The following is a 56,467-nucleotide window of genomic DNA, read 5'->3' as shown; positions in this document are numbered from 1 at the left end:
CACTCGGTGGGCGGGCCCGCGGTGAGCAGCACCGAGAACAGCGCCACCACGAACACCAGCAGGGCCAGGGCGGAGAGAACGGGCCACCGCAGGATGACCGCGAGCAGCCGCTCCGCGGGAGTGCGGGCGGGCTCAGGCAGCTCGCTCGGGACCCCGCCGGGGGTGGTGGAGGTGGCGCGGGCGTCGTCGTCCCCCGCAACCCGCCCGTCCGACGTGGTGCCGGCCCCGGTGCGCGCGTGACCCGTGGGGGCAACGCGCCACTCGTCCGCGAGCAGGCCCTTGCGCTCCACGTGCCGTTCGAACGGCACCGTGGCGAACGGAACCACGGAGAGCACGAGGCCCAGCACGCCCGTGGCGGCCGGCCAGCGCCGGTCCGTCCAGACCACCACGGTGGAGACGCAGTAGCTCAGGAACACGAACCCGTGGATCCCCCCGGCCAGGCGGACGGGGAGGTCACCGGCACCGAATCCGTACTTGGCGATCATGCCCAGGATCAGCATCGCCCACGTGACGGCCTCGGCGGTCGCGGCGATCCGGTACAGCTTCCGCGGGCTCATGCGGCGGAGTCCTGATCGGCCTTGGAGGTGGCGTCGCGGACCTCGCCCACAAGCTCCTCCAGCACGTCCTCGAGCGCCACGATGTACACGGACTCGTCCGTGGTGCGCGAGTCCCGGGCCACCTGGCCCAGCAGCGCGAAGTGCGCGCCGTTGGCCTGCATGGTGCGGGTGACCTTGCGCAGCTTGTCCTCCGGGGCCACGCGCGCGAAGCGGCGGATGATGGCCGCGGGGATCGGTTGCTCCCGAGCGGTCTCCGGCAACCCCAGCACGTCCTTCGTGTGGACGTAGCCCATGAGCCGCTCGTTCACGTCCCGCACGGGGAAGCGCGAGAAGCCCGTCTCCGCACACAACTGCTCGACCCCGGCCACGGTGATGTCGGACGGGACGGTGCGCATGCCCGCGAGGGGCAGGGCGACGTCGCCGGCCGTCTTGTTCTCGAAGTTCAGCGCACCCGTGAGCAATCGGATCTCGTCGGTGTCGAGCAGGCCCTCACGGCCGGACTCGGCCACGAAACCGCGGACGTCATCGGACGTAAAGGCCGAGGCGACCTCGTCCTTGGGCTCCACCTTGAACAGCCAGCGCACCAGGTGGTTGGCCGTCTCGTTCATGACCCAGATGGTGGGGCGGAAGACCACCACGAAGCCGTGCAGCACGGGGCCGAGCACCTGGGCCACGCGGCTGGGGACCGCGATGGCGATGTTCTTGGGCACCATCTCGCCCAGGACCATGTGCAGGAAGGTCACGATCAGCAGCGCGATCGCCAGGGCGATCGGGTGCAGCAGAGCGGACGGCACGCCCGCGGCCTCGAAGGGCACCTCAATAAGGTGTGCGATCGCGGGTTCACCCACGGCACCGATCAGCAGGGAGCACGCGGTGATCCCCAGCTGGGTGGCGGCCAGGGACACGGACACGTTCTCAATGCCCTTGAGGGCGTACTTCGCGGACTTGGATCCGTCCGAGGCGCGGGGTTCGAGCTGGTCGCGGCGGGCCGATACCATCGCGAACTCGCTGGCCACGAAGAAGGCGTTGCCCGCCAGAAGCAGGACCAGGACGATGATGGCGGTACTCGTGGTCATCGCTGCTGCTCCTCACGCGGGTCCTCCACGGACACGTCCTCGTCCCGGTGGAAACCGGCGGCGCCCACACGGTCGCCGTGCGAGACCCGGAATTCCTCCGCGGTCTTGGGGTCGCGGTTCTCACCGCCCAGCGGGTCCGGTCGCCCGGGTGGGCGCCAGGACGTGGACGACGTCGAACCGCCCCGTTCGTCCGGATTGCCGCCTTCGCGGTGCACCATGATGCGGTCCACGCGGTGCTGATCCATGCGCACCACGGCCAGGTGGATCTGCGCTTTGGTGGGCAGGTCGTCGTCGTCGCGGTGGATGTGGTCGATCGCTTCCAGGGTGAGCTTGTCGCCCACGCTGGGCAGCCGGTCCAGTTCCTCGGCGATGAGACCGCCCAGGGTGTCGGACTCCTCGCCCTCGGGCATGTCCACGCGCAGCACGTCGCCCAGTTCGTCCGGGCGCAGCAGTCCGGAGACCACCAGGCCACCGTCGCGGGCGCGGCGGAAGCGCTGCACCCGGGTGTCCTGCTCGTCGTCGATCTCCCCCACGATCTCCTCGATGAGATCTTCCAAGGTCACGATGCCCGCGGTGCCGCCGTACTCGTCCACGACCACGGCCAGTTGCAGACCCTTGTTGCGCAGTTGACGCATGAGCGGGTCCAGGGTCATGGATTCGGAGACCACGTCCGCGGGGACGCACACGTCCGCGACGCGTAGCACCGCGCGTTCCTCGAACGGAACCGCGAGCGCGTGGGTGTAGTGCACCACGCCCACGATGTCGTCCACCGATTCCCCTGTGACGGGGAACCGGGAGTGACCGGACTCGGACGCGGTGAGCAGCATGTGCTCCACGGTGTCGTCCGCGTCCAGGAAAATGACCCGGGGGCGGGGACGCATCACGTCCGCGGCCGTGCGGTCACCGAACTCGATGGACCGGGCCACGAGTTCCGCGGTGCCCGCGTCCAGCGTGCCCTCACGCCCGGAGCGGCTCACCACGGACGCGAGTTCCTCCGCGGTGCGCGCGTTGGCCACTTCCTCCGTGGGCGTGAAACCGAGCATGCGCAGCACCGCGTTCGCGGAGCTGTTGAGCATGGTCACGAGCCAGCCGAAGACCACCATAAAGATCTTCTGCGGCAGCACGACCACGTGGGTGACCCGTAGGGGGTCCGCGATGGCCCAGTTCTTGGGGACGAGTTCACCGAACACCATCTGCGTGAAGGTCGCGACGATGAATGCGGCGGTGGTCGCGATACCCACCGCAGCGGCGTCGGGCACGCCGGTCCACCCGAGACCCTCGCTGAACAGGGTGCCCAGACTGGGACCGGTGAGGAAGCCTGCCAGGAGGCTCGTGACGGTGATGCCCAATTGGGCACCGGAAAGGTTGGTGGAGGTCTTCTTGAGGCTCTGCTCGATGGTCTTGGCGCGCTTGTCGCCTTCGGCCTCCGCGCGTTGGACCGCTTGGCGGTCCACGGTGAGGAACGAGAACTCGACCGCCACGAACAGGGCGTTGGCGAGGACCAGCAGGAGGAAGACGAGGAGGAGCAGCCAGGCAGTCAGCACCAGCTCACCTCAATGCACACCGCATCGGCGCGGGAAGGGAACGGGGAACCGAACGAGCGGATGTCAGGGGAGCAGCGGCGCTGCCCGGGACTGTCCGACTCCTTGTCATCGGCCGAGGGGAGCGCACCGAAGTACGCTGCGGGCCGGTTGTGTTGAGATGTCACGGGAAAAGGATACCGAATCCGCTCCCGGGGAGGAGAGGGACACCGCCCGACCGGTGGAGCTCTGCCCCCGCGGTGTTCCGCGTTCACACCTGAGCGGCGGGCTCAGCCTCAGCGGGTGCGCCCCAGGATGTGCTCGGCGCAGCTGCGCAGGTCCTCGTTGCGGAACCGGTACCCGCTGGCCAGGAGCTTGCCGACGTCCACCCGGTGGCTCGCCGCCACGAGTTCCTCGGTGGCCTGCGCCCCCAGAACGGCCTTGGGACCGGCCAGGGGTGTGGGGACCACCGCGGGGCGGTGCAACACACCGGCCACGGTCTTGGCGAACTCCTTTTGCCGCACGGGTTCGGGGGCGGCCACGTTGAACGGGCCCTCGGCGTCGTCGCTCAGCGCAAGGTGGGCCACGGCGCCGGCCATGTCGTCCAGGCCGATCCAGCTCTGCCACTGCTTCCCACCGCCCATGGGCCCGGACAGACCGGCCTCCATGAGGGGCAGTTGCGGTTTCAGCAGGCCACCCGTGGGTGAGAGCACCAGACCGGTGCGGACGTTGACCACGCGCATGCCGTACACGGCGGCCCCGTGCGCGGCACGTTCCCACTCCCGGCACACCTCCGCGAGGAAACCGTCCCCGGACGCGGAGTCCTCCGTGAGGATCTCGTCCCCCCGCCCGGTGCCGTAGTAACCGATCGCGGAGGCGACCACCAGCGCGCGCGGGCGCTTCTCGGCCGACACCTGGCCCAGCGCTCGCACGAGCAGGTTGGTGCTGTCCACGCGCGAGCGCATGATCTCGTGCTTCTTCGCGGGCGTGAAACGGGTAGCGATACTTTCGCCGCCCAGGTGGACGACGACGTCGACCCTCTCCAGATCGTGCGGGTTCAGCACCCCTTCGTCCGGGTCCCAGCCGATGACACCCTCACCGGTGGCGCCGCCGCGCTTGAGGCGGAGCACCCTGTGCCCGCCCGTTTCGAGTAGCGCGCACACCTGGGTGCCCACGAGCCCGGAGGAACCGGCCACCGCGATGGTGAGCCGGGGCCCGTCGTGCTGGTCGTGGAAGTCCAGGTCGGCACGCAGTTGGCGTTCCCGGTAGGCGAAGATCCGCTCGAGCTGCGGCGTCATCACGCGCTCACCCAGGTCGTTGAGCTTGCCCGCCCACTCCGGCAGTGGGCGCACCGTGACCTGGTCCCGGACCAGGGTCCCGCCGTTCTCCGTCTCCTCGAAGACGTGCCGGTGCTCCCACTCCCCCAACGGCCCGCTGACCATGCGATCCGTGAAGTACCGCGGCGGATCCCACTCACCGTGTTCGGCTGTCCAGGGCAGGTGCACCATGCCGAACGTCCCGGGCACGGAGATCCCCAGCTTGGCTTCCGAGCCCGGTTCGATCCCGTCCGACGGCGCTTGGCGCACCTGGTCGGGGCCCCCACCGAACGGCGGGGTCAGGCGGGGCAGGGCTCCGGGGCGCTCGTGCCACGCGAAGACCCGCTCCCGGGGTTGGGACAACCGTGTCTCATGGATGTACTGGTGTGTCATGGCAGTGCTGTCCGTTCGTCGAGGGGCCCGAGATGCGGGAGATCAGCCGTTCTGGGGAACCTGGTCCACGAGCTCGTCGTCCTCCGGTTCGTCCGCGGGGGTGACGCGACGGACCTGATCGGAGGTCACCGTCCGTTCCCGCTGATAGGGCTCGAGCGTGACGGGGCGGCCGGTCTCGAGCGATTCGAGGACGGCCTCGTTCACTCGCACGTCCAGCATGCCCTCTTCGCCGTCCGGTTCCGGGGCCTCGCCCCGGCGCAGGCAGTCCACGAAGTACTGGGTCTGGCCACCGAACTGTTCCACGGGGTCGTGGGCGAAGCTCTCGGAGGAGCCCTCCTGGGTGAGCGTGTACTCGATGCCCACGCCCGGACCGAAACCGAAGCACGGCTGCGCGCTGATCTCGCCCTTGGTCCCGGCCACGGTGAACTGCTCGGCGGACTCGGAGGCGTAGCTGATGGTGAACTGCGCCACCCGTTCACCCGGGAAGGTGAGGGTCACGGCCACGGTGTCGTCGAAGTTGAACTCGCGGCCCGAGGTGCGGACTCCCTTGGCGTAGACCTCCACGGGTTCGTCGTGGAAGAGGTTGCGGACCATGTTCTGCGGGTAGGTGCCCATGTCGGGGATGGGCCCACCCCAGAAGCCCGAGTGACCGCGGTGGTTCTCCTCCGTGATGTCCTGGGAGAAGGTCGCGGTGAAGAACCGCGGGTCACCGATGACCTGCTGGTCACGGACCTTCTCGATCATCTCCACGGTCGCGGGTTCCTGGTGCAGGCGGTAGGCGACCATGAGGGTGGCCCCGCCCTGCTTCGCGGCATCGGTGATGGCCTGGCAGTCCTCCACGGAGGTGGCCATGGGCTTCTCGAGCAGGGTGTGGATCCCGGCCTTCAGCGCGGGTTCCGCGAACTCGCGGTGGCGGAAGACGGGAGTGGCCACGTACACGGCGTCGATGTCACCGGACTCCAGCAGCGCGGGGTACTCCTCGTAGGAGTAGGTGGCCACGCCGAATTCCTGACCCAGCGCCTCCGCCTTCTCCGGGCTGGAGGTCACCAGGGCCGCGAGCTCCGCGTCCTCGATCCGGGAGAGCCCGGGGATGAATGCCTGCTGGGAAATCTGTCCCACGCCCACGACGGCGAAGCGGACGGGGTGGTTGTTCTGAGTGGCATCAGCCATGATTCTGACCTCCGGACTGCTCGAGTATGACGGTCCACGCCCACAAGTCAGGGGCTTATGACGTGCTACTGCCCACTGTAGGCACGGGCCGCGAGCCCTGTCAGCGCTCGTTCACCCACCGCGCACAGCTTCCCGGGTCTCAGAGTTCGCGCGCGTTGCGCAGCACCGGGATGGCCTTGCGCGTCCGCTCCACGAGCTCCGGGTCCAGGTCCACGACCGTGTAGTCCGGGGCGTCTCCCAGCCGCGCCACCACGGAACCGTCCGGCGCGGCCACCAGGCTGTGCCCCACACCGCGCGGCGCCTTGTCCGGGTTCTCCTCCCCCACCGACTCGGGGTTCGCCTGTCCCACGGCCACCACGTACGACGTCGTGTCCAGGGCTCGCGCGCGTGCCAGCAGTTCCCACTGCGCGACCTTGCCCGGCCCGTCGCCCCAGGACGCCCCGAGAACGGTGACCACGGCGCCGTCGTGCGCCAAACGCGTGAACAGACGCGGGAAGCGGATGTCGTAGCACGTGGCGACCCCCACCGTGAGGCCGCCAGCGGAGAAGGTGACCGGTTCGTCGCCGGGGTCCACTGTGTCCGACTCCAGGAAGCCGAAGGCGTCGTACAAGTGGATCTTGGCGTAGCCGCGCACGGTGCCGTCCGGGAGGGCGATCACCGCGGTGTTGCGCACGCGATCACCGTCGCCGGGGGTGAACATGCCGGCGACGATCGCGACCGAATGCTCACGCGCGAGCTCGGAGACCGCCGTGGCCCATGGGCCATCGAGAGGTTCGGCGACGTCCTTGAGGCTGCGACCGAACGCAAACATCGTGGCCTCGGGCAGCACGAGGAGATCCGCGCGGTCCTCCCCTGCGCGGCGCGCGAGCTCGCGGACGCGCTCGAGGTTGTGTTGCGAGTCGTGGGTGCTAAGCAACTGGCCGAGTGCGATACGCATATCAGTCACGGTAGCCGGGCGGCGCAGGGGTCCGGAAGCGCTGCCGGGGCGCAGGGGCCGTCTCCGCGCGGATGTCGACGGCGCGTCTCACGCGGAACCACCCGGCCACCCGCGGGTGCGGGGCGGCCCCGGGACCTATGCGTTCTTGGCGATCTTGACCGCGCTCATGATCATGGGGATCTGCAGCGGGAGGCGGCCGAGGGAGATCGCCTGCTTCGCGGCGGACGCGTGGCGCCAGTCCCACGCCATCTTGAAGTTGCCGGGCCACACGCCCACGAACAGGGCGGCCGCGGCCACCCCGCCGGCCTTGCGTGTGGCGGGGATGAGCAGCAGCGCGGCGGTCCCGAGTTCCGCGAATCCTGAGCCGATGGACCACTGCCGGGCGGTGCCGGGCAGCTGTTCGGGGATCAGGTGGTCGAACGGTTCCGGTTTCACGAGGTGCAGGGTCCCCATCCCCGTGAGTGCCAATCCGGTGAACAGCGCGGCGCGGTGGGCCCTGCGGCGGGCGGTCATCAGTTTTTTGGTCATGCTCCACGGTACCCGGGAGTAGCCGGGGCCCTTGTCGGTGTGCCTTGGACCCGTTGTGCCACGCGAGCAACAGCAGGTGGGGGTAGTCCGCCGTGTGGTCCGACTGGTGGGTGATGAACACGGCCTTGATCGTGTCGATCCCGTGCTCCAACCCGGGAGGGGACTCCCCGGAGCGGCGGTAGGACGGGCCCCACCCCTCACCGCAGTCGATGAGGTACTGCGAACCGTGCATGGTGAGCAGCGTGGAGATGCCCACCCGGTCGGAGCCGCCCCGCGCGCAGCGTCTCGGTCAGCATGGCCGCGGGATCCTCGACCATCCCGTGCGAACGGTAGGCCACGTGGTTGTCGGGGCGCACGAGCACCATGCCGCCGTCCGCGACCACGGCGGAGGACTCATAGGACTGCCCGAGCTCCACGCCGTGCGCGTTGAACTCGTAGTTCTTCAGCTCCAGGGCGTCGCGCAGCGCCTGACGACGCCGCTCCCCCTCCTCCGAGGCCTCCTTGCGTGTGGCGATCTGCCGGTTCATGGACTCGGCGTCATCGCGCGGGTCCACACCGAGCGCATCCAGCACGGCGCCGAGCTGACCGAGCGACGTGTTGGCGCGCTTCACGATCTGCTCACCCACGGGAACGCGCTCGTCCTGGTAGGAGCCCAGCAGTTCGGGACCCGCGAAGCCCTTGAACACGTACGCGAGCTTCCACGCCAGGTTGTAGGCGTCCCCGATGGACGTGTTGGACCCCAGCCCGTTGCTCGGCGGGTGCCGGTGGGTCGCGTCACCCATGGCGAAGACCCTGCCCTCCATGTTGCGCGTGGCCCGCATCTCGTTGACGGTCCACAGCGAGAAGGACTCGACCTCGATGTCCAAGTTCGGGTCCCCGATCAGGTTGCGCACGATCTCCCGCGTGGACTCCTTGGCCAGCTCCGGGGGCGGCTGTTCGATGTCGTAGCCCCACGTGATGAGCCACTTGTTCCACGGACGCACCATGCGCACGAGACCCAGACCGATCCCACCCGATCGCGGCGCCGGGCTGGAGCGCCCAGTACAGGACGGACTCGCGGTTCTCGCAGTAGGGCGAGAGGTCCATGTCGCACACGATGTTCATGGACCCGGACTTGCCCATGAGGCCCTCCATGGGCAGCCCCAGCTGCTCGACCACGCGGGAACGACCGCCATCGGCACCCACCAGGTACTTGGCGTGGACCGTGTAGGACGCCCCGGTGAGCCGGTCGTGCACGAGGGCGTGCACGGCGCCGTCGTCCTGCTGCAGCGTGACGAACTCGGTCTTCCAGCGGTACTTGGCGCCGCGCGCCTGGGCGTTGCGCACCAGGATCGGCTCCAGGTGGGTCTGCGGGAGGTCGCAGTTCAGGGACGGCGACGCCGCCACATAGTCCGCGTGCCGGTCCGGGCGGTTGCCCCACGAGCGGACTCGGCCGAGTTCCTCGCCCGCGATGGTCGTGCAGATGACCGCCTCACCGATCTGCTCGTGCGGAGCTGCCTCCGCGAGGATCTGGTCCTCAATGCCCAGGTCACGCATGATCTCGACCGTGCGCTGATTGGTGATGTGGGCTCGGGGGTGTCCGCCGTGGTCGAGTACTTGCTGACCACCAGGACGTCCACCCCCAGCGAGGCCAGGAACAGGGCGGAGGACGATCCGGCGGCGCCGTGACGGCACGGCGCTCGCGGTGGAGGGGAAAGGGGTGGGCTCAGACGTCCTCGGGGGCGAGCACCACGTCGAATCGGGTGCTGGCCCAGCTCTCGTCCAGGCGGCGACCGTCCGGGGTGGGCTCGTTCGCGTCATGCGTCTCGAACGTCTTGATCAGGGAGTCCTTGACGCCGAACACCGAGTCGCCGGCCCCGAGTTGCGGATCCCCCTCCACGAAGATGTGGGTCACGAGCGTGCGCCGCCCCGGGGCCGAGACCATGAAGTGCAGGTGCGCGGCGCGGTACGGCGAGCGCCCGGTGCTCTGCAGCATCTTGCCCACGGGCCCGTCGTGCGGGATGGGGTACGGGGTGGGTGTGAGGCCCCAGAAGCGGAACGTCCCATCGTTGTCGGATTCGAGCCATGCGCGGCCGTAGACCCGGCCGTCGGTGTGCTGGACGTCGTACAGACCCTCGTCGTCCGCCTCCCACACCTCGATGCGCGCACCCGCCACGGGGTTGCCGTCCGTGTCCTTGACGGTTCCCTCGACCCAGCACGGCTGGCCCGGGGCACCCCCGGCGATGTCTTCGCCCTGGTCGATACGCGGGGCGTCCTGGGTGAAGAACGGGCCGAACACGGTGGCTTCCGTGGCGTCCTCGTAGGCCTGGTTGTTCACGGCGATGGTCTGCATGGAGATGCCCAGCACGTCCGAGAGCAGCACGACTTCCTGACGGGTGTCCGTGGTGATGTTCCCCGCGTCCGTGAGGAACTTGATCGCGGCGTTCCACTCGTCCTCGGTCAGCCGGGTCTCGCGCACGACGGCGTGGGCGTGGGTCACGACGCTGCGCAGCACCTCCGCGAGGCGCTGGTCGGGGGACTCGTCGAAGGACGCCAGGACCTGTTCGGTGAGTTGCGCTTCGCGCTGGCACTGCTCCTCACTCTCGGTGCTGTCGGACGCGTCACCGGTCGCGGCCGTGACCACCGAGGGGTTCTCCCCCTGCAGGGCCGCGCGCAACAGCACGGTGAGGTTCTCGGTCGTGGGCGTGACCGGGTTGGACTCCGGGATGGCCTGGAGCGAGCGCTCCACGGCCTCGGTAACGTCCTCCTCGGTGAAGCCGACGTCGGACAGCGCCCGGGGTGCGTCCAGGTCCTTCCGCAGTGCGGCCAGTGCGTCGTTGGCGGCCCGGGCCTCCCCACCGGCCACGGTGCCCTCGTACCCGAGCGCGGCGGCGAGACGGCCGGCGAGTTCCGGGACGGCCGGGGCGTTGAACGCCAGGACGTACGGCAGCACGGTCGCGTGGGTCTCGGCGTGGGGCAGGTTGAACGTCCCCCCGAGCACGTGCGCGATCTTGTGGTGGATCCCCGAGCCCGCGGACGCGAACGACAGCGCGGAGAGGTAGCAGCCGTAGAGCGCCTGCTCACGGGCGCGCATGTCCTCGGGGTCCTTGACGATCCCCCGCAGGGCGATCGCGAGTGCCCGCGCACCCTCGAGCGCATGCGCTTGGTTGATGGGATCGGCCTTGGGCGCCCACAGCGAGTCCACGCAGTGCGCGAGTCCGTTGAGCCCGGACGCGACCGACAGGCCCACGGGCAGGGAACGCGAGAGTTCGGCGTCGTAGATCACAGCCTCGGGCAGCACCTTGGGGTCCAGGCCGGTGGACTTGGTGCGGTCCTCCGTCATACCCCACATGCTCGTGGCCTCGGAGCCCGCGTAGGTCGTGGGCACGGCCAGGAGGGGCAGCCCAGACGTCAGTGCGATGGCCTTGCCCAGCCCCGTGGTGGAGCCGCCGCCCACGGTGACGAGCGCGTCCACGTCCGCCTCGCGTGCGGCGTCCCGCGCGCGCTCGGCAAGTTCCACGGGGACGTGCTGGACGACGTCGTTCCACGTCAGGGCGGGCTGTGCACGCTCGGCGACCTGCCGGACCAGCTCGGCTTCGTGCTCCCCCGCGATGATCATGGGGCGCGCGGCGCCGAGGCGGTCGAGTTCGGTCACGAGGTGTTCGGCGGCCTTGCCCGCGCCGAACAGGACACGTTGTCCCAGGGTCGTGTGCTCGAAGACCATCGGCCGGGGCGCTGAGTCGGAACGCTGGATGGACATGGGAAACCTGCCTTGACTGGACGATCCTGATGTCCTTCCAGTGTGGTGCACACCATATCCATAGATCCAATACAATTTTTTCTAGGCAGATATAAGGACACATTATGGATACGCGCCAGCTCACGTACTTCCTCGCGGTCGTGGATCACCAGGGCTTCACTGCCGCGTCCGCGGCCCTGCGGATCACGCAACCGGCTCTGAGCAACACCGTGAAGCAACTCGAGAAGGAATGCGGCGTGCCGCTGCTGCACCGCGGCGCACGCGGCACCCGGCCCACCGAGGCCGGCAAACAACTCGCCACGGACGCCCGGCGCATCCTGCACGACCTCGCGTCCACCACAGCGCGCATGCGGTCGATCGCCCAGGGTCGGCGGGGTCAGGTCACGCTGTCCGTGGCACCCGCGTTCGAGTGGTGGCACCTGCCGCACGCGCTGAACATCCTGGAGAGCGCGGCCCCGGACATCGACATCGACCTGCGAGACCCCTCCCCGGACATCACACTGCGCACGTTGCACGAGGGCGTGATCGATCTGGGGGTCGTCCTGACCTCGGACCTCTCCGCCCTGCGGCGGATCCACGGCGCGGACCTCTCCCTGGAACCCCTGCTGACCATGCCGCTCGTGGTGCTGTTGCCGCGCAGCATGGACACCCTGCCGCCTTATGTCTCCTTGGCGGACCTGGCGTCCGAGACGTGGCTCGTGCCCGCCCGCTACCCGGGACTGTCCGGGCTGCCGGAGTTACTGGCCAACGTGTGGCGCGAACGCCCCACGACCCGCCCGGCGGCCGTCACGGAGGTGTCCACGCTGCAAACATGTGTCCCGCTCGTGGCGGCCGGGCGCGGGGTGGCGCTCGTGCCCGAGCAGGTGCGGGAGATCATGGGCGCCAAATGCGTGATCCGGAAGGTGCGGGAGAGCGTGGCGCAACAAACCGCCGTCGTCGGCTGGCGCACGCAGCAACCGCTGTCCCCCGCCGCCCTGCGCGTCAAGGACGTCCTGTTGGACCCCGCCACGTGGGGGCGACCCGGGGACGCCGTGGGTCCGGATCCCGCGCTCGAGCAGGAACAGAGCTGATGGCCACCTCCTGCCATAACCGGCGCTTATCGGTCATCCCGCGTTCCTCGTGAAGCGACGCACGTACCGGGCCTAGGCTGGGAGACAGCACGCGGCGTCGTCGTCGGAGGACGTCGTCGCAGGAAGTGGGGGAGATGGTCATGGACCCGTTCGTATCACCCGATTGGCTCGCCGAGCACCGCGAGGACGTGGTGCTCGCGGACGCCCGCATGTACCTGGACGGACGCAGCGCGGAGGCCGCCTACCTGCAGGGACACCTGCCCGGCGCGGTATTCGTGGACGTGGCCACCGCGCTCGCGGCCCCGGCCTCCCCGGAGAAGGGTCGGCACCCGCTGCCCGCCCCCGAGGATTTCGCCGCGGCGATGTCCCGGGCGGGCATCGGCGACGACACCACGGTGGTCGCGTACGACGACGCCGGCAACGTCATGGCCGCGCGCCTCATCTGGATGCTGCGCACCACGGGCCACCGCGCCGCGCTGCTCGACGGCGGCCTGTCTGCCGCAGGCTCCGGCGAGCTGGAACGACGCCGCACGGTCCTCCCCGAGGCACGTTTCACCCCGGTGCCGTGGCCGCCCAACGCGCTCGCGAGCATCGACGAGGCGGTCCACGGCACGCTGGTCGTGGACGCGCGCGACCGCACACGGTTCGCGGGCAACACCCCCGATCCCGTGGATCCGCGCCCCGGCCACATCCCGGGCGCCGTGAACGTCCCGTGCCGTGAGCACCTGACCGAGCGACAGACTCTGCAACCGGTGGAGCAGTTGCGGGAGCGATTCGAGCGCGCGGGGGTCACGGACGCGCACCACATGATCTCCTATTGCGGCTCCGGTGTGACGGCGTGCCACAACCTCCTCGTGGCCGAGCACGCGGGACTCGGCACGGGACGGCTGTTCCCCGGGAGCTGGTCCCAGTACTCCCACACGGACCGCCCCGTGGAGACGTCCCCTCAGGGCTGAACCATCCATCACGGTACTTACGGTTTCCCCACCTCGGTGCCAAGATGGGAAGCACCACAGTGGTTAGCGCCACGGACAGTACAGGAGGCACGTCATGACTCAGCAACCCGAGAACCCGGATCCCATCGCGTCCGCCGGTCAGATCGACGATCCCGACCAGCCCACCACCGTGCAGGGCCACGACGACTCCCGCGCCGGCCGCGACACCCAACCGGATGAGAGTTCCGCGGAAGGGGACCCCGACCAACCCGGCGCGGTCCGTCGCACCAGCGTCCCCCCGGCGGGCGCCACCGATCCGGGCACCGTCGACGGCGCGGTGAACGCGACCGATCGCGGCGGCGTCGTCGAGGAGCGCACCGTCCGTGACGACCGCGACATCGTGCGTGATGACCACGCCGCGGACCACGGCAAGCCGCCCAAGGCGTTGAAGGAGACCGGCTTCCCCAACGTGGGCGAGGGCACCGTGGACGAGCAGAGCGCACGCGACGTCGATTCGGAAGCGCTGGCCGGAACGCGGAAGTTCCAGCCCAGGCCCGGGGATCCCAACCCGAACATCTCCGCGAACCCCGCCGACCGCCCGGACGTGGACGGCGAGGTCGACGACGAGGGCAACGCCCAGTACGAGCGCGCCGAGGAGATGCCGGACATCGAACCCGTGCGGCACTCGCACATGGTCGAGGACCGTGTCCAGGAGCAGGAACGCGACTACGACCTCGAGACCACCGAGGACGGCGAGCGCTACCTCACACCCAAGGACCTGCCGAACAACTGACGGCGGTCCCCCAAGCGCGCCCGGTCGGACACCCGTTCGACCGGGCGCGACGGCGCACTGCTGCGGTTCCTGAACGGCGTCGAGTGGGTGGGCAACAAGTCGCCGCACCCGTTCTGACTCTTCGTGATTCTCGCCGGTCTCGTGGCGGTGCTGTCCGCGGGACTCGCGACGGCCGGTGTCACCGCGCAGACCCCGCGGCCGGGGACGCGGAGACCGTCCTGACGTGAATGACCAAGAAGTGCCACGCGGAGGAACGCTCCGAGGCGGAGGCCGCACGGACGGCCGAGGCCGGCGACGGCGAGCACGCCGAGACCTTCACGGCCCAGACCCTGACGGTCCCGTCCCGGCGGGAGACCACCGCCCTGTGGGCCGCCGTGGGAAGCTCGCCGTGGGCCTGGCCATCTACTTCACCCTTGTTGTTCATCCCCGGCCCACCGTTCCCCGGGGAGGACGGCAGCCCCCTGACCTCGGTGCTGATCAGCGGTGTCGCGGTGCCCATCGGGCTGCTGTTCTTCGTGTGCGGTATCGCTTACGGGATCGTGGCCGGGACCATCGACAAGGCCTCGGACGTGCCGCCCATGATGGCGTCCGCGATCACCCAGGTGGCCCCGCTGATCGTGCTCTTCTTCGCGGCCGCCCAGTTCATCGCGTGGTTCGGCTGGTCCAACATAGGCACGGTGCTGGCCATCAAGACCGCCGGGGTGCTCGGCTCCCCCACACGCTGACGCCGCAATGTTCACGGACACTTCACTCGTTGTCCCCCAAAAGGGACAGTGTTGTCCCCTTAAGAGTTCGACGTCGCCGTGAACCGCGTTCTCCCAGGTCATCGTGGGATTACGCGGGGATGGAACTGCGTTCTATGAAAATGAAAAATCACGGGTTGATTACAACGCGGATGTGGCATTGCAGCGACCCGGACAAGTTGTCAGCCTGTTTGCTATGGCGAAGACGACATCACCTCGAACATGGATGACCACCCTTGCCCTGGTCGGGGCGTTCGCAGTGACCGGATGCGGGTCCAGCAACGATTCCGGCCCGGGCAACGACGCCGCCGGGGCCACCCAGGGGAGCACGCCGCAGGGTGGGGAGCAGACGAGCACCGACGCGAGCGGCACACAGTCCCAGACCGGTGACTCGCCGTCCGGTGAGGCACAGTCCGGGGCGAGTGCCACTCCGGATGCCGACCACAGCGCGGACGTCTACGAGCTCACGGAGACCTACACGGATCCGGCGAAACTGTTCACGGTGAAGTACCCCAAGTCCTGGAAGGTCCAGAAGGACAACGGGTACCTGGAGTTGACCAGCCCGGACGGGAAGGTCCAGGGCAAGGTGGCCTCCACCAAGGTCCGACCCCCCAAGGGTGATTGGTTCACCCGCCCCGCCCACCCCCTGATCGGGGAGGAAACCGGGTTGAGCAAGCAGGTGGGCACCCAGGTGTTCACGTACTCCACCTACATCCCGGCCCCGCCGCACAGCGAGCGCAGCGACTCGATCCTGTGGGGGCTCACGGAGTCCGGCAGCCAGGGCATCGTGTCCCTCCCGGGCGGGGACAAGCGGGACGAACTGTGGGCGGAGTTCTACTACGCCCCCGTGAACAAGGGGAACCGACCGCTGTCCCAGAGCCAAGGGGTCAAGCTGGTCAATCAGATCAACGAGACGGACGAGGCCGGCACGGTGGATGCGCTCCTCAAGTCCATCCGGGCCGTCGACTAGAGACGACCCGCCGGCCGTTCGTCGGGGCGGGGCAAAGAGCGCGGGGAGAGTGGCCGGTGCGGTCATTCCGGTGGGCTGCCGGGATGACCGCACTGATGTTTTTCGGCGGGTGATCCGAGTGGGCACGCCGATCCGATCACTTGAGAACACCCCTGCGTCATGGGCAAACGCTGAGGTGTCCTGCATCACAGGTGCATCACACTTTATTGTTCACTATTGCAAACAACATGGCTCGGATCCACGCTGGAGCCATGACACACAACACAGCCCGCAGCTGGGCCATCACCCTCGGTATCACGTCCGCCCTCACCCTGACGGGGTGCACCGCGTCGAATGGCGCGGCCACCCCCACGAGCTCCGACACCACCACGCACAGCACCGCACCGCCGCAATCGGGCGGGACGGCGACGTCGACTGCGGGGTCCGCCGCGCCGTCGGCGACACAGCCCGGGGACTCCGGAACGACCGCACCATCCACGCCCTCGGCGTCGGATGCGAGTTCCGAACCGGTTGGGGCGCCCGGCGCCACCACTGAACCGACCGAGCCCGCACCGGGCGACCAGACAGGTGACACGATCGCCCTGTCCGAGACCTACACCGCGCCGGACGGGGCCTTCAGCATGAAGTATCCCGCCTCGTGGACCGCGAAGACGGATCAGGGGTACTTGGAGCTCACGAGCCCCACGGGTCAGGCGATGGGTCGGATCGCCACCACGGACGTACGACCGCTGCGCGAGGACTGGTTCACGTCCCCCCGCTACACGGTGCCCGGTGAGACCACACAGTTGTCCGAGGACATCGGGGCGCAGGTGAGCGCGTACTCCGCGTACCTCCGCAGCGCCAAGGGTCCGGACGAGGACTCCGTGCTCTTCGGCCTCTCACAGGTCAACTCCTCCGGCCTGGTGAGCCTGGCGGGAGGCGAGACGGGTCGCGAGTTGTGGGTCGAGTTCTCCACCGGCCCGGTCAACACGACCGGGAGGTTCGTCACCGATAAGGAACTGGTCGACATCCTGAACACCACGGTCGCCACTCACCCGGACGTCCCCGCCATCCAGGCGATGCTGCACAGCATTTCCATGGACTGACACGCGACGCACTGAGCCACAAGATTCCAGGCAGTGCCGCGTGCATTCTGGGGTATGCGGAAGCCAGTATCGAAATTCTGGGCACCCTGGAGCCAGTATCCGGCGAGCGAGTGGTTTTGGAGTGCCTAGGAAATCGTGCCTGGCTTTAGCTGCCCCAGAAATCGCCGGTGGCTTCGGAGTGCCTCGAAGTGCGCGGATGGCCTGCCGGGCCCGAGAGCTGCGGCGCGACGCCGGCCCTCGGCGGCTACTTCCGGAACGCCTCCAGCAGGGCCTTGCTGCCGGCGGCGAGCAGAGCGACGTCGGCGCCCACGTTCACGAAGTCCGCGCCCGAAGCGAGGTAGTCCCGCGCCTGGTCCTGGGCGAACGCGTTGACGCCCACGAACTTACCGGCGGCCTTCACCTCCGAGATCACGTGCTTCACGGCGGCCACGACGTCCGGGTGGGTCTGCTGACCGAGCAGCCCCATGGACGCGGCGAGGTCCGACGGGCCGATGAACACGCCATCCACGCCGTCCACGGCGGCGATCGCGGCGGCGTTCTCCACGGCAGCGGCAGACTCCGCCTGAACGATCAGCGTGATGGTCTCGCGTGCCCGGGTCAGGTACCCGGGGATCCGGTTCCACCGGCCGGAGCGGGCCAGGGCGGAGCCGACGCCGCGCACACCCCCGGGCGGATAGGCCACCGCCCGAGCGGCGGCCTGCGCCTCTTCGACCGAGTCGACCATGGGCACCACGAGCGACTGGGCGCCGAGGTCCAGGTACTGCTTGATGAGCACCTCGCTGTTCTCGGGGACCCGCACGACCCCGAGCGTGGGGTAGGCGGCGATCGCGCGCAGCACGGACTGGATGGTCTCGAGCGACAGCGGCGAGTGCTCGCCGTCGATCAGCAGGTAGTCGAAACCGGCCCCGGCCAGGATCTCCGCGGCGGCGGGATCCCCGGAGGAGTGGAACATCCCGATCACCGGCTGATCGTCAGAGGCCAGCGGGAAGAGGTCCTTGAGGCTCGGCAGCACACCGGGCAGGTTGGGAGCGTCCTCCGCGCGGAACGCGTGGATCAGATCGTTCACTCGAACCGACATGTGATGGCCCCCAGATCTCCGTAATCGGCGTGCACGGTGTCCCCGGGGTGGACCCACATGGGCTTGGTGAAGGAACCGGCCAGCACGATGCTTCCGGCGGGCAGGGTGTCGTCGTGCGCGGCGAGCTTGTTGGCCAGCCACGCCACACCGTTCGCGGGGTGGTTGAGCACGGCCGCGGCCACGCCGGTGTCCTCGAGACTCTCGTTGCGGTACAGCAGCGCGGAGACCCAGCGCAGGTCCACGGAGTCCGGAGCCACGGGGTTACCGCCGTAGACCATCCCACCCAGTGCCGCGTTGTCCGAGATGGTGTCCACGATCGTGCGACCCTCCATCTCGAGGCGCGAACTGAGGATCTCCAGCGCCGGGACCACGTACTCGGTCGCGCGCAGGACGTCGAAGATGGTCACGTTCGGCCCGGTCAGCTCGTCCCGGAGCACGAACGCGAGTTCCACCTCGATGCGCACGTTCGAGTACTGGTCGTGGCGGATCACGGAGCCGTTCTCGTACACCTGGTCCGCGAAGATCGCCCCGTAGTCCGGTTCGGTGATGCCCGTGGCCTCCTGCATGACCTTGGACGTCAGCCCGATCTTGCGCCCCACCAGCCGACGTCCGGCGGCCTCGCTGCGGCGGCGCCACTCGTTCTGCACCGCGTAGGAATCCTCCACGGTCATCTCCGGGTACTGCTGCGTGAGCCGCGGAATCATGGTGCGCTCGCGCTCGGCCGCGGCCAGATCGTCCGCGATCTTAGTGATGCGTTCCTTCTCCAGCATGGTGTCTCCCTCGCGTTGGTCGTGGAAGCCGAACGGTCAGAGCTGGTGACCCAGCTTGTACTCGCCCTGCTTCCACTCGGGCATGGACTCCTCGCCCTCGGAGGGGCGGGTGTAGGAGAAGCCGTCCGCGCCGATGGTCGCCGCGAGCTCGGACTCCTCGGTGCGGGCCACGACCTCCTGCGGGTTGCCGTCCAGGTCCAGCACGAGGGAGGCGTCCGTGTACCAGGACGGAACCACAGGGGTGCCCCACCAGTCGCGACGCTGGTTGTCGTGGACATCCCACGTGACCACGGGGTTGTCCGGGTCACCCGTGTAGTAGTCCTGCGTGTAGATCTCCACGCGGTGACCGTCCGGGTCGCGCAAGTACAGATAGAAGGCGTTGGACACGCCGTGGCGGCCGGGGCCGCGCTCGATCATGTCCGAGCGGCGCAGCGCACCGAGCTTGTCGCAGATCGCCAAGATGTTGTGCTTCTCGTGGGTGGAGAAGGCCACGTGGTGCATCCGGGGACCGTCGCCGCCGGTCATGGCGGTGTCGTGCACGGTGGGCTTGCGGCGCATCCACGCGGCGTACACCGTGCCCTGCTCGTCCTGGATGTCCTCGGTCACGCGGAAGCCCAGGTCCTGCATGAACTTGGTAGCGCGGGGAACGTCCGGGGTGACCTGGTTGAAGTGGTCCAGGCGCACCAGGGCACCCGGGGTGTAGAGGTCGTAGCGCCAGGCCAGGCGCTCCACGTGCTCCACGTCGTGGAAGAACTCGTACGGGAAGCCCAGCGGGTCCTCCACGCGCACGGACTCGCCGATGCCCTTGGTGAACCCCTCGGGGCGGCGCTCCACGCGGCAACCGAGCTCCTCGTAGAAGGCCACGGCCCTGTCCAGGTCCTCGGGGGTGCGCACGCGGTAGGAGAACGCCGCCACGGCGGCCACGGAGCCCTGGCGCAGCACCAGGTTGTGGTGGATGAACTCCTCGATCGAACGCAGGTAGACGGTGTTCGCATCCTCCTCCGTGACCGTGAGCCCCAGCACGTCCACGTAGAACTCGCGAGACTTCACGAGGTCCGTGACCACGAGCTCCATGTACGCGCAGCGCAGGATGTCCGGCGCAGGCGCGGACGGGGTCGTGATGGGGTTGTCGGTGGTGATCGGAGCTTCCTGCGAAACGTAGAAGCCCGAGGACGTCATTGTCCGATCAGCGGGATTCGTCATGGTGTGTCCTTCTCGTGGGTGGCACCGGGTTGGTAGAGGAGGGGGACGCTCAGGCGTCCATTTCTTCGGCGGCGTCTTCCTGCTTGCCGAACACGGGGTTGTGCACCTCGCCCAGGTTGATGTGCACGGCCTGCTGGTCCGTGTAGAAATCAATCGAGCGGTAGCCGCCCTCGTGGCCCAGCCCGGACGCCTTCACGCCGCCGAACGGCGTGCGCAGGTCACGCACGTTGTTGGAGTTGAGCCACACCATGCCCGCCTCCACGTTCTGCGCGAAGTTGTGGGCCCGCTTGAGGTCGCTCGTCCAGATGTAGGCGGCCAGGCCGTACCTGGTGTTGTTGGCCAGCTCCAGGGCTTCTTCCTCGGTGTCGAACGGCGTGATCGCCACGACCGGACCGAAGATTTCCTCCTGAAAGATCCGGGCGTCCGGCTTGACGTCCACGAACACCGTGGGGGCCACGTAGTTACCGGTCTCGAAGCCCTCGGGGCGACCGCCACCGGCCACCAGACGGGCCTCCTGCTTGCCGATCTCCACGTAGGACATGACCTTCTCGTAGTGCTCGGGGTGCACGAGCGCGCCCACCTCGGTGGACGGGTCCGAGGGCAGACCCACCTTCACGCGCTTGGCCTGGGCCGCGTAGCGTTCCACGAACTCGTCGTAGATCCCGCGCTGGACCAGGATGCGCGAACCCGCGGTGCAGCGTTCGCCGTTGAGGGAGAACACACCGAAGATCGTGGCGTTGATCGCGCCCTCCAGATCGGCGTCGTCGAACACCACGGCCGGGGACTTGCCGCCCAGCTCCATGGACAGACCCTTGAGGAAGGGCGCGGCGTTGCCGAAGATGATCTGCCCGGTGCGGGACTCGCCCGTGAACGAGATCAGCGGGACGTCCGGGTGCTTGACCAGCGAGTCGCCGGCGTAGCCTTCCTCGCCGAAGCCGTTGACCAGGTTGAACACACCGGCCGGGACACCGGCCTCCTCGAAGATGCCGGGCCACAGGGACGCGGACAGGGGCGTGAACTCGGCTGGCTTGAGCACCACGGTGTTGCCCGTGGCCAGGGCCGGACCCAGCTTCCAGGACTCGAGCATGAACGGGGTGTTCCACGGGGTGATCAACCCGGCCACACCGATCGGCTTGCGGTTGACGTAGTTCACCTGGCGGCCGGGGACCTTGTAGGCGTCGTCGATCTGGGCGACGATCAGGTCCGCGAAGAAGCGGAAGTTCTCCGCGGCGCGGCGCGCCTGACCCAGGGCCTGGGTGATGGGCAGACCGGAGTCGTAGGACTCCATGGCGGCGAGCTGGCCACCGCGGGACTCCACGATGTCCGCGATCTTGTGTAGCACCCGCGAGCGCTCACGGGGCAGCATCTTGGGCCAGGGCCCCTCGTCGAACGCCTTCTTAGCTGCGGCCACGGCGGCCTCGATGTCCGCCTTCTTACCGGAGGCGGCCTTGATATAGGGCTTGTTGGTCACGGGGTTGAGCACCTCGAACGTGACCCCGTCCACGGAATCCACCCATTCGCCGTTGATGTAGTGGCGGATGGAATCGGGAAGGTTCTCGGGCGTGGTCTCCTGCAGAGCTGCCATGGGATGACTCCTCCAGTCGGTGACTTCTGACGGGTTGCTTCTGATTGCGTGTTCTTGATGGACCGGTCCTGACCGGTCGCGCCCGGCCGGCGGCCCGATCGGTACGGGTGGGTCGGTGGTTCACGAGCTCCGGCGCTACGGCTCCTCGTGGGTGTCGGCGCGGCTGCTGAGGTAGCTGCGAAGGGTCGCGGAACGGTGCTGGCGCACGGCGCGCTCCACGGCGTCGGCCGGGGCGCGGGTCTCGATGAGGTGCAGGATGTGGTAGTGCTCGTTGACCGAGGCGCGCGCACGTTCGGGGATGAACGAGAACGTGGAGGTGCGCAGGTGGTTGAGCCGTTCCCACTCGACCATCACGAGGTCGTTGAGACGTTCGTTGGGGCACCGGCACGCGAGCACCCGGTGGAACTCGTGGTTGGTCTCGGTGAACGCCTGCGGGTCGAAGTTCTTCAGGGACGCCTCCAGGGAGACGTTGAGCTGGCGGGCGTGCGCGAGGTCCGCCGCGGTCATGTGTTCCGCGGACAGCGCGGTGGCCGCACCCTCCAACAGACCGAGGGTCTCCATGCTGTAGCGGTACTGCTCACCGTTGACCATGGACACACGCGCACCCACGTTGCGCTCGAAGGTCACGAGGCCCTCCGCCTCGAGCCGCCGGATGGCCTCGCGCACGGGCACCACGGACATCTCCAGGGTCTCCGCGATGCTCGCGAGCACCAGGCGGTAGCCGGGCGAGAACGCCTGGGTCATGATCTGGCTCTTGATCCAGTCGTAGGCACGCTGGGCCTTGCTGGGGGCCCCGGTGGTCGTGGTCACGGATTCCTCGGTTCGATGGGGGTGTCGGTCAGTCGTCGGAGGCGGGGTGTTCCGCCAACCACTGCTGGAATTCTTCCTGCCACTGCCCCGTGGGCGGGAAGAGTCCCTTGACGGGGTTGCCCTCGGCGACGCGCTCGGCCACCCAGGCGTCCTCGCGCTCCTTGGCCAGGGCGGCGTCCACGACGTCCTCGGCGAGCTCGCGCGGGATCACGATGACACCGTCGTCGTCGCCCACGATCACGTCACCGGGCAGCACGGTCGCGTTGCCGCACGCCACGGCGACGTCCTGGTCCCACGGGACGTGCCGGCGGCCCAGCACAGCGGGGTGCGCGGTCTGCGCGAAGACGGGCAACCCGATCTCGGCGACGGCCGCGTAGTCGCGCACACCGCCGTCGCTGACCACTCCCGCCGCGCCGTTGAACTGGGCGCGCAGCGCGAGGATGTCACCGAGCGTGCCGGAACCTGCCGCCCCGCGGGCCTCGATCACGATCACCTCACCCGGGCCGACGGCGTCGAAGACCTGCTTCTGCACGTTGTACCCGCCGCCGTGGGACGTGAAGAGATCCTCGCGGTTGGGCACGAAGCGCAGGGTCCTGGCCGTGCCGACCATCGTGGTGCCGGGCGTCTGCGGGTACACGCCTTCGATCACCACGTTGTTGAGTCCGCGCTTGCGCAGCTCCGCGGACAGCCCGGCCGTGGGCGCTTTCTCGAGCTTGGCGCGCAACGCCTCGGGCAGTGCCGCGGCGTCGGAGTCCGGCAGACCCGCGGCCTCGCGGGAACCCCACGCCTCCTCGCGCTGCTTGTCGTCCACGGCGGGCATGGCGCCCAGCCCCTCGTCGAAGCTCTCGTCACCCTCGGTCACGTGGCTGATCAGGCGGCCCGACGACGGCGCTCCCGCCACCTCCGGCGCGTCCACCTCGATCTCCACGACGTCCCCGGGCTGCGCTACCGATGAACCGGCGGGGGTGCCCGTGAGGATCACGTCCCCCTCCTCGAGGGTCAGGTGCTGGGAGAGGTCCGCCACGAACTGGGCGAGCGGGAAGATCATGTTTTCCGCCGCAGTGGTGTCCTCCTGGACCAGCTCACCGTTGCGCCACGTGCGCACGCGCAACTGCTCCGGGGAGATCTCGCGGGCGTCGATCAGGGAGGGGCCCAGCGACGTGTAGCCGTCACGGCCCTTGTTGCGCAGGTTCGAACCCTTGTCCGCGGCGCGCAGGTCGTAGAGACCCCAGTCGTTGGCGGCGGTCACGGAGGCCACGTGGGACCACGCGTCCTCGAGGGAGACGTTCTTCGCGGGCGTCCCGATCACCAGGGCGATCTCGCCCTCGAACGCGAGCAGCTCGGTGCCGGCGGGGCGTTCCACCGCGGTGCCCGAACCGCCCAGCGAGCTCGAGGGCTTGAGGAAGTAGGACGGGACGGCGGGCTTGCGACCGCGCTGCGCCGCACGGGACTCGTAGGCCACGTGCACCGCGATGATCTTTCCCGGATGCACGGGAACCGGCTGTTCAGGGGCTCCGAATGAAGCCTGCTGAGCCTCCTGGGGGTTCTCGATCACGGCCACCGCCTCCTCGTCAGAATGTTATTTGAAATCGTATATTATCTATATATTCTGAGCAAGTGGCGTGGATCACATCATCTCCCCCTGGGACACCCGGGCGGCGCACCCACCCCAGAGAACCAGACTCGCCGGACGAAGGAGTCACACATGGCGACCCGCGATCCCATCGCCCACGAAACAACGGCCAGAAGTGCCACGCGGCGTCGTGAGCAGCGCAAGATCGTGGCCGAAACCATCATCGGTACCAGTATCGAGTGGTACGACTTCTTCCTCTTAGCCTCCGCCGCGGGACTCGTGTTCAACCACTTGTTCTTCGAGCCCATAGACCCCCAGGCGGCCACTCTTATGGCATTCACCACAGTGGGCCTGAGCTTCCTCTTCCGCCCCCTCGGGGCGCCCCTCGCACGGCCCCTCGTTTCCGTATTCCCGTGCACCCGGAAGGACCATGGGGCTGTAATTGTTACCCAGAACACAAATCGTATATGATCCGTGACACACTCTTTCGACGCCACCGAACCACCCCGGGGCGGGCAGCGTGGCCCGCACCCGCCGTACGGATCTCACCGGTGGAACCGCACAGCACGGACGCCGCCCCGCGGCACGTCCGCGACTCGGACCCGGATCCCGGACCCTGCGGGAACACCCTGCGAGATCACCGCACAAGCCAGGAGAAGGCATGTTATTTCACCAGAACGGATACGTCTCCGAGGATCCCCGGATCGAGGAGCCCCGCGGCCGCGGCGTGGACCGCCCCGAGGACCTGACCGACACCATGGACGTGCTGATCGTGGGCACGGGACCGGCGGGTGTGATCGCGGCGGCACAGCTGTCCCAGTACCCGGACGTCAACACGCGCATGATCGAGCGCCGTCCGGACCGGTTGGAGATCGGCCAGGCGGACGGTATTCAGGCCCGCAGCGTGGAGACCTTCCAGGCTTTCGGTTTCGCGGAGGAGATCACGCAGGAGGCGTACCACCTGCGCGAGATGTGCTTCTGGAACCCGGATCCCACCAACCCCCAGAACATCGTGCGCACCGGCCGCCCCGCGGATGACCCCCACGGCGTGTCCGAGTTCCCGCACCTGATCGTGAACCAGGCCCGCGTGCTGGACTACTTCCTGCGCTCGGCCGAACGCGGCCCGGCCCGGATCACGCCCAACTACGGCATCGAGTTCGTGAACCTGGAGATCGACCAGGGCCAGGAGTACCCCGTGGCCGTGACCGTGCGCTACGCCGCCGGTGAGCGCGAGGGCGAGGAGCGCACGGTGCGCGCCAAGTACGTCTTCGGATGCGACGGCGCGTCCTCCCGCGTGCGCAAGGCGATCGGTCGCACGCTCAGCGGCCAGGGCGCCCACCACGCGTGGGGCGTCATGGACGTGCTCGCCAACACCGATTTCCCGGATATCCGCACCAAGTGCGCGATCAACTCCGTGAACGGCTCCATCCTGCTGATCCCGCGCGAGGGCGGGCTGCTGTTCCGCATGTACGTGGATCTGGGCGAGGTCCCCGATAACGACAACCACGAGATCCGCAAGACCCCGGTGGAGGAGATCATCCGCCGCGCGAACAAGATCCTCAACCCCTACAGCGTGGACGTGAAGTCCGTGGCCTGGTCCTCCGTGTACGAGGTGGGCCACCGCCTCACGGACCACTTCGACGACGTCGACACCGAGGACCGCGGCACCCGCGTGCCCCGCGTGTTCATCGCCGGGGACGCGTGTCACACCCACTCCGCCAAGGCCGGCCAGGGCATGAACGTGTCCATGCAGGACGGCTGGAACCTGGGCTGGAAGCTCGGGGCGGTGCTCTCCGGGCGCGCGGACGAGTCGCTGCTGGACACCTACTCCGAGGAACGTCAGGTGATCGCCAAGAACCTGATCGACTTCGACCGTGAGTGGTCCGCCCTCATGGCCACCCCCCAGGACAAGCTGCCGGATCCCACGTACCTCGAGGACTTCTACGTGAAGACCGCGGAGTTCCCGGCCGGGTTCATGACCGAGTACCAGCCGTCCCTGATCACGGCGGGTACCGACCACCAGGACTTCGCCGAGGGCTACCCGGTGGGTAAGCGCTTCAAGTCCGCCCGCGTCCAGCGCGTGTGCGATTCCATGGTCGTGCACCAGGGTCACGAGGCCACCGCGGACGGGCGCTGGCGCATCCACGTCTTCGCGGACAGCTCCGTGGCCGGGGCGGATTCCCCCACCACCGCGTTCGCCGAGTGGTGGCAGAACGATCCTTCATCCCCGCTCGTGGCGCTGCGCCGTGATGACGACGGCGATGCCACCCTCTTCGACGTGGACGTCACCTACCAGCAGCCCTACACGGACGTCGACATCACCAAGGTGCCGCGCGCGTTCAAGCCGCAGGTGGGCCCGTTCGAGCTGAACTACTGGGAGCGCGTCTACGCCGCGATCCCCGGCGAGGACGTCTTCGACGTGCGCAGGATCAGCCGCGACGGCGCCGTCGTGGTGGTCCGCCCGGATCACTACGTGGCCGCGGTCCTCCCGCTGGATGCCACCGCTGAGCTGGGCGAGTTCTTCGCCGGGTTCCTGCGCAGGGGGTGACCCGCAGGGCCCCTGCTGACCCCGGGTATGAAACGACCCGCCGCGCACTCCTTGGGGGAGTGCGCGGCGGGTTCTTCGTGCGGACCGGGGTCAGTGGGCAATGACCACGCTCGCCTCGGAGGTGTTGACCCGGAACGTGAGGGTCTCACGCAGGTACAGGTCCACGGTCTCAGCCGTGTGAGAGGAGTAGCCGATCGCGGTGTCCAGACCCAGGTGCAGCTCGTAGTCGCCACCGCGCGCGGAGAGCAGCAGGGCGTCGTCGAGCGCGGGGGCCCAGATGATGCTGCCGTCGCCCAGGATGCGGGAGATGTGGTCGTAGATCGGGTAGCCGTGGTCGGTGGTCTCCGTGACCTCCGTGTAGAGGTCCGCGGGCAGCAGCAGGTTGTACGGCCCGGCCACACCGGCCAGCCGCAGTTCCGTCTTGGCCTTCGCCACCGCGTTGGGAAACTCGCGGACGTCCTGCGGCATGGTGACGCGGCCGTTGTCGCTCGCGGGCGCGATGCCCTGGATCCCCGCGGCGTCCGAACCGTAGAACACCGCGCGGTCCTCGGCGGAGGCTAGGGCCACGGCGGCGTCCTTGACGGGCTGCCAGTCCGGGTCCGTGGCGCCGCGCTCGACGTCGTCCACGTCCGAGCGCTTCACGGTGAACGGCGCGCGCAGCTCCACCACGCGCACCACGTGGCGCTGCAGCGCCTGCACGCCGCTGGTGTCCGCCTCGATGCGACTCACGTGGCCGGTGCCCAGCGCAGAGAACTCCGCTCCGGCGGGCTCCGGCATGTCGACGACGCGGCGCGCGGCCACGCGAGCCCGGAAGGTCCTGCGGGCCTCGTCCTCCATGTCGGACCAGGCTGCGGAAGATATGGGGGCGAGATCGCGGTACAGGTTGTTCATCGTCAGCTCCTTGGATCAGGTTGTCGTGTGGTGGGTCCGGCTCGTGTCAGGGCCGCTTGAGGCTGCCGATGCCCAGGGAGCCGTCCGCTGGGGAGGCGGACGCGGCGTCGTCGTCCGGGGCGTCGGCACCGGAGGAGGTGTCCTGGGCGGGAACCGTGGTGGGGTCGTCCAGGAAGGACCTGGGCGGGGCGAAGAACAGGCCGCCCGTGACCGCCGTGGAGAAGTCGAGGATGCGGTCGTATGTGCCCGGCGGGTTGCCGATGAACATGTTCTCCAGCATGGTCTCGGTGACCGCGGGGTCCGCGGCGTAGCCGATGAAGTACGTGCCGAACTCGGCCGAGCCGACCTCGCCGAACGGCATGTTGTCCCGCATGATCTCGCGGGCGTTGCCGTCCACGTCGTCGAGGTCGTTCAGTGCCACGTGGGAGTTCGCCGGCTTCTGCTCGTCCGACATCTCAATGTCCTCGAGCTTCGAGCGCCCGATCACCCGCTCCTGCTCACCCGTGGACAGAGCCTCCCACTCGTCCATCTGGTGCAGGTACTTCTGGACGAGCACGTAGCTCCCCCCACGGTAGGAGGGGTCCTGATCCCCCACCACGGCGGCCGACTGGGCGTCCTCGTCCTCCGGGTTGGCGGTGCCGTCCACGAAGCCCAGCAGGTCCCGCTCCTCGAAGAACTTGAAGCCGTGGACCTCGTCCTGCACCCGCGTGTACGGGCGCAGCCTGCTCATCAGCTGCTTGGCGAGCTCGAAGCACACGTCCTGTGTGCCGGCGCGCAGGTGGATGAGGATGTCCCCCGGGGTGGCCGGTGCGGAGTGCACCTCCCCGTGGAACTCCCGGAACGGGTGCAGGTCCCTGGGCAGCGGAGCGTCGAAGAGCCGACCCCAGGCGTCGTGCCCGATGCCCACCACGCACAGCAGGTTGCTCGTGGGCACACGGAACGAGACCGCCTTGGTGAGGTCCGAAACGCCGGTCAAGACATCCGCCACCTGGGCCTCCGCGCCCTCGTTGACGGTGAGGACCAGGAACATGGCGGCTTTGGCCGGTGGGGCCACGATCTTCTGAGTGGGCATGGTGCCTCCATGGGGTGAGCGGGCTACCGTTGCGGGCCGATGACTGATCCCACAGTAACGCCCGAGCCCACCTCCTTCAGTGGGCCGCGCCCGTCTCGATGAGCAGCACGCCGCCCACGATCAGCACCAGCCCCAGGCTCATGACCCACGTGAGGGGTTCCTTGAAGACGAGATGGCTGATCACCGCCGTCAGCGCCACCCCGGCGGCGGCCCAGATGCCGTACGCCACCCCGAGCGCCATGCCCTGGGCCAGCACCGCCGCCAGCAGGGTGAAGGCGGTGAGGTAGCCCGCCACCACACCGATCCACCACCTCCCACCGCCCGCGCTCGCCATGCGCAGGCAGACCGTGGCGGTGACCTCCGAGAGGATGGCCAGCGCGAGGAGCAGAAGCGGGAACGCGGTCATCGGGTGGCATCCGTTGCGGTGGGAGTCGAGCGGATGCTCCCGGGCGTCCGGCCGTCGTCCGCCCCGCTCTGGTCCACCCCGCCCCGCCTGTCCAGCTGTGAGCCGACCTCCACGAGCAGCACGCCCAGCATGACGGCCACGAGACCCACGCCCATGAGCAGGGTGATGGGTTCGCCGAAGATCAGCATGGACATCACGGCGGTGGCGGCCACCCCGGCAGCACCCCAGATGCCGTAGCCCACACCCAGACTCATGCCGTTGCGCAGCGAGACGAACAGGCAGACGAACGCGCCCACGTAGCCGAGCGTGGCCAGGGCGTAGAAGCCGGGCGACTCCACGGCGGTCTTCATGGACACCGAGCCGGTCACCTCGCAGCCGATCGCGAGGACCAGGAAGAGCCACTTCTTCACGAGTCCGCTCCCTCTGCCCCGAGGCCTTCCGCCGTGGGGCCGTCCCCTACCAGGCCCAGGGTCAGGTCCACGACGGCGCGCCGGTGGCCCTCGTCCAGGTCCAGCATCCCGAGGCAGCGGTCGATCCACGCACCGTCCGCCACCAGGCGGGCTGCCACGATGTTCGGGCGGTCGGAGTCCCCGAACCACTCGCTCATGCGCTCGCTCCACCGGGCGGCAAGCTCGGGACGCAGCCGTGAGTCTGCGAGGACGGCGAGGTCCGCCGGGTCCAGCTGGTTCAGCAGCGCGAACTCCACGTAGGCGCGCAGGCGGGTGATGGCGTCCGGGTCGGGTCCCGCGCGATGCATCAACTCCGTCTCCCAGTGGTCGAGCAGGTGGTCCACCACGGCCATAGAGAGCCTGTCCTTGGTGGGGAAGTGGTGCACCACCCCGGGCTTGGTGATGCCGACGGCGCGCGCCACGGCGTCCAGCGTGAGGGCATCCCCCGCGCGCAGCACGTCCAGGGCGCGGTCGAGGATCTCGGGTTTGGTCGTCATGCGGTGCAAGCTACCATACGTATGGTAAGCATCGCCGGGCTGGCACGTGCCGCGAAACACCGTGCGGCTCGGCGGGAGCACGTGCCCGAGAGCGTCCCAGTGACCGCGGTAGATCTCCTCGGTGCGTGCTCGGCTCGACAACCGGCGGTCGGCCACCGGTGCGATGACCCCCTCTGAACGGCGGTCACAACCCCCTGAACTGCTCCACTACGTCCGTCGCGGTGGTCTCCCGGCACGCCGCGAAGCCCGTTCCGGCCCACAGGTTCAGCCCCGCGGGGTCCTGCGCGGAGGCCGCCCGCAGCGGGGCCGTCATGTGGTGGACCTGCGGGTAGCCGCTGATCTGCTCGGCCTCCAGCCGGTCGGTGAACGCGTTGCGCAGCGCCCGAGCCGCCCGCCCGGAGAACACCCGGGTCACCACCGTCTCCCCAAACCTCCCGCTCAGCAGTGCCTCGCGGTGCGCCGGTTTGGTGCCCGCCTCCTCGGTGGTCAGGAACAGCGTGCCCACCTGCACGGCGTCCGCGCCGCGCTCCATCAGGTCCTCCGCGGTCTCCCGGTCTGCCACACCGCCCGCGGCGATCAGCGGCAGCGCCGTCGTCTCCCGCACCGCACTCACGAGGTCCGCGGTGGAGATCTCCAGGGGGGTTTTCGCTTGGCCGTGGGTGGCCCGGTGGCCCCCGGCCTCGGTCCCCTGCACCACGATCGCGTCCGGGTCCAGGACCAGCGCCGCGCGGACCTCGGCCTCGTCGGTCGCGTTGAGCACCACGACCGTGCCCGCGGACCGCAACCGGGCGACGTCGTCCGGGGACGGCAGCCCGAACGTGAAGGAGACGAACGGTACGGGGTGGGTGGCGAGGTGGTCGAGTTTGGCGGCGTAGTGGTCGTCGGAGAACTCGCCGGGCTGCGGCGCGGCCACGCCCAGCTCAGCAGCCACCGGGGCCAGTGCGCGGGCGTAGGCCTCGAGCTCCCCAGGGTCGGACGGGCCCTGCTCAGGGACGAAGAGGTTCACACCGTAGCGGTCCGTCTTCACGGCGACCTCCCGGATCTCCTGTGCCATGGCCTCCACAGTCTTGTACCCGGCGGCGAGCATCCCCAGCCCGCCGGCCCGGGCCACAGCGACCGCGAGCGCCGCGGTGGACGGCCCGCCCGCCATGGGCGCCTGGAGCAAGGGCACGGGCAGTTCGCTCAGGGGGTTGGTCACGGCGTCTCCTTAGACTGGCGGGCATGTCCGCTTCCCATGATGCTCGCCCGGGTGCCATCGCGTCCTCTTCGAGTCCCCCGGCTGCTCCGATTGTTCCAACCGCCTCGGCTTCCCCCGCCGACGACGACGCCCGCCCCGTCATCAAGGTCACCGGCGTGGTGCTGCGCCGGGCCCGAGACGGCCACGTGCTGACGGTGCGCAAGCGCGGGACGTCCATGTTCATGTTCCCCGGGGGCAAGCCCGAGGCCGGGGAGTCACCCGTGGAGGCGGGCGTCCGCGAGGTGCGCGAAGAGCTGGGGCTCGACCTGTACCCCGCGGACCTGATGACGGTGGGCGAGTGGCACACGGACGCCGCGAACGAGCCGGGCCACGCCCTGCACAGTCACGTCTTCCTCAGCACCGTCCCGCTGGAGGGCACGCCGACACCCGCAGCCGAGATCGAGGAGCTGCGCTGGCAGCCGCTCGACGGCGTGGAGGACGTCGAGGACCTCGCGCCCCTCTCCCGGTGGCATGCGATTCCGGCAGTGCGGGGGATGGGAATCTAACCCCGGGAGTCGTCGACCGCGGTCTTCTCAGCAGGCGGTATCTGCCCCGTGTTCTCCAGCATTCGTAAGCGAGCCCTGCGGCTCAAGAACTGGATGATCACGCTGAACGTAGCGAACGCGGCGGTGTAGGTCACGTAGTACCACCCGAACTCGTGGTCCGGAACCATGAGAATGATGAACGCGGTAAACCCCAAGAAGAAAAAGAAGTACACCAGCCATGCCACGGCCGCCCGCCACCCCGTGTGCGGGTAGTAAGGATCTGCTCTCAGAATCTCCTGCCGCCGGGGCCGGGACTCGCCGGAGGCCCCGCCGGGGCGCCTTTCGCGGAGACCGCTCCGCCATCCCGTTGTAGATGCCACTGCCGCTCACCTGTTCCGATCGTTCCACAGGAAATCTCCCGAGCAATCACCGTCTCAGACCCGTCTCCGCCGGGACAATGGCCGTTCGGCCAGAGTTTCCGAGGGCAGGGGCACTGTCCCGAATACAACGGGGCAGTGGCGCTCCGCACGGCAGGCGGGGAACGGCGTCGTCGTCCCCCGCCCGGCGCATCAGACCGCAACTACGCGCTACTGCGCCGCGGCGGGCACCTGCGGCTCCTCCGGGCGGGCCGCCTTGCGGACCTGGAGGGTCCCGTGCAAGCCCAGCAGGATGAACCCGGTGGCTATCACGAGGGCCCACTGGGTGGCGTGGGAGAATCCCGCGACGGTCAGTGCGGAGGGCCACGCCGTAGCCGACGAGCGGCAGCGCGACGAGCCATGCGGAGGTGCTCGGCCCCATGAGCAGGGCCAGCACCACCACGCCAACCACCTCGAGACCGAGCCCGATCAGCACTATCCCCGGCGCGCCGAACCGGGCGGCCAGGTGGCGGGCGGAGGCATCGGAGATGAACGCGCCGACCGCCATGGCGGCGGCCAGGTGGCCCCACGAGAACGTGCGCAGCTGGAAGAGGTCCAGGTCCAGCAGGGCGGACCGGCGGACACGAACCCACGGGACGTCCCAGGGAACAGGGCGTTCACCGTGGACAGGGTGGACGGCATGATGAACGCCGCATCCAGCGCCTGGACGGCACGAGCTGCGATCAGTGTCCCCGCCGTGCCGGACAGTGCCGCAAGCAGGCTGCCCCGGCGAAGACCACGAGCCCCGCGGCGAGCGCGCCGAGCGCAATCCAGTCCCTGCGGCTCGGGGCGGGGTCGTTCTCGACGTCACCCGGTTGCGGTTGCGCCGCAGGTGTCCGCGCCGTGGTCAGGCCTCCAAAGATGGTTCGTGCCGGTGCGCCGTCCCGTGGGCTCCTGCCCGGCGGCACCTGTGATGGCGCGAACTCTATCCGCCCGGTCCATGCGGGTGCATCTTCCCGTGGCGGCGTGAGCTCAGGTACGGCGCATGACGGTGGCCGCGTCCACGGTGACGTCCCCCGTGCCCGGGACCGCGGCGTCGTCGTCCGTGAGGCCCGGAAGGGTGACGTCCCAGAAGGGCGTGGGGGCCGTGATCCCCAGGTCCTCGCGGGGGACGGCGTGGGTGTCCTGGGAGCGGTCGTCCACGGGGGCGCGCAGCAGCGTGGCCGTGGCCCAGCCGTGGGTGAGGAGGTAGTGGTCGCTGTCTGGCTCCTCCGGGCCGGTCTCCGCGCTGTAGGTGACCGCGATGTGCTTCTCGTCCCCGCGGCCGATCTGCGCCTGCACCGCCCCGAAGCTCGCCAGGTGGGCGGGCTTGAGACCGCGCAATCGCCCGGGGGCCACGTCGGGAACGTTGAGGTTGAGGATCCACTCGTCGAAAGGCCGGTCCTCCCAGTGCTCCAGCGCGAATCGGGTGACCAGCAGGGCCGTGTCCCAGTGCTGCGGCGCGCCGGACGTGATGGACACCGCGATGCCGGGGATCCCGTGGGACGCGGCCGTCAGCACCGCACCCACCGTCCCCGAGTGCAAGGTGGCCCTGCCCGTGTTGGCCCCCAAGTTCACCCCGGAGAGCACCATGTCCGGGCGCTTGCCGAACGCGCCGTAGGAGGCCAGGAAGGCAATCAGAGCGGGGGCGGCCTTCACACCCACGCACTCCACACCGTCGGGCATGTTCGGCGGCGCGGCCTCCACCAGAGCGATGCGGCCATCGACCTCCTCGCCGGACAGCGAGGCGCTGGCACCCGAGTACTCCTCGGCGGGTGCGGCCACCTTCACCGTGTGCCCCCGATCCAGCGCAGCGCGCACCAGAACCGCGAGCCCCGGGGACGAGATGCCGTCGTCATTGGTGACCAGGATGTGCATGTGCACCATGGTGACACGCGCCCGTCACGCGGACCAGAGCCCGGTACTCGGGCCAGGCCACCCAGGAGGACCAACCCGGTCACGCTTCACACGGGCCGAACTGCCCGCGACCACGTCCGGTCAGGGTGCACTGGGCGTCAGACCGAACTGCTCGGCGCGTCGAGCCGGAGCCGGGTCGTGGCACCGAATCGGAGAACCACAGGTCAAGCACCCGGAACGTCAGGACAGCGTGCGCACCGTGATCTCGCGGGCGAACTTCTCGATGGTCGTGCGGTTACCGGTCCCCAGGCCGCGGCGCGCCACGTTCAGCGCTCCCGCTGATGCACCGAGGGCCACGGCCTCCACGAGATCGAGACCGCGCGCCAGACCCACCGAGATCCCCGCGGTCATCGAGTCCCCCGCCCCTCGGTGGTCCAGCGGTGTGATGGACGGCGCGGAGACCTTCCGCACGGAATCCTTCTCCACGAGCAGCGCGGGGTCCTTGGCGCGTGAGATCACCACGGCGCCCGCACCGCGTTCGAGCAGCATGTGCCCGGCGCTCACCAGGGCCTCCGCGGTGTCCTCCGCGACGAGCTCGAGATCGAGCACCTCTTCGTGGCTGATCTTGAGCACGTCCACGTTCGCCGCCACGGCCGCCAGTGCGGGCTTGCCGCTGAGGTCCGCGACCACAGTGGTCCCGGCATCCCGCGTGTCCCGGATAAGGCGGCCGAAGAACGACGCCGGCACCACGTCCCCGGGTTCGGCCCCGGTGACCGTGAGGACGTCCGAGGCGAGCGCGTCCACGAACGCCGTGCCGTAGAGATCGTCCAGTTCATGGCGGGAGAGCTCCGGGGGCGGCATGTGGGCCACGGTCTCCCGGTCCTCACCGCGCAGGTCGTAGACGTATCCGCCGTTGCCGTACCCGTAGCGCACAGCATTGACCTGCATGCCCAGCCCGTCCAGCATGGTGCGGATCAGCGAGCCCAGTTCTCCGCCGAACGGCCCGCTCACGGACACGTCCGCCCCCAGCGACCCGGCCATCCGGGCCACCCACAGCCCCTGCCCGCCGGGGTGCATGTGCACGTCCGACTCGTGGGAACTACGGTTGCGATGCGCAGCGGGTTCCGTGATTTCCGTGATCAGCAGCGGAGTGGGAACCAGGATGGAGATACGCGGCTTGGGGCCGGGGCGGGTCTCGGTCACGAACGAAAGCTACATGACACGGGCGCTGGTGAACAGCACACCAAGGTGTCACCATGGTGGGATGAACGTCACCGCACCGGTTCGTATCGTGGAGGGTCAGGCCGCCAGTGAGCACACGCTGCGCGCCCTGAGCGCGTACTTCAGCGAGTTGAACAACCGGATCGACGGCGGTTTCGATCCCGAACTCACCGAGGTCACCGGCCCGGAGGACGTCACTCCGCCGCACGGGGATTTCTTCCTCATGACGGATTTGGTCACGGGCTCGGTCATCGCGTGCGGCGCGGTGCGCAAACTCGACGACGACCGCGTGGAACTGCGCCGGATCTGGGTCACCCCGGAACACCGCGGACAGGGCCACGCGCGCACCCTGGTGCGGGCACTCGAGAACAAGGTGCGCGCTTTCGGCGCCACCACGGCCGTGGTCTCCCTCAACGAGGAGATGACCGAGGGGATCGCGATGTTCCGCAAGCGCGGCTACGAGCCCGTGGATTCCTTCCACGACGCCACCACGGCCTCGGTCTTCCTGGCCCGCCAGTTGTAGCCCCACCGATCGCAGGCCAGCAGTCATAAACCCGCAGGGTATGAACCCGCCGAGCTGTGAACCTCAGTCGCGGGCCTCGCGCGTCTTCTTCTGATTGGCCTTGTCGATCGCCTCGACCAATTCGTCCTTGGTCATGTCCGAGCGTCCCGTGATGTCCAGTTCCTGGGCGAGTTCGTACAGGTGCTCCTTGCTGGCGTTAGCGTCCACCCCGCCGGCGGTGTCCTCCGAGTTCAGGCCGCCCTTCTCGGCGCTGTCGTCCGAGGGCCCGTTGTGCTCCTTGGGCTCCCAGTGGTCCCCGACCTTCTCGTGGGTGTGCTTGACGGCCGACCACGCGGTGCGCGCCGCCCGGGCGTCGTCGTGGTATTCCTCCTGCGCCGAGTCGTAGGTCTGCGCGAACGTGTCCTGTGCCTTCTCGTCCGAGCGTTGCAGCGTGGACGGGATCTCGTCCTGACGCGCGTGGCCGTTCTTCTTCGCCTTGGGCACGGGGGCCTCCTCAGAGCGTTCGGGTGTCACTGGTGGCTCGATCCTACGCGCCGCCGACGCCGCTGCGACAGGCCCGCCCGCTGCTTGAGTCAGTGCCACTCAGCTTTCGTGCGTCAATGACTAGCACTTCCGCCGACAGCCTGCTACATTAGACGTTGTTGAGTCACAGAGACTCAAGAAACGTGATGGCTCCACGCGGGTAATCGACCGGTTCGCGGGGCACAGCACGTGGGTGCCGCAGAGTGAAGGAGTAATCGTCATGGCTACATTCGACCCGTTCTCCGAGGTCCAGAACTTCGCCAACCAGGTCCTCTCCGGCCGCAACGGCCTGGAGCAGATGCCCATGGACCTCTACCGTCAGGGCGCCAACTACTACCTTGCCGCGGACCTGCCGGGCATCGATCCCACGAGCGTGGACGTGGACGTGGACGGTCAGCTGCTGACCATCCGTGCGCAGCGTCGTCTGCCCTCCGCGGAGAAGGACACCAAGTGGATCGTGCGCGAGCGCCGCAGCCACTCGTTCGTCCGCCAGCTCAACCTGGGCCAGGGCATCGACACGGAGAACATCACCGCCGCGTACGACAACGGCGTGCTGACCGTGACCATCCCCGTGTCCCCCAAGTCCCAGCCGCGCAAGATCCAGGTGGCCACCGGCCAGGAACACCACGACAACGTGGTCCTGGAGCACGGCAAGGGCTCGGACGAGGACCGCTCGCAGAACGTGCAGAAGGAATCCGAGGGGTCGCAGGACTGAACAGGGCCGATCAGGACCGGCCCTTCACCGGCGCTGACCGGCGAATCCACCCGGTCGGAACAAGCCTGCTCAATCGGGGGCTCACCGCCCCATGACATGGCTGTGCCCCGCAGGTCACCCTGCGGGGCACACTCATGTTCACCGCGGGGTCAGCGGTTCATCCACCGCACCACGTGGTCGAGGTCCTCGGACGCGCGGGAGGACCAGACCATGAGCGCGTACACGTGCGGTCCGCCCTCGCAGACCACCGCGGTGGTGTCGACGTTTGCTCGCACCAGCTCGGCCACGAACTCCATGGTGTCCGGGTAGAGCATGTCCCGGTCACCCTGCAGCACGAACGTGCGGGGCAGTCCGCGCACGTCGCCGAAGGCGGGGCTCACCATGGGGTCGGTGACGTCCCGTGTGCCGGCCCACCAACGAGCGGCGGCCCGAGCGCCGTCGGTACCGAGCATGTGGTCCGCGTCCCGGTACGCCTCGATCTGGGGGTTCGTCACCGTGGTGTCCACCCACGGGGCCATGAGGATCAGACCCGCCACGCCGAGATCGTCCGCGTCCCGCAGTCGCATGGCCTGGGCCAACGCCAGACCACCGCCGGCGGAGTCACCCGATAGGAAGACCCGTGGGCCGAACGAACGGGCCAGGTCCCACACGCCGTCGGCGAGTTCGAGCGCCTCGTCCACCGTGTGATCGGGGGCGAGCCCGTAGCCCGGCACCACCACGGTGACCCCGGTGCGCTGCATCAGGGCGTCGATCCAGCGCCAGTGCACCGTGGTCATGGGGTTCACGTACGCGCCGCCGTGCCAGTGCACGACCACCGGGGCGTCCGCCCGGGTGATGGCTGCCTTGGGCCGCGCGACGATGACCGGGTACCCGGCCACCATGACCTTCTCGAAGCTCGCGCGCTTGTGCATCGCCTTGTGCGGTGCCGCTTCCTCGCCGCGCACGGCCAGGGACTCGAGCAGCTTCTCCTCGGAATCCAGCACATCCGGGAGCACCCGCAACGCCTGGTTCGTGGCGCGCAGCACCGGGTCCGCGGCGCGCACGATCACGTCCGCGGCCGGCTTGGCGGCCCGATCCTCGGCGATGCACGTGCTCGTGGAAGCCGCCGCGTGCCGACCGCGACGCCGCTGGGTCCCCGCGGTCCCGGGCGTTGCGGTGTCTTCGCGGGAGCCCCCATTCTCGGCAGCGCCCGCGAGCTCACCGCGGCGCTGGGCGTCATCAGCCACGGCACCGAGAGGGGCCCCGGTGGCATGGTGCTGCGCGGCCGAGCGACGCTCGGATCCCCGGTGGTAGGTGGCACGGTGATCGGCCGCGGTGCGGTGGTTCCCGGCATGACCGTGGGTCCGCTCGCCGACCCCGGCACGGTGACCGTGCGACGCCGTCCGACCGGAAACACCGGCCGCACCGGCCGCACCCGCGGTGGCCACGGCGGCGGTCGCGGCGTGCTGCCCGTGACCGGACTTTCCCCGGCGCTTCCCGGACACCGCGCGATGGCGACCGGTGACGGGGGCGGACCCGGCGGCGTCGCCCGCGGAGACCGTGCCGGACTGCCCGGCACCCTGCACGGCGAGGGACTCACCTTCGACGTCCACGTGCGGGAGGATCTTGTCCAGCCAGCGCGGGAGCCACCAGGCCTTCTCGCCCAGCAAACGCATGACCGAGGGGATCAGGAGCATGCGCACCACGAACGCGTCCAGGAGAACGCCGATCGCGAGTGCGAAGCCGATGGGCCGGGTCATGGCCATGTCCGCGAAGATGAAGCCCGCGAACACGGAGATCATGATGATCGCCGCGGCGGTGACCACGGAGCGGCCCGCCTTGAAGCCGTAAACCACGGCCTGGCGCGCGGGGTGCCCGTGGGCGTAGGCCTCGCGCATCCCGGAGACCAGGAACAACTGGTAGTCCATGGCCAGGCCGAACAGGATGCCGATCATCAGCGTGGGCAGGAAGCTGAGGATGGGCCCGGGATCGTGCACGCCGAACACGGCGCCACCCCAACCCCACTGGTACACGGCCACCACGGCACCGAAGGCCGCGAGCACGGAGAGCAGGAAGCCCAGCGTGGCGATCACCGGGACCAGGATGGAGCGGAAGACCATGAGCAGCAACAACAGCGAGATGATCAGCACGACGCCCAGATAGAGGGGCAGTTTCTCGCCCAGCAAATGGGAGACGTCGATGTTCGCCGCGGTGGTGCCGGCTACGCCCACGTGGACGTCCTCATTGGCCTGGAGGTCGCCGTTGAGGTCCCGGATGTTGTTGACGAGTTCCTCGGTCGCGGCGTCCGCGGGTCCCGAGGAGGGGATCACCTGGATCACGCCGGTGGTGTTGTCGTCCGTGGTCACACCGGGGAGCACGTTGGCCACGTCGTCCTGCTGCGCCAAGCGGTCCGCCACCGTGTTCATCGTGTCGGTGGCCTCGGCATCGTTGAGACCCCCGGGGAGGTCCACGACCACGGCGAGGGGTCCGTTCTCACCCGCACCGAAGTCGTCCGCGATGCGCTGGTAGGCCTGGTACTGGGTGCTGTCCTGGGGTTCGGTGGACGCGTCCGGCAGGCCCAGGCGCATGGTCTGGGCCGGCAGCGCGAGCACGATGAGCACGGCCGCGCACGCCAGGGTGGTGATCCAGGGATGGCGCAGGTGCAGGGGGACGTCGTGCTCGTCGATGTTCTCCTCGCGGGGCGCGGCGTCCCGCACCTTCCTGGGCAGCACACGCCGCCCGGCGAGGGAGAGCAGAGCAGGGGTGAGTGTGAGGGTCAGCAGCAGGGCGACCGCCACGGCCACACCGGCCACGGTGCCCATGAGTCCCAGGAACGGGATCGCCGTGACGTTCAGAGCCACTAGGGCCACGATCACGGTCAGCGCCGCGAAGAACACGGCGGTTCCGGAGGTGCCCACGGCCATCCCGATGGATTCCCGCACGGGCATACCTCGTCGCAACTGCTGCCGGTGCCGGTTGAGCACGAACAGGGAGTAGTCGATGCCCACGGCCAGGCCCAGCATGACGCCGAGCATGGGCGTCACGGACATCATGTCGATCACGCCGGAGAACGCGAGGGTGGCACTCGTGGCGATGGCCACGCCCAACAGCGCGGTCAGCACGGGCAGCGCCGCGGGGACCACGGCGCGCAACATGATCAGCAGCACCAGGGCCGCGATGATCACGCCCACGATCTCCGCCGGACCCACCAGGGAAGAGATGTCCTGCGCGAGCTCCTGGGAGAACTCGGCGTCCACGCCGTCCACGGGGTGGTCCTTGATGGCGTCCATCACTGCGCTCTTGGTGTCCGATTCCACGGAGGTCTGGTCCACCGAGAAGCTCACCACGCTGATCGCGGAGTTGCCGTCCCGGGAGACCACGCGGTAGTCACCCATGCGTTCCATGGCCCGTTCACCCTCTTCGAGCTGGGCCTTCTGCTGGGCGATCTGCTGCGGGTCGATCCCGCGTTGCTGCAGGATGCGCTGTTCGCTCACGCCCGGCGGCAGGTTCTGGCGCAGCTGTGCGAGTGCTTGCTCGCCCTGTTCGAGCTGCTGGCGGCCGTCCCGCAACTGCTGCCGACCGTCGTCCAGCTGTTGCTGCGTCTGGAACGGGTTGCTCGTGGAGGCCACCTGGTCCACGTCCTCGGTGGCCTTCAGAGCCTCGGCGATGCCGTCCTTCTGGGCCTGCGTGAACTCGGAGCCGTCCTCCGTGAAGAACACGACGCGCCCGGTACCCTGGTTCGCTTCCGGGAGTTCGTCCTTGAGCCGATCCGCGAGGTTCTGGGTCTCGGTGCCCGGGATCGTGATGGCGTTGCTCAGGTTCACACCCGACATGGCGACCCCGCCCACGGCCAACGCAAGCACCGCGAGCCATACCAAGATCACCGCCCACGCGTGGGAGGCTGCGCTCTTGCCCAGCCTGTACAGAAGTCGTGCCACGGGATTCTCCTACTGAATCGGAAGTTCTCTGGTGGGTGCGTCGCGCGGGGCGGCGGCTGATCGGTCCATGGGTGCTGTGCGGTTGTCGACGACGCCGCGGCGCCGGTCTGCGGTCTCGGCCCCCGGCGTCGGGGGCTCGTCGGTGGTGCTGGTCAGGGTTTCGGGTCGGTGCGCGGCATCAGGAATCGAAGCCCCGCCCCAGGACGCCGAGTGCGGTGGCCAACAGTTCGTCCCAGATCCGGCGACCCCGCTCGTCCAGCCCGCCCCCGGTGCGCGCAACCCATTCGTCGAGGCACTCAGCGAACGAGTTGATGAGCGTGGTGGCCACCAAGTGCGTCTCGAAGGACGAGTGCTGCGGCAGTCGTTCGCGCAGCACCTCGTTCAAGCGGTCCACGGCGGTGCGGGTCACCCTGAATCCCCACAGCGAGGCCGCGGGGGTGTCCTGCAGGTCCACGGAGAACACCGGTTGGAGTTCCTCGATCAGGGTGTGGGTGCGCAGCGATCCGATCAACTGCCGGTAGACGTCCCCCAGGGAAACGTCCGACGACGCCGCTGTCGTACCCTTCGGCGTCGTCGGCTCCGGGAGATCCCGCAGCACCCCGTCGATCAGCCCTGCCACGAGTTCCGAGAGGTACTCGAACACCGCGTCCTGGGCCGAGGGGAAGTGGTTGAAGATGGTCCGGCGGGAGACCCCCGCCCGCGCGGCCAACTCGTTGACGGTCACGCGGTCGGTGCCCAGCTCGGTGGCCAGTTCACCCGCGGCCGCGATGATGGCCCGCCGATTGCGCAGCCGAATGGCTTCGCGCTTGTCCTTGGGCTCCCCTGATCGAGGCTCACCCGAACGGTCGTCGGCGCATCCGGACAGCAACGTGGTCAACACGTAATCCATCGTACGGCAGTAATTGCACTGTGTGCATTTTCTGGTGAGGAGGCTCTCATCACCTCCCCGCCAAGTCTGCGTACGTCAGTCCTCGAGGGATCGATGGTGGGGGCGTCGGTCCCTGGAACGCCGGTTGTCGGAGCGTCCTGCGAGGTATCCCGCCCGCACGTGATCCGGGAGCATGCCACCACCGGTGAGCCAGGCCAGATGGGTGGCCCCGTCGGGGACCTTCATCGGGTTCTCCCCCGCTCCCTCGTGGGCGACGCGCCGCAGGGCGTCCAGGGCCGCGGCGGCCGAGGGCTCCACCACCATGCCCTCCGCGCCATGCAGGCTCCTGACCTGGGACAACATCGCCTCATCCGTGCACGTGACGTAACCGGCGAGCAACCCTTCCACGGCTCGACCCACGAATCCCGAGGCCCGCCCCACCGCGAGCCCGTCCGCCACCGTGCGGGTGTCCAATCCCAGCTCGGCCACCGAGATCCCGTCATGACGACCCGTGTACACACCCAGGAGCATGCACGGCGCGCGGGTGGGTTCCACGAACACACAGTGCACTGCATCCCCGAATTCCCGTTTCAATCCGTAGGCCACGCCGCCCGGGGCTCCCCCGATGCCACATGGGAGGTACACGTACAGGGGATGCTCAGCGTCCGCAGCGACACCCAGGTCATGTAACTGCCGGGCCACCCGCGCCCCCGCCACGGCGTACCCCGCGAACAGGCTCAGCGAGTGTTCGTCGTCCACGAAGTGCACCGACTCGTCCGCCTCGGCGGCCACACGCCCCGCTGCGACGGCTTCCGTGTAGTCGGTGCTGTGTTCCACGACCTCCACTCCCCGCGAGCGCAGCAGATCCTTCTTCCACTGTTGCGCGTGTACGGACATGTGCACCGTGGCCCGCAGCTCGAGCGCCGCGGCGATGATCCCGATGGACAGCCCCAGGTTTCCCGTGGAACCCACGACCACGCGGTGCTCCCGCATGAGCCGGCGGAAGGGCTCGGCCCCGAACACGGTGTAGTCCGGTCCGGGCCGCGGTGGTTCCGGCAGCAGGCCGTGGCGCACCGCGAGCGTCTCGGCGTACTGCAGGACCTCGTGCACCCCGCCACGGGCCTTGATGGAACCGCTCACGGGGAGGATGTCGTCACGTTTGAGCAGGACCCGCCCCGTCCGGATACCGCTAACGCGCTGCCACTCGCCGGCCTCGTCCAATGGCGACTCGATGAGCCCCCGCGCGGGCGCGGTCTCGGGGAAGGTCGCCGCGATCCAGGGCCGGAACCGCTCGAGGCGCGCCGCGGCGTCGTCGACCAAGGCCGGGTCCACCCCGGAAGCCGCCAGCCCCCGGGCGCTGTCCACCGGGGGATTCCACCATGTCAGGGGTTCCTCCCGGGCCAGCCGGGACAGCACGGGATCCGACGCACCCCTTGACCCATGCTGCATCGGCGGCTCCGTGGTGGGTTCGATCTCCGGCGTATCCATGGCCCCATCATGGCGCGGCATGCTCTCACAGGCCACCGACCGGGCTCAGCCCCCCGAACTCCCGGTACTGCGCGGCCAACCGGACGGGAGCATTGGGGGCGCCGAAGCCCTCGTAGCCGCCGCGGCGTTCCACGACCTCCACGAACACCTCGCCCAGCGTGGCCGTGTAGAAGTGCAGGAACTCCCCGTGCTCGTCCCGGTCGTAGAGCAGCCCGTGGGATTCGAGCTCGGCCACGAACTCAGGATCCAGATCGAAGCGGGCCACGAGGTCCTCGTAGTAGTTGCGCGGCACGGGCAGGAAGGCGAGCCCGCGGCGTCGTGCCCGGCGTGCCACCGCGACGACGTCCGAGCACGCGAGCGCCACGTGCTCCGGGTAGGCCGCGCCCGTGAAGGCGCCCTGCTCCGCGGCCATGGGCGCCACGTTGAGGGGGATCCGCACGGTGTTGCCCTCCGAGCGCATGACCTGCGAGCGCACGAGTCCGGACGGCCCCGCGACCTCTTGCGAGGACGTGGGATGCAGGTTCAGCAGGGACGTCAGGAACAGCACCGCCTCGTCGTAGTGCTGCCACGGCTGGGCCAGGTTCACGTGGTCCACGCCCGTGATCAGGGCGCCCGACGCCGCGTCGTCCTGGTCCGCGCCGAACTCCCCGAGCCACGGCGGCACCCCATGGTTGCCGTGCGGGCCGAAGAATAACTCCGTCCCGTCCGGCGCGAGCACGCCGTGCAGCACGGTCTCGTCCGGCTGCTGGGCGCGATCCACGGCCCGGGCGAGCAGGCTTTCCGCGCGGTACGCGGCGAGGTCGGGATCCGTGACCTGGAAGCCGAGGGCCGCGAGCCGCGTGAGCTGCACGGTGGCCCCCGGGTCCTCCGAGACCACGATCCGCACCGGCCCCTGCGTCCACGCCTGGACCGAGTCCTTGGAGCGGTGGTGCCCGGCCAGGGAGAACCCCAGCTGATGCAGCAACCGGGTCACGCGCCCGAGCTCCCGGGTGCGCAGCTCCACGAAGTCCCAGTCGTCGGGGGTCTGCGGAGCGGGCAGATCGGTGAGCACGAGCGGCTCGCGCTCGGGTTCCCCGCCGGCGTCACGCACGGCGTCCGCGGTCTGGTCCTCGAGCCAGCGCAGGGACCGCAACCCGTCCACGGCTGTGCGGTAGACGTCCGCCTGCCGGAACGAGTCGTTGAAGATCTCCAGGGACACGGGCCCGGCGTACCCGCACTCGTGCAGGCGGCCCAGCAGGTCCACCAGGTCGAAGTCCCCCTCACCCGGGAAGACCCGGTGGTGGCGCGACCACGAGAGCACGTCCTGTTGGAGCAGGGGCGCGTCCGCGAGCTGCACGAAGAAGATCTTGTCCGGGTCGCACTTTTCCGCCCCGGCCACGGTGTCCCCGCGGGAGAAGATGTGGAAGCTGTCCAGGCACGTCCCAACCCGGGGGTGGTCCGCGAGTCCCACGATCCGGTGTGCGTGGCGCCAGTCGTTGACGTGCGCGCCCCACGCGAGAGCCTCGTAGGCCAGGTCGATCCCGTATTCGTCGGCGACGTCGCCCGCGGCCCGCAGCTGCTCGGCGATCGCCTGGTCGTCGTCCAGAACACCGGTAGCCACGTTCGAGCACACGAGCAGCACCGTGGTGCCCAGCCGGTTCATGAGTTCGCACTTGGCGCGCAGTCGGCGCAGGGAATCCGGGAACGCCTCCGGGGCCACCTCCACGCCGTCGCGGAACGGCTGGTACATGTCCAGGGAGAGCCCCAGCTCCGCTGCGAGCTCTCGGAGTTGTTCGGGCGACGACGGCGAGACCACCAGGTCCGGCTCGAAGACCTCGATCCCGTCGAACCCGGCGGAGGCCGCCGCCCGCATCTTCTCCTCGAGGGTTCCGGACAGGCACACCGTGGCGATACTGGTCCTCACAAGGCACCCTCCTGTTTCTCGTGGCTACGCTCACCCTCGGGAGCGGACGCGGGGACGGTAACGGCGTCGTCGCCCTGGCCGGTGAGCTCCAGGAAGTGCCGGCGCATGCGGGCACTGTCCGGGGCGACCCCCGTGATCAATGCAAATGCATCTACCGCTTGCCCCACGGCCATGTGTCCACCGTCCAGCACCGAGCACCCGAGAGCCCGCGCCGCCCGTACCAGGGGCGTCTCGAGCGGAAGGTAGATCACGTCCGCGACCCAGTGCTCCGGTCGCAGCAGACCCACGTCGAAAGGCGTCCCGGGGTGATGGTGCATCCCCACCGGGGTGGCGTTGACCACGCCGTCGGCCGCCGCGATGTGCTCCGTGGCCTGTTCGGCCGTGACGGCTTCCACCACCGCGTCCGGGTAGCGGGCGGCGAGTTCGCTCGCTCGCTCGGCGGCGCGGGCCACGTCCACGTCCACGAGACACAGCCGCTGCGCACCCAGGGACAGCAGGGCCTCGGCCACCGCGGACCCCGCCCCGCCGGAACCGAATTGCACCACGGACCCCACGGTCACGCCGGGCAGACCGTGCCCGAATCCGGTGGTGAACCCCGAGCAGTCCGTGTTGTACCCGATGAACTTTCCTTCCCGGATGAGCACCGTGTTCACGGCCTGGATGGCCTCGGCGCGCGGATCGATCTCGTCCAGGTGCTCGAGTACGAGCTGCTTGCACGGGTGCGTGATGTTGAAGGCGTTGAACCCCAGATCACGCCCGGCCCGCAAGAGGTCCCCCACACTCGTGCCGGGGCGTCCGATCACCCCCAGGTCCACGGGGCGGTAGAGGTAGCGCAGACCGTGCCGGTCCGCTTCGGCCTCATGCATGGGCGGGGTGAGGCTCTGGGTGATGCCGTCGCCGATCAAACCCACCAGGTAGGACTCGTTGCGAGTGGACATGGGACTCCTTCCGGGGAGTGTGTGCCGTGGTCAAGAGGTGCGAATTCAGGGCCCGGGGAGCCCGGACCCGAACATCAGCTGCGCTGCGGGAGCACCACCGCGAGTCGGTCCGCGGCCTCCCGCAACAGGGGGACGTTCTGGATGAGCTCAGTGGGATCGCACCGGTGTACGGGCGCGGCGAGCGCGAGCGCCGCCTGGAGGGGAGCACCTGGGGACATGACGGGCACGGCCAGGGCGGCCATACCGTCGTCGTGCTCCTGGTCCTGCAGGGCCCACCCCTGCTCCCGGACCTGCGTGAGGATCGCGCGCAAGCGCTCGCGGTCGGTGAGCGAGCGCTCCGTGCGCGCGCTGAGGTCGAGGGACGCCACGAGGTCATCGCGGACGCCCGGTGCGGTGAAAGCCAGCAGCACCCGGCCGAGCGCGGAGGTGTGCAGCTCCCCCCGGTCCCCCGGGTCCGTGGTGATGCGGTGGTGCGGGCCGTCCACGGTGTGCACGGTGAGGAAACGGTCCCCGTCCAGCACGGCCAGCAGACAGCTCTCACCGGTCGCCTCCACGACCTCCCGCATGACGGGCAGTGCGGTGCCGGCGTAACCCCTGGCCGTGGCCGCCTTCTGTCCCATCGCGAAGAGCAGCAGACCCAACCGGTACTGCTTGGTCGCGGGCTCGTACTCCGCGTACCCGGCGTCCACGAGGGTGCTCAGCAAGCGGTAGCACGTGCTGAACGCGTAGCCGGAGTCCGCCACGAGTTGCCCGGCGGTCGCCCCGTGGGGGTACTCGGCCAGCATCTCGAGCAGCGCGAGCCCCTTGCGCACGGTTCCCGAACGGTCAGCGGCCCGGGACCGGCTACCGGCCCCGCCCTCCCCGGACTCCCGACCCGGTTTTCGGTCGCCTTCTCGCTCCGGTTCCCAGCCGGATTCCTGCTCCGGTTCCTGGGCCGGTTCCTTGACCGCCGACGCCGCGACGCGCGACTGCGATGCGCTGGGGCTCACGCTCAACTCCTGATTCGCTGACGGACATTTTTCTCGACCACTTGACGAACAGTGTGACCCACACCATTCTTGGTTTCAAGTATTCGGAAGTGATTTTCATTATTTGGCAATTGCCAACGCGATGACGCCCCACGGAAGGACCCGCTCATGAGCACGACCCCAGGACCGGATCAGCCGATCCACCCCCCGGCCCCGGCGTCGTCGGGACAACTGACCGACTCACGCCCCGAGAACGTCAAGACCCCCAAGAAGGCGGCGCTGGCCAGCTGGATCGGCTCCGCGCTCGAGTACTACGACTTCGCGGTGTACGGCACCGCGGCGGCGCTCGTGCTCAACCACTTGTTCTTCCCCAAGGACGCGTCCCCGGGTGTGGCCATCCTGTTGGCCATGGGCACCGTGGGCGTGGCCTACGTGGTGCGGCCGCTGGGGGCGCTCATCATGGGCCCGCTCGGTGACCGGATGGGACGCAAGTTCGTCCTGATGCTGACCCTGTTCATGATGGGCGGCGCCACGTTCCTGGTCGGGTGCCTGCCCACGTACGACCAGGTGGGCCTGTTGGCACCCGCCCTGCTCGTGCTGTGCCGCGTGATCCAGGGCCTGTCCGCCTCTGGTGAGCAGGCCAGTGCCATCTCGGTGTCCCTGGAGCACGCCGACGACCGCCACCGTGCGTTCACCACCTCGTGGACCCTGCAGGGGACGCAGTTCGGCACCCTGCTGGCCACCGCCGTGTTCATTCCGTTCACTCTGTTGCTGAGTGAGGAGCAGCTGTTCAGCTGGGGCTGGCGCGTCCCGTTCTGGATCTCCGCCGTGGTGGTCCTGGTCGCCTACCTGATCCGCCGTCACCTGGAGGAGCCGCCCGCCTTCGAGGACGCCCAGGCCGAGACCCCCGGCGAGAAGCCCGCGACCCCGCTGGCCCTGATGCTCAAGTACCACAAGGCCGCCGTGATCCGGATCGCCGCCGCCGCGCTGATCAACACCGTCAACGTAGTGTTCCTGGTGTGGTCCCTGTCCTTCGCGACCTCGGTCGTGGGCCTGGAACGCTCCACCATGCTGTGGGTGTCCGTGCTCGCCAACTTCGTGGCCCTGTTCACCATCCCCGTGTGGGCGCTGCTCGCGGACCGGGTGGGCCGCAAGCCCATCTTCGTAATGGGTGTGATCGGTTCCTCGCTGCTCATGTTCCCCTATCTGGGCGCGGTGTCTTCCGGTAACTGGGTCCTGATCTTCCTCCTGGGTGCGGTGCTCTCCGGCGTGTTCTACTCCATGGCCAACGGCATCTGGCCGTCCTTCTACGCCGAGATGTTCCCCACCCGGGTGCGCGTCTCCGGGCTCGCGCTGGGCACGCAGATCGGCTTCGCGATCTCCGGCGGCGTGACCCCCTTCCTGGCCACCGCCGTGGCCGGCGCCGAGGGCGACGCCTGGCTCAACGTGGCACTCGTGGTCTGCGCCGCCGGTCTGATCTCGGTGATCGCCGCACTCACGGCCAAGGAGACCAAGTCTCGTTCGCTGCGCAACATCGACGACCTGCACACCAGCCGCACGGAGGCACTCGAGGTCGTGGCACTGGGCAAGCGCAACGCCGCGGGCCGCTGATTCCGAGCTCTGGTCATCGCACTGCCATTCCGTGGAAGGCGCGGTCGGGAGCTCCCCGGTCGCGCCTTCCGTCTGCCCGCCGTCAGGTGCGGTGGGTCGCGGAGGCTGCGCAGCGTCGTCGTCCGAGCACGGGGACGACGACGCCGCGCGGCCCCGTCCTCAGACGTCCCGGCGGCGTCCGGGCGGGCGGGTCGCGTAGATGGCGACCGAGACCAGCAGGGCGGCCACCCCGGCCCCGAGGGTGAGCAGGAACCCGTGCCGCGGCACGACCGACAGGACCCCGCCCAGTGCCGAGCCGAAGGAGACCCCCAGGACCAGGCAGGTCGTGAGCATGGTCATGACGCTCGCGATCCGGTGGGACGGGGCCACGCGCTCACCGCGCGTGTAGGCGCTGACCAGGATGGAGCCGACGCCCAGGCCGATCACCGTGAACAGCAGCGCCAGACCCACCGAGCCGGGGACCGGCAGCAGTAGGACGGACACCAGCACCACGAGAAGTGCTCCGCCGGCCACGCGCCATGCGAGCGGCACACGCTCCGGGAGCCGGGACACCAGCACGCTCGCCACGGCGCTGCCCAGCCCCATGAAGCCGTAGATGATGCCCGTGTAGGCATCGGTCCCTCGGGCCGCGTTGATCGCGGTGAGTGCGGTCTGCGTGGAGCCGAAGACCGTGCCCACGCACAGGCACGCGAGCATGGGCGGGAGGACGGCCTTCGGGCGGATCCGTGGGGCGGTGCCGTCGGTGGGGGTGGGCGTCTGCGCGTCCACCCTCATGCCGCGGCGGCTCACCAGGTAGGCGATGAAACACCCCTGACCCACCACGACCCACGTCATGAGCACCAAGAGCGCCGGATTCGGGCCGAGTACACCCACCAGGATCCCGGCGATCACGGGCCCCAGGATGAAGCTGATCTCGTCGCACGCGGTCTCGTACCCCAAGGCCTTGCCCACCAGGCCGGGGGTGTCCCGGCGCCTGGCCAGGGCGGACCAGCGGGCCCTCGCGATGGCTCCCACCTGGGGGTTCGCGGCGCCGACCACCGCGGCGCACACCAGGATCAGTGACCGGGGCGCGTCGTGAAGGACCACGGCGAGCAACGATCCCATCCCGAGCAGTTGCACCACGGTGGCCGCGAGCACCACGGGCAGGGGTCCGAAGCGATCCACCAACCGCCCGATCAGGGGCGCGCCCACGGCGGAACCGAGTCCCGCGGCAAGCGCTTCGTCCACGTCGACAGCACGGGGTATTCCCGGCCCATCCTCGAACGGACGGGCCTGACGCCCATCACTTCGGTCACCGCCGCGACGTGGCGCCGAGGCTGATGACAGGGCAATTCGTCGAGCCCGAGCGGTTGTTGGGGCCGATCAAGGGCCAGCTATTTCGTGCAGTTGACGTAGTCGAGGAATGCGAAGTGGAGCAAAAGCAGGGGGTCAGCCGCTCGTCCGAGGATCCCGGGCTGAGGCGCCAGTCACGACCCAAGAAACGCAGGAGGGTGGCAGCCGTCCGTCCAGACGGCTGCCACCCTCCTGAAGGAACCCGTGCCTACCGGGCCGCCACCTTCGCGAACGGGTAGTCCACGTACCCCTTGGGTCCGCCCACGTAAAAGGTCGTGGGATCCGGGGTGTTCAGCTCCAGCCCGTCACGCCAGCGCTCCACCAGGTCCGGGTTGGCGATGAGCTCACGGCCCACCACCACGCCGTCCGCGAGATCGGCGCTCATGATGTGCTCCGCCTCCTCGAGTTCGGTGACCACGCTGAAGCCGCTGTTGAGGTAGAACACACCCTCGAAGTCACGGCGCAAGTCCCGCACGAACTCCCCGTCCACGTCCTTGTGCAGCACGGACAGGTACGCGAGGTCGAGTCCGCGCAGACCGGTGAGCAACGCGTCATAGGTGGCCACGACGTCGTCGTGGTCGTCCTCGATCGCGCCCTGGACGTTGTGCTCGGGCGAGATCCGCAGCCCCACGCGCTGCCCGCCGATCTCCTCGGCGACGGCGCGCACCACCTCGATCACGAACCGTGCCCGGTTCTGCGGGGAGCCACCGTACTCGTCGGTGCGGTGGTTGGAGGACGGGGCGAGGAACTCGTGGAGGATGTAGCCGTTGGCGCCGTGGATCTCCACGCCGTCGATCCCGGCGTCCACCGCGCGGCGGGCGGCGGCGACGAACTCCTGCTTGATGCGGGGCAGCTCGTCGGTCTCCAGGGCACGGGGCGTGGGCATGGGCTGCTTGCCGCTGGGCACGTGCACCGTCTGGTCCACACCGATCGCACTGGGGGCCTCGGGCAGGGGGCCGCCGGTGAGTTCGGGGTGGGAGACCCGCCCGGCGTTCATGATCTGCAGGAAGATCACGCCGCCCTTCTCGTGTACGGCGTCCGCCACCCGGGACCAGCCCTGGGCCTGCTCGGCGGTCTCGATGCCGGCCTGACCCCAGAACCCGCGGCTCGTCACGGCCGGGAACGTGCCCTCCGTGACCACGAGGCCCGCGGACGCCCGCTGCGAGTAGTACTCGACGTTCATGTCCTTGGGTACACCGTCCGCGTCGGAACGCATCCGGGTCAGCGGCGCCATGGCCACACGATTGGCGAGCTCGAACTTTCCTACGGTGATCGGGTCGAACAGGGTGGGCATATGTTTTCCTTCGTCGAAAGCTGTTGGTACTTAGTCAGTACCCACAACATCCTTCCCCCGCACACCATTCCCGAGGAAGGCTTTCAGAAGGGTCGCCGGAGGAGTTGCCGCAGCCCTTCTGCCCCTGGCCCACCAACGGGTTGTCGTACTGCAGCTTGTTCTGCAGCGGACCCAGGACGTTCTGTTCCTCACGGCCATTGCCCATGGGCATCTGCTGCGCCACGCCGACGAGCGCCTCGCACACGGAGTCGTAGACGTCCTCGTGGACGTAGAGGCGCGTGAGCGCGGCACACGTCTGGCCCGTGTTGATGAACGCACCCCAGAACAGGTCCCCTGCAATGGCCTGCGGGTCCACGTCCGGCGGCACCACACCGGCTTCGTTGCCCCCGAGCTCGAGGGTTAGTCGTGCGAGCCCGTCCGCGGCCGAGCGCATGATCGCCTGGCCGGTCTTGGTGGAGCCGGTGAACATGATCTTCTCCACACCGTCGTGTTCGGACAGTGCCTTGCCCACCTCGCCGCCGCCGGGCACCACGTGCAGGACGTCCGCCGGGAGCACCTGGTTGAGCACGTGGATCAGGCCCAGCACGGACAGCGGGGTGTACTCGGAGGGCTTGACCACCACGGTGTTGCCCATGCGCAGCGACGCCGCGACCTGCCCCACCGTGATCATCATGGGCCAGTTCCACGGCCCGATCGCCCCCCCCCCCCCCCACGACGCCCAGCGGGACGTAATGCAGTTCGGCCCGCCCGGACTCGTCGTCCACGAGCACCTCGGCGAGCACCTCCGCGTTCGCCTCCACGGCGTCCGCGGCGCGGTGCAGGTACTCCGAGCGCTTCGCGTGCCCCAGCCCCGCCCATTCGGGTTGGGCCGCGCGGGCGGCGGCCACGGCGTCGTCGAGCTCGGCGACCGCGCACTCGTGGACGGAACCCACCACCTCACCGGTAGCCGGGTCCAGGATCTCGCGCCCTGACGGGCCGGTGACGGCGGCGAACAGGTCTTGGTAGGTGCTCACGGTGGCTTCTCGTGGCTGGGTCGGTTTGGCGCCGGTACGCGCGCAGCTGCCCCCATTGTGTCCCGGATCACCCCCCCCCCGGTGGCTTGTGCAGGCGTGCAGTGCGGTTGGCGTTGCATGCCGGGGACGACGACGCCGCACGCTGCCTGCGCGCACACCCGCGCCTCGACAGCCAGGCGCACGGCACGGATGTGCGAGGCCACCGTGAAGTCCTGTGCCGCGAAACGGGTGTGCACCTGGCGGACGGAGACGTAGAGGGCCCGGGCCACGGACCCCGGGGACAGCTCGGGATCATCGAGGTGGCCGGCGATGTACGCCATGGCCTGCTGCACCAGCAGGTCGCTGGCGTTCTCCTCCGCAGGCTCCACGACCTCGGCGGAGAGCACACTAACCAGCATGTCCAGCGCGGAGCGGATACTCAGGGGCATGTTCCATGCGATAGGCGACGTACACGATGAACAGGATCACGGAAGCTACCGTGACCACGTACACCCAGCCCAGATTGATGGCGAGCCACTGCACCAGGCCGAGCATGGCCTTGTCCGCCCGCACGGGGGCCAAGATGGTCCACACGGAGAAGGCGCGATGATGGCACCGGACACGATCATGACCCGCCAGTTCACGCGCGTCTCGCCGCAGCAGGAGAGATCTGCGGATCCGCGACTGAGATCCATGGGTTCCTCGGGCCCGGGGACGTCAGGATGCTCAGGTATGCGATCGCTGATTTGTTCAGTCACTCACGTCTCCTTCATCCAGTCCACTCGCCCACTGTGGGGCGTGCACGACATCTGGGAAAATCCCGTGAGTGGGCGCACGGCGTTGCAGGGCGCTCCGGGCACCGGGGTGAATGGCTCCGACCTGGGGGTGCTCCCGCTCTAGGCCAGCCCCAGCATCGCCCGGGCGATCAGGAAGTAGACCACGAGCCCAGCGGCATCCACGAACGTGGAGATGAACGGGTTGGAGAACACGGCCGGGTCCGCCCCGATGGCGCGTGCGATCAATGGCATACATCCCCCCACGGTGGCGGCTAACGTGCACAGGGCCAGCAGTGTCAGCCCGATCACCGCGCCGATGTCCCACCCGTAGATCAACCCCACGATCACGAATCCCAGTCCGCCCAACAACAGCCCCAAACACAGTCCCACGCGCATCTCGCGCAGCATGACCTTGACGACGTCCCGGGTGTGCACGTCCCCCAGGGCGAGCGCGCGGGTCAGGGATGTCGCCGCCTGGTTACCCGTGTTGCCGCCGGTGCCCGTGAGCAGCGGGATGAACACGGACAGCACCACGAGCTGTTCCAGGGTGGACTCGAACGTCTCCAACACCCGTACGGTGAACACGGCGCTGACCGCGAGCACCAACAACCACACCACGCGCGAGCGCGCGAGCCGGAACACGGGGGTGGACAGGTACGGCCTGCGCAACGGCTCGGAACCGCTGAGCCGCGCCTGGTCCTCGGACTCGGCGCCCTCGAGAATGTTCAGGGCGTCGTCCACGGTGAGCACGCCCACCAGGCGGTCCTCGTCGTCCACGACGGGCAGGCTGAGCACCCGCAGGGCCGCGCACTGGCGCGCCGCCCGTTCCCGGGGTTCCGTCGCGGACACCCGGTCCGCCTGCTCCATGACCTGTGAGACGAGGGTGTCCGGAGGGGCTGCCATGAGTCGCTGCAGGCTAGTCACGCCCAGGAGCCGCCGCTGCGGATCCGTGACCATGACCGTGTACACATTGCGGGTGCGTTCCAGTTCCCCGCGCACCCGTTCCAGACTCTCGGCGCACGTCAGGTCGGGGTGGGTCGTGACGTACGAGGGGTTCATCCGCCGCCCGATCGAGTTCTCCGGGTAGCCGAGCACCGCCGCGGTGAGCTCGCGCTCGGAGGGCGGCAATCCCTTCAACAGCCGGGTGGCCAGGGCCGCAGGCAGTTCGTCCAGCAGACTCACGCGATCGTCGGTGTCCAGGGACTCGACGACGCCCGCGACCTCCTCGTCCCGCAGACCCGTCACGAGTTCGCGCTGCAGCGGCGCGTCGAGACGTTCGAACACGGTCACCGCGCGGTCCTTGGCCAGCATCCGGTAGGCGACGGCGCGCTGGCGCACTCCCAGCCGCTCCAACAGGTCCACGACCTCCCCCACCGTGAGCTCCGCGAGCAAGCGTGCCACCTCCGGCAGGTCCTGGCTCCCGATGGCCGATTCGACGGCGCGGAAGGGCCGTTGGACCTTGACTTCGTGGACACGGCTCACGTGCCACCCCTTCCTGGTCATTGGACGGCACCGACGGGACGCGGGAGCCGTTGCCAGCCTGTCAGAAATCGGACGCGCCCGCCCAGTGGTGGCCGCACTCTAGAGTGTTCTCGTATCGCCCCACCCCGCACCCGGGAGTGGTCCTCCAGGCCCGGCCAGGCCCCGCACCGAAGGGTGACCGTGTACGCAGACCCCACCGACATGACCGCCATCCGTGAACTCCTGCACGAGATCCTGCGCAACGATCCCGCTCCCCTGCACCTGGGCATGGACCTCGGTGAGATCGAACAGGGCCGAGTGACCATGTCCATGACCGTGTCCGACTTCATGGCCAACGGCCACGGTGTCTGCCACGGCGGATACCTGTTCACCCTGGCGGACACCACGCTCGCGTACTGCTGCGCGACCGCCGGCTCCCCCATCCTCACGCGCAACGCCGAGATCACGTTCACGGCTCCCGCGCACAGCGGCCAGGTGATCACCGCGATCGCCACGCGCCGGGTGAGCTTCGGCAGGAATCAGATCTGCGACGTCGTCCTGGAGGCCGACGGGCGCGTGATCGCCTACTTCACGGGGCAGGGCACCACCCCGCCGCAGCCCAAGGGTACGGTGAAGTGACGGGCCGGACACTGTAACGCCCACCGCTGGAAGTTCTCGGGCACGCCGAGGCCACGTTCGACCCCGTGAGGTAGCCTCGGCGTGCCTCACGGCGCGGTCCCCGATCCCGTGGATCGCCCCCCACAGCCCACTGCTCAGGGCACGCCCAACCATGGGGGCCACGGCCGGAAGCGCGTGGTCAGCTCTTCTGCGGTGTGCAGCCGCTGGTAGGCGCCCACTTCCAGGGGGCCGCTGCTCATGCCGTGGACGGTGGTGATCCCCCACGCGGAGAAGTCGGCCAGGGCCACCCGCTTCCCGGCCAGCAGGTCGTCCGGGCCCGTCCATCAGGTGCTCGTCGTAGCCCACCCACGCACCCACTCCCCCGCCTCGGCTTCCTGTGCGGCCTCGCGGATCGCTTTGACGACGTCGCTCGCTCGCGGTGTCACGGACGGCCTGCAGCCCGCCTTCATGGCCAGGCAGGTATACATCCTCGGGATGCCCGTGGGACTCGATAAGCCCCGGCATGAGGTAACGCCCACCCGCATCCACGACGGGTGCACCCTCCGGGGTGCGGGCGCGCGCGATGGCCGAATAGCGGACCTTGACCGGGAACAACTGGGTCAGGACGGTGCACACGGGGGCGTACGGGATGGAGGCGAAGCCGAGTCCCAGGATCATGGCCACGGTGATCAGGGCGGTGTCCTGGGTATCCACGAGCCAGAAAATGGGGAAAGCCACGAGCGCGGCGATCGCGTAGCCGACGGCCTCCACGATGGACGGGGAGGTCTTGTCCGAGAGGGCCACCACGGCGGCCACGATCATGAAGGACAGGATGGTGCCGGTGGGCGAACCCAGCTGCACCCCCGCGCCGGAGAAACCGCGCTTGTGCTCAGGGGCGTTCTCCACGGCCAGCAGGGTGGCGCCGCCCCATTCGCCGCCGACCGCCATGCCCTGCAGGAACCGCAGGACGGCCAGCGCGGGGTCCTCGCCACCGAAGAACAAGGGCGCGAAGACGATGGACGCGGTGGGGCCGAACAGGAAGAAGTCGTACTACTCGAGGGACGTGCCCACGTAGGCGCCGATCAGCGCTTTGCAGGCCTTGCGGGGGTCGTGTTCTCGGGCCGCGGGATGCTCCGTGGGACCTTCGGTCGTGCTGGACATGACAACCTCTGGATCAGGGAAGTGGTGCCGTTGCCCCGGGACCCGCTCATACGAGCACCCAGAACAGTGGCCGCGATTATTTATGTGACCGGGGTCCTACACCGGAGCTTTCCGGCGGGTTCAAGACTGGAAGGGGTCCGTCCGAAATTCGCTGCCGTGAGACGGTTGTCGCGTCCCGTGGCAAGTGGTCGAATGAACGCATGAGTGAAAACAGCATCTGGGATGCCCTGGAATCCGCACGCGACAAGGCCAAGGAACGGGAGCAGGAGGAGATGCAGCGCGTCGAGGACGCGGACAACCACGAGCAGCAACGCGCCGCCAGCTCCCGCGTGGCAGCGCGCCAAGCCGTGCGCGAGACGCTCGACGACATTCTCACGCAGCGGGAGAGGTGAGGGTTTCACGGAGGGGGTGAGCCCCCTCCGGCCACCTCGTGCGGCTCGGGGAACGGTTCCGTTCCCCGAGCCGCCGCGC

General features: G+C 69.0%; 52 protein-coding genes and 3 pseudogenes (1 of these 55 only partly in view). 14 read left to right on the top strand and 41 right to left on the bottom strand.

Translation table 11 applies throughout. The features are described from left to right. From Q9R22_RS08450 to Q9R22_RS08400, 11 genes and pseudogenes are all read right to left on the bottom strand, one after another. A protein-coding gene (locus Q9R22_RS08450; protein ID WP_131333733.1) for a DUF3817 domain-containing protein crosses the window boundary here: on the bottom strand, positions 1-557 show its 5' portion. It extends 10 nt beyond the left edge of the window; the window shows 557 of its 567 coding nt (coding positions 1-557); its start codon is at positions 555-557; its stop codon lies off the left edge, out of view. Next, positions 554-1,633, bottom strand: a complete 1,080-nt coding sequence (locus Q9R22_RS08445) for a hemolysin family protein (RefSeq protein ID WP_131333734.1) — start codon at positions 1,631-1,633, stop codon at positions 554-556. The genes Q9R22_RS08450 and Q9R22_RS08445 overlap by 4 nt, the downstream gene beginning before the upstream one ends. Further along, positions 1,630-3,177: a hemolysin family protein gene (locus Q9R22_RS08440; RefSeq protein ID WP_131333735.1), complete on the bottom strand. Its 1,548-nt coding sequence runs from the start codon at positions 3,175-3,177 to the stop codon at positions 1,630-1,632. The genes Q9R22_RS08445 and Q9R22_RS08440 overlap by 4 nt, the downstream gene beginning before the upstream one ends. Then, on the bottom strand, positions 3,171-3,341 hold the full coding sequence (locus tag Q9R22_RS08435) for a hypothetical protein (RefSeq protein ID WP_156523453.1): 171 nt from the start codon (positions 3,339-3,341) through the stop codon (positions 3,171-3,173). Before Q9R22_RS08435 ends, Q9R22_RS08440 begins: the two co-directional genes overlap by 7 nt. 108 nt (positions 3,342-3,449) lie before the next feature. Continuing rightward, entirely contained in the window at positions 3,450-4,862 is a 1,413-nt protein-coding gene (locus Q9R22_RS08430) for a TIGR01777 family oxidoreductase (RefSeq protein ID WP_131333736.1), read from the bottom strand. 42 nt (positions 4,863-4,904) lie between these two features. Then, positions 4,905-6,032 (bottom strand): Gfo/Idh/MocA family protein, encoded by a 1,128-nt coding sequence (locus Q9R22_RS08425; protein ID WP_131333737.1) that lies wholly within the window; start codon positions 6,030-6,032, stop codon positions 4,905-4,907. Positions 6,033-6,171: 139 nt separating this feature from the next. Beyond that, positions 6,172-6,969, bottom strand: a complete 798-nt coding sequence (locus tag Q9R22_RS08420; RefSeq protein WP_131333738.1) for a carbon-nitrogen hydrolase family protein — start codon at positions 6,967-6,969, stop codon at positions 6,172-6,174. Positions 6,970-7,104: 135 nt separating this feature from the next. Then, on the bottom strand, positions 7,105-7,497 hold the full coding sequence (locus Q9R22_RS08415; protein ID WP_085106837.1) for a hypothetical protein: 393 nt from the start codon (positions 7,495-7,497) through the stop codon (positions 7,105-7,107). 197 nt (positions 7,498-7,694) lie between these two features. Then, positions 7,695-8,483: an FAD-dependent monooxygenase gene (locus Q9R22_RS08410; protein WP_242670517.1), complete on the bottom strand. Its 789-nt coding sequence runs from the start codon at positions 8,481-8,483 to the stop codon at positions 7,695-7,697. 106 nt (positions 8,484-8,589) lie between these two features. Continuing rightward, positions 8,590-9,033 (bottom strand): annotated as a pseudogene (locus Q9R22_RS08405) (FAD-dependent monooxygenase); the annotation flags it as partial. 169 nt (positions 9,034-9,202) lie between these two features. Next, entirely contained in the window at positions 9,203-11,236 is a 2,034-nt protein-coding gene (locus tag Q9R22_RS08400) for a maleylacetate reductase and hydroxyquinol 1,2-dioxygenase domain-containing protein (protein WP_311254163.1), read from the bottom strand. Positions 11,237-11,340: 104 nt separating this feature from the next. Here Q9R22_RS08400 and Q9R22_RS08395 point away from each other — a divergent pair, with 104 nt between their 5' ends. The 6 genes from Q9R22_RS08395 to Q9R22_RS08370 all read left to right on the top strand — a co-directional run bounded on the left by Q9R22_RS08395 (position 11,341) and on the right by Q9R22_RS08370 (position 16,832). Further along, a complete protein-coding gene (locus Q9R22_RS08395) occupies positions 11,341-12,306 on the top strand; it encodes a LysR family transcriptional regulator (protein ID WP_131333739.1) in 966 nt (321 codons plus the stop codon). A 140-nt stretch (positions 12,307-12,446) separates the two neighbouring features. Further along, on the top strand, positions 12,447-13,262 hold the full coding sequence (locus tag Q9R22_RS08390) for a sulfurtransferase (RefSeq protein ID WP_207387860.1): 816 nt from the start codon (positions 12,447-12,449) through the stop codon (positions 13,260-13,262). Positions 13,263-13,356: 94 nt separating this feature from the next. Further along, complete coding sequence (locus tag Q9R22_RS08385) at positions 13,357-14,034, top strand: hypothetical protein (protein WP_131333741.1); 678 nt, start codon at positions 13,357-13,359, stop codon at positions 14,032-14,034. Between the two features lie 227 nt (positions 14,035-14,261). Beyond that, entirely contained in the window at positions 14,262-14,759 is a 498-nt protein-coding gene (locus tag Q9R22_RS08380; protein ID WP_131333742.1) for an AbgT family transporter, read from the top strand. A gap of 214 nt (positions 14,760-14,973) precedes the next feature. Further along, complete coding sequence (locus Q9R22_RS08375; protein WP_207387861.1) at positions 14,974-15,747, top strand: hypothetical protein; 774 nt, start codon at positions 14,974-14,976, stop codon at positions 15,745-15,747. Positions 15,748-15,998: 251 nt separating this feature from the next. Next, positions 15,999-16,832, top strand: coding sequence for a hypothetical protein (locus tag Q9R22_RS08370; RefSeq protein ID WP_131333743.1), 834 nt, complete (start codon positions 15,999-16,001; stop codon positions 16,830-16,832). A gap of 244 nt (positions 16,833-17,076) precedes the next feature. On the opposite strand, the gene Q9R22_RS08365 is transcribed toward Q9R22_RS08370, so the two are convergent. The 6 genes from Q9R22_RS08365 to Q9R22_RS08340 form a co-directional block, all read right to left on the bottom strand. Then, positions 17,077-17,784, bottom strand: a complete 708-nt coding sequence (locus tag Q9R22_RS08365) for an aldolase/citrate lyase family protein (RefSeq protein ID WP_239319856.1) — start codon at positions 17,782-17,784, stop codon at positions 17,077-17,079. A 110-nt stretch (positions 17,785-17,894) separates the two neighbouring features. Then, positions 17,895-18,680 (bottom strand): 2-oxo-hept-4-ene-1,7-dioate hydratase, encoded by a 786-nt coding sequence (hpaH, locus tag Q9R22_RS08360; RefSeq protein WP_131333745.1) that lies wholly within the window; start codon positions 18,678-18,680, stop codon positions 17,895-17,897. A gap of 36 nt (positions 18,681-18,716) precedes the next feature. Beyond that, positions 18,717-19,883 (bottom strand): 3,4-dihydroxyphenylacetate 2,3-dioxygenase, encoded by a 1,167-nt coding sequence (hpaD, locus tag Q9R22_RS08355; protein ID WP_131333746.1) that lies wholly within the window; start codon positions 19,881-19,883, stop codon positions 18,717-18,719. 49 nt (positions 19,884-19,932) lie between these two features. Then, the gene (gene hpaE / locus Q9R22_RS08350; protein ID WP_131333747.1) at positions 19,933-21,468 is read right to left on the bottom strand and encodes a 5-carboxymethyl-2-hydroxymuconate semialdehyde dehydrogenase; all 1,536 of its coding nucleotides are present in this window, start codon (positions 21,466-21,468) and stop codon (positions 19,933-19,935) included. A gap of 135 nt (positions 21,469-21,603) precedes the next feature. Beyond that, a complete protein-coding gene (locus Q9R22_RS08345; RefSeq protein WP_131333748.1) occupies positions 21,604-22,278 on the bottom strand; it encodes a GntR family transcriptional regulator in 675 nt (224 codons plus the stop codon). Positions 22,279-22,306: 28 nt separating this feature from the next. Next, a complete protein-coding gene (locus tag Q9R22_RS08340; RefSeq protein WP_311254162.1) occupies positions 22,307-23,833 on the bottom strand; it encodes a fumarylacetoacetate hydrolase family protein in 1,527 nt (508 codons plus the stop codon). A gap of 150 nt (positions 23,834-23,983) precedes the next feature. Between Q9R22_RS08340 and Q9R22_RS08335 the strand changes: the two genes are divergently transcribed. Beyond that, the gene (locus Q9R22_RS08335; protein ID WP_207387862.1) at positions 23,984-24,322 is read left to right on the top strand and encodes a hypothetical protein; all 339 of its coding nucleotides are present in this window, start codon (positions 23,984-23,986) and stop codon (positions 24,320-24,322) included. A 190-nt stretch (positions 24,323-24,512) separates the two neighbouring features. Beyond that, positions 24,513-26,399 (top strand): FAD-binding monooxygenase, encoded by a 1,887-nt coding sequence (locus tag Q9R22_RS08330; RefSeq protein WP_131333750.1) that lies wholly within the window; start codon positions 24,513-24,515, stop codon positions 26,397-26,399. 90 nt (positions 26,400-26,489) lie between these two features. Here Q9R22_RS08330 and Q9R22_RS08325 read toward each other — a convergent pair whose 3' ends face one another. The 6 genes from Q9R22_RS08325 to Q9R22_RS08300 form a co-directional block, all read right to left on the bottom strand. After that, positions 26,490-27,290, bottom strand: coding sequence for a family 1 encapsulin nanocompartment shell protein (locus Q9R22_RS08325; protein WP_311254161.1), 801 nt, complete (start codon positions 27,288-27,290; stop codon positions 26,490-26,492). 46 nt (positions 27,291-27,336) lie between these two features. Further along, on the bottom strand, positions 27,337-28,362 hold the full coding sequence (locus Q9R22_RS08320; protein WP_131333752.1) for a Dyp-type peroxidase: 1,026 nt from the start codon (positions 28,360-28,362) through the stop codon (positions 27,337-27,339). 76 nt (positions 28,363-28,438) lie between these two features. Beyond that, complete coding sequence (locus Q9R22_RS08315) at positions 28,439-28,768, bottom strand: multidrug efflux SMR transporter (protein ID WP_131333753.1); 330 nt, start codon at positions 28,766-28,768, stop codon at positions 28,439-28,441. Further along, the gene (locus tag Q9R22_RS08310) at positions 28,765-29,178 is read right to left on the bottom strand and encodes a multidrug efflux SMR transporter (RefSeq protein WP_131333754.1); all 414 of its coding nucleotides are present in this window, start codon (positions 29,176-29,178) and stop codon (positions 28,765-28,767) included. Before Q9R22_RS08310 ends, Q9R22_RS08315 begins: the two co-directional genes overlap by 4 nt. Continuing rightward, a complete protein-coding gene (locus Q9R22_RS08305; RefSeq protein WP_131333755.1) occupies positions 29,175-29,714 on the bottom strand; it encodes a TetR/AcrR family transcriptional regulator in 540 nt (179 codons plus the stop codon). Before Q9R22_RS08305 ends, Q9R22_RS08310 begins: the two co-directional genes overlap by 4 nt. A 184-nt stretch (positions 29,715-29,898) precedes the next feature. Beyond that, complete coding sequence (locus Q9R22_RS08300; RefSeq protein ID WP_131333756.1) at positions 29,899-30,912, bottom strand: nitronate monooxygenase family protein; 1,014 nt, start codon at positions 30,910-30,912, stop codon at positions 29,899-29,901. A gap of 23 nt (positions 30,913-30,935) precedes the next feature. Here Q9R22_RS08300 and Q9R22_RS08295 point away from each other — a divergent pair, with 23 nt between their 5' ends. After that, positions 30,936-31,457 carry an NUDIX domain-containing protein gene (locus tag Q9R22_RS08295; protein ID WP_131333757.1) on the top strand — a complete coding sequence of 174 codons (522 nt, stop codon included), beginning with the start codon at positions 30,936-30,938 and terminating at the stop codon, positions 31,455-31,457. Here the strand turns inward: Q9R22_RS08295 and Q9R22_RS08290 are convergent. The 3 genes from Q9R22_RS08290 to Q9R22_RS08280 all read right to left on the bottom strand — a co-directional run bounded on the left by Q9R22_RS08290 (position 31,454) and on the right by Q9R22_RS08280 (position 34,891). Beyond that, a complete protein-coding gene (locus Q9R22_RS08290) occupies positions 31,454-31,681 on the bottom strand; it encodes a hypothetical protein (RefSeq protein WP_311254160.1) in 228 nt (75 codons plus the stop codon). The genes Q9R22_RS08295 and Q9R22_RS08290 overlap by 4 nt on opposite strands. Before the next feature lie 1,143 nt (positions 31,682-32,824). Beyond that, positions 32,825-33,709 (bottom strand): 5'/3'-nucleotidase SurE, encoded by an 885-nt coding sequence (gene surE, locus Q9R22_RS08285; RefSeq protein ID WP_131333759.1) that lies wholly within the window; start codon positions 33,707-33,709, stop codon positions 32,825-32,827. A gap of 219 nt (positions 33,710-33,928) precedes the next feature. Further along, positions 33,929-34,891, bottom strand: a complete 963-nt coding sequence (locus tag Q9R22_RS08280; RefSeq protein ID WP_131333760.1) for a 1-phosphofructokinase family hexose kinase — start codon at positions 34,889-34,891, stop codon at positions 33,929-33,931. Positions 34,892-34,952: 61 nt separating this feature from the next. Between Q9R22_RS08280 and Q9R22_RS08275 the strand changes: the two genes are divergently transcribed. Further along, positions 34,953-35,432 carry a GNAT family N-acetyltransferase gene (locus Q9R22_RS08275; protein ID WP_064847130.1) on the top strand — a complete coding sequence of 160 codons (480 nt, stop codon included), beginning with the start codon at positions 34,953-34,955 and terminating at the stop codon, positions 35,430-35,432. 63 nt (positions 35,433-35,495) lie between these two features. On the opposite strand, the gene Q9R22_RS08270 is transcribed toward Q9R22_RS08275, so the two are convergent. Further along, positions 35,496-35,915, bottom strand: a complete 420-nt coding sequence (locus tag Q9R22_RS08270; RefSeq protein WP_098054689.1) for a ChaB family protein — start codon at positions 35,913-35,915, stop codon at positions 35,496-35,498. A 259-nt stretch (positions 35,916-36,174) separates the two neighbouring features. On the opposite strand from Q9R22_RS08270, the gene Q9R22_RS08265 reads away from it, so the two are divergent. Continuing rightward, positions 36,175-36,669, top strand: a complete 495-nt coding sequence (locus Q9R22_RS08265) for an Hsp20/alpha crystallin family protein (RefSeq protein ID WP_131333761.1) — start codon at positions 36,175-36,177, stop codon at positions 36,667-36,669. A 149-nt stretch (positions 36,670-36,818) separates the two neighbouring features. Here the strand turns inward: Q9R22_RS08265 and Q9R22_RS08260 are convergent, their stop codons facing one another. The 6 genes from Q9R22_RS08260 to Q9R22_RS08235 all read right to left on the bottom strand — a co-directional run bounded on the left by Q9R22_RS08260 (position 36,819) and on the right by Q9R22_RS08235 (position 46,772). Continuing rightward, the gene (locus tag Q9R22_RS08260) at positions 36,819-40,586 is read right to left on the bottom strand and encodes an MMPL family transporter (protein ID WP_131333762.1); all 3,768 of its coding nucleotides are present in this window, start codon (positions 40,584-40,586) and stop codon (positions 36,819-36,821) included. Positions 40,587-40,764: 178 nt separating this feature from the next. Beyond that, the gene (locus Q9R22_RS08255; protein ID WP_131333763.1) at positions 40,765-41,475 is read right to left on the bottom strand and encodes a TetR/AcrR family transcriptional regulator; all 711 of its coding nucleotides are present in this window, start codon (positions 41,473-41,475) and stop codon (positions 40,765-40,767) included. A 75-nt stretch (positions 41,476-41,550) separates the two neighbouring features. Then, the gene (locus Q9R22_RS08250) at positions 41,551-42,942 is read right to left on the bottom strand and encodes a D-serine ammonia-lyase (protein ID WP_131333764.1); all 1,392 of its coding nucleotides are present in this window, start codon (positions 42,940-42,942) and stop codon (positions 41,551-41,553) included. Between the two features lie 25 nt (positions 42,943-42,967). Continuing rightward, positions 42,968-44,845: a bifunctional sugar phosphate isomerase/epimerase/4-hydroxyphenylpyruvate dioxygenase family protein gene (locus tag Q9R22_RS08245; protein ID WP_131333765.1), complete on the bottom strand. Its 1,878-nt coding sequence runs from the start codon at positions 44,843-44,845 to the stop codon at positions 42,968-42,970. Further along, positions 44,842-45,783: a shikimate dehydrogenase gene (locus Q9R22_RS08240; RefSeq protein WP_131333766.1), complete on the bottom strand. Its 942-nt coding sequence runs from the start codon at positions 45,781-45,783 to the stop codon at positions 44,842-44,844. Before Q9R22_RS08240 ends, Q9R22_RS08245 begins: the two co-directional genes overlap by 4 nt. Before the next feature lie 74 nt (positions 45,784-45,857). Continuing rightward, complete coding sequence (locus Q9R22_RS08235; protein ID WP_242670520.1) at positions 45,858-46,772, bottom strand: IclR family transcriptional regulator; 915 nt, start codon at positions 46,770-46,772, stop codon at positions 45,858-45,860. 147 nt (positions 46,773-46,919) lie between these two features. Between Q9R22_RS08235 and Q9R22_RS08230 the strand changes: the two genes are divergently transcribed. Next, the gene (locus Q9R22_RS08230) at positions 46,920-48,362 is read left to right on the top strand and encodes an MFS transporter (RefSeq protein WP_131333767.1); all 1,443 of its coding nucleotides are present in this window, start codon (positions 46,920-46,922) and stop codon (positions 48,360-48,362) included. A gap of 159 nt (positions 48,363-48,521) precedes the next feature. On the opposite strand, the gene Q9R22_RS08225 is transcribed toward Q9R22_RS08230, so the two are convergent. The 6 genes and pseudogenes from Q9R22_RS08225 to mgtE all read right to left on the bottom strand — a co-directional run bounded on the left by Q9R22_RS08225 (position 48,522) and on the right by mgtE (position 54,238). After that, entirely contained in the window at positions 48,522-49,589 is a 1,068-nt protein-coding gene (locus Q9R22_RS08225; RefSeq protein ID WP_242670521.1) for an MFS transporter, read from the bottom strand. Positions 49,590-49,902: 313 nt separating this feature from the next. Continuing rightward, entirely contained in the window at positions 49,903-50,988 is a 1,086-nt protein-coding gene (locus tag Q9R22_RS08220; protein ID WP_131333769.1) for an alkene reductase, read from the bottom strand. A 142-nt stretch (positions 50,989-51,130) separates the two neighbouring features. Next, a pseudogene (locus Q9R22_RS08215) lies at positions 51,131-52,001 on the bottom strand (aldehyde dehydrogenase family protein); the annotation flags it as partial. Next, on the bottom strand, positions 51,998-52,429 hold the full coding sequence (locus Q9R22_RS08210; protein ID WP_311254157.1) for a hypothetical protein: 432 nt from the start codon (positions 52,427-52,429) through the stop codon (positions 51,998-52,000). The pseudogene Q9R22_RS08215 and the gene Q9R22_RS08210, both read right to left, overlap by 4 nt. Further along, the gene (locus Q9R22_RS08205) at positions 52,389-52,574 is read right to left on the bottom strand and encodes a hypothetical protein (RefSeq protein ID WP_165489829.1); all 186 of its coding nucleotides are present in this window, start codon (positions 52,572-52,574) and stop codon (positions 52,389-52,391) included. Before Q9R22_RS08205 ends, Q9R22_RS08210 begins: the two co-directional genes overlap by 41 nt. A gap of 302 nt (positions 52,575-52,876) precedes the next feature. After that, positions 52,877-54,238 carry a magnesium transporter gene (gene mgtE / locus Q9R22_RS08200; protein WP_311254156.1) on the bottom strand — a complete coding sequence of 454 codons (1,362 nt, stop codon included), beginning with the start codon at positions 54,236-54,238 and terminating at the stop codon, positions 52,877-52,879. 180 nt (positions 54,239-54,418) lie between these two features. Between mgtE and Q9R22_RS08195 the strand changes: the two genes are divergently transcribed. Continuing rightward, positions 54,419-54,856 carry a PaaI family thioesterase gene (locus Q9R22_RS08195; RefSeq protein ID WP_064846888.1) on the top strand — a complete coding sequence of 146 codons (438 nt, stop codon included), beginning with the start codon at positions 54,419-54,421 and terminating at the stop codon, positions 54,854-54,856. 134 nt (positions 54,857-54,990) lie between these two features. Here Q9R22_RS08195 and Q9R22_RS08190 read toward each other — a convergent pair whose 3' ends face one another. Both Q9R22_RS08190 and Q9R22_RS08185 read right to left on the bottom strand, forming a co-directional pair. Continuing rightward, positions 54,991-55,143, bottom strand: a complete 153-nt coding sequence (locus Q9R22_RS08190) for a hypothetical protein (RefSeq protein WP_165489830.1) — start codon at positions 55,141-55,143, stop codon at positions 54,991-54,993. 505 nt (positions 55,144-55,648) lie between these two features. Beyond that, a pseudogene (locus tag Q9R22_RS08185) lies at positions 55,649-55,837 on the bottom strand (MFS transporter); the annotation flags it as partial. Positions 55,838-56,196: 359 nt separating this feature from the next. On the opposite strand from Q9R22_RS08185, the gene Q9R22_RS08180 reads away from it, so the two are divergent. Then, entirely contained in the window at positions 56,197-56,388 is a 192-nt protein-coding gene (locus Q9R22_RS08180; protein ID WP_131333772.1) for a hypothetical protein, read from the top strand. Positions 56,389-56,467 lie beyond the last annotated feature (79 nt).

This window comes from Kocuria sp. PD6 (genome assembly GCF_031844145.1).
Taxonomy (GTDB): Bacteria; Actinomycetota; Actinomycetes; order Actinomycetales; family Micrococcaceae; genus Kocuria; species Kocuria marina.
Note: the sequence above shows the minus strand (reverse complement) of the source record. Positions and strands in the feature narration are given on the sequence as shown.

Bases quoted from the DNA above. Each gene is read 5' to 3' on its own strand.
- Q9R22_RS08445 (WP_131333734.1), bottom strand. From the start codon at position 1,633: ATGACCACGAGTACCGCCATCATCGTCCTGGTCCTGCTTCTGGCGGGC.
- Q9R22_RS08430 (WP_131333736.1), bottom strand. From the start codon at position 4,862: ATGACACACCAGTACATCCATGAGACACGGTTGTCCCAACCCCGGGAG.
- Q9R22_RS08425 (WP_131333737.1), bottom strand. From the start codon at position 6,032: ATGGCTGATGCCACTCAGAACAACCACCCCGTCCGCTTCGCCGTCGTG.
- Q9R22_RS08420 (WP_131333738.1), bottom strand. From the start codon at position 6,969: ATGCGTATCGCACTCGGCCAGTTGCTTAGCACCCACGACTCGCAACAC.
- Q9R22_RS08415 (WP_085106837.1), bottom strand. From the start codon at position 7,497: ATGACCAAAAAACTGATGACCGCCCGCCGCAGGGCCCACCGCGCCGCG.
- Q9R22_RS08410 (WP_242670517.1), bottom strand. From the start codon at position 8,483: ATGGTGCGTCCGTGGAACAAGTGGCTCATCACGTGGGGCTACGACATC.
- Q9R22_RS08400 (WP_311254163.1), bottom strand. From the start codon at position 11,236: ATGTCCATCCAGCGTTCCGACTCAGCGCCCCGGCCGATGGTCTTCGAG.
- Q9R22_RS08395 (WP_131333739.1), top strand. From the start codon at position 11,341: ATGGATACGCGCCAGCTCACGTACTTCCTCGCGGTCGTGGATCACCAG.
- Q9R22_RS08390 (WP_207387860.1), top strand. From the start codon at position 12,447: ATGGACCCGTTCGTATCACCCGATTGGCTCGCCGAGCACCGCGAGGAC.
- Q9R22_RS08385 (WP_131333741.1), top strand. From the start codon at position 13,357: ATGACTCAGCAACCCGAGAACCCGGATCCCATCGCGTCCGCCGGTCAG.
- Q9R22_RS08380 (WP_131333742.1), top strand. From the start codon at position 14,262: ATGACCAAGAAGTGCCACGCGGAGGAACGCTCCGAGGCGGAGGCCGCA.
- Q9R22_RS08375 (WP_207387861.1), top strand. From the start codon at position 14,974: ATGGCGAAGACGACATCACCTCGAACATGGATGACCACCCTTGCCCTG.
- Q9R22_RS08370 (WP_131333743.1), top strand. From the start codon at position 15,999: ATGACACACAACACAGCCCGCAGCTGGGCCATCACCCTCGGTATCACG.
- Q9R22_RS08365 (WP_239319856.1), bottom strand. From the start codon at position 17,784: ATGTTCCACTCCTCCGGGGATCCCGCCGCCGCGGAGATCCTGGCCGGG.
- hpaH (WP_131333745.1), bottom strand. From the start codon at position 18,680: ATGCTGGAGAAGGAACGCATCACTAAGATCGCGGACGATCTGGCCGCG.
- hpaD (WP_131333746.1), bottom strand. From the start codon at position 19,883: ATGACGAATCCCGCTGATCGGACAATGACGTCCTCGGGCTTCTACGTT.
- hpaE (WP_131333747.1), bottom strand. From the start codon at position 21,468: ATGGCAGCTCTGCAGGAGACCACGCCCGAGAACCTTCCCGATTCCATC.
- Q9R22_RS08335 (WP_207387862.1), top strand. From the start codon at position 23,984: ATGGCGACCCGCGATCCCATCGCCCACGAAACAACGGCCAGAAGTGCC.
- Q9R22_RS08330 (WP_131333750.1), top strand. From the start codon at position 24,513: ATGTTATTTCACCAGAACGGATACGTCTCCGAGGATCCCCGGATCGAG.
- Q9R22_RS08325 (WP_311254161.1), bottom strand. From the start codon at position 27,290: ATGAACAACCTGTACCGCGATCTCGCCCCCATATCTTCCGCAGCCTGG.
- Q9R22_RS08320 (WP_131333752.1), bottom strand. From the start codon at position 28,362: ATGCCCACTCAGAAGATCGTGGCCCCACCGGCCAAAGCCGCCATGTTC.
- Q9R22_RS08315 (WP_131333753.1), bottom strand. From the start codon at position 28,768: ATGACCGCGTTCCCGCTTCTGCTCCTCGCGCTGGCCATCCTCTCGGAG.
- Q9R22_RS08305 (WP_131333755.1), bottom strand. From the start codon at position 29,714: ATGACGACCAAACCCGAGATCCTCGACCGCGCCCTGGACGTGCTGCGC.
- Q9R22_RS08295 (WP_131333757.1), top strand. From the start codon at position 30,936: ATGTCCGCTTCCCATGATGCTCGCCCGGGTGCCATCGCGTCCTCTTCG.
- surE (WP_131333759.1), bottom strand. From the start codon at position 33,709: ATGCACATCCTGGTCACCAATGACGACGGCATCTCGTCCCCGGGGCTC.
- Q9R22_RS08275 (WP_064847130.1), top strand. From the start codon at position 34,953: ATGAACGTCACCGCACCGGTTCGTATCGTGGAGGGTCAGGCCGCCAGT.
- Q9R22_RS08265 (WP_131333761.1), top strand. From the start codon at position 36,175: ATGGCTACATTCGACCCGTTCTCCGAGGTCCAGAACTTCGCCAACCAG.
- Q9R22_RS08255 (WP_131333763.1), bottom strand. From the start codon at position 41,475: ATGGATTACGTGTTGACCACGTTGCTGTCCGGATGCGCCGACGACCGT.
- Q9R22_RS08250 (WP_131333764.1), bottom strand. From the start codon at position 42,942: ATGGATACGCCGGAGATCGAACCCACCACGGAGCCGCCGATGCAGCAT.
- Q9R22_RS08240 (WP_131333766.1), bottom strand. From the start codon at position 45,783: ATGTCCACTCGCAACGAGTCCTACCTGGTGGGTTTGATCGGCGACGGC.
- Q9R22_RS08230 (WP_131333767.1), top strand. From the start codon at position 46,920: ATGAGCACGACCCCAGGACCGGATCAGCCGATCCACCCCCCGGCCCCG.
- Q9R22_RS08220 (WP_131333769.1), bottom strand. From the start codon at position 50,988: ATGCCCACCCTGTTCGACCCGATCACCGTAGGAAAGTTCGAGCTCGCC.
- Q9R22_RS08210 (WP_311254157.1), bottom strand. From the start codon at position 52,429: ATGCCCCTGAGTATCCGCTCCGCGCTGGACATGCTGGTTAGTGTGCTC.
- Q9R22_RS08180 (WP_131333772.1), top strand. From the start codon at position 56,197: ATGAGTGAAAACAGCATCTGGGATGCCCTGGAATCCGCACGCGACAAG.